General features: G+C 51.5%; 50 protein-coding genes and 1 other RNA gene (1 of these 51 running past the window's edge). 4 read left to right on the top strand and 47 right to left on the bottom strand.

Features of this window, described 5'->3' with window-relative positions:
- The 28 genes from sigE to AC3ZPD_RS13480 form a co-directional block, all read right to left on the bottom strand.
- A protein-coding gene (gene sigE, locus AC3ZPD_RS13615; protein ID WP_490984831.1) for an RNA polymerase sporulation sigma factor SigE crosses the window boundary here: on the bottom strand, nucleotides 1-362 show its 5' portion. It extends 361 nt beyond the left edge of the window; the window shows 362 of its 723 coding nt (coding positions 1-362); it begins with the start codon at nucleotides 360-362; the stop codon falls past the left edge of the window.
- A 32-nt stretch (nucleotides 363-394) separates the two neighbouring features.
- Nucleotides 395-1,399 carry a sigma-E processing peptidase SpoIIGA gene (gene spoIIGA / locus AC3ZPD_RS13610; protein ID WP_490984889.1) on the bottom strand — a complete coding sequence of 335 codons (1,005 nt, stop codon included), beginning with the start codon at nucleotides 1,397-1,399 and terminating at the stop codon, nucleotides 395-397.
- A 240-nt stretch (nucleotides 1,400-1,639) separates the two neighbouring features.
- Nucleotides 1,640-2,749, bottom strand: a complete 1,110-nt coding sequence (gene ftsZ / locus AC3ZPD_RS13605; protein WP_490984830.1) for a cell division protein FtsZ — start codon at nucleotides 2,747-2,749, stop codon at nucleotides 1,640-1,642.
- A 59-nt stretch (nucleotides 2,750-2,808) separates the two neighbouring features.
- On the bottom strand, nucleotides 2,809-4,074 hold the full coding sequence (gene ftsA, locus AC3ZPD_RS13600) for a cell division protein FtsA (protein ID WP_490984829.1): 1,266 nt from the start codon (nucleotides 4,072-4,074) through the stop codon (nucleotides 2,809-2,811).
- 224 nt (nucleotides 4,075-4,298) lie between these two features.
- Complete coding sequence (locus AC3ZPD_RS13595) at nucleotides 4,299-5,063, bottom strand: cell division protein FtsQ/DivIB (RefSeq protein ID WP_490984828.1); 765 nt, start codon at nucleotides 5,061-5,063, stop codon at nucleotides 4,299-4,301.
- Nucleotides 5,064-5,124: 61 nt separating this feature from the next.
- On the bottom strand, nucleotides 5,125-6,405 hold the full coding sequence (gene murA / locus AC3ZPD_RS13590) for a UDP-N-acetylglucosamine 1-carboxyvinyltransferase (protein ID WP_490984827.1): 1,281 nt from the start codon (nucleotides 6,403-6,405) through the stop codon (nucleotides 5,125-5,127).
- A 16-nt stretch (nucleotides 6,406-6,421) separates the two neighbouring features.
- On the bottom strand, nucleotides 6,422-7,327 hold the full coding sequence (murB, locus tag AC3ZPD_RS13585; protein WP_490984826.1) for a UDP-N-acetylmuramate dehydrogenase: 906 nt from the start codon (nucleotides 7,325-7,327) through the stop codon (nucleotides 6,422-6,424).
- 186 nt (nucleotides 7,328-7,513) lie between these two features.
- Nucleotides 7,514-8,626 (bottom strand): undecaprenyldiphospho-muramoylpentapeptide beta-N-acetylglucosaminyltransferase, encoded by a 1,113-nt coding sequence (murG, locus tag AC3ZPD_RS13580; RefSeq protein ID WP_490984825.1) that lies wholly within the window; start codon nucleotides 8,624-8,626, stop codon nucleotides 7,514-7,516.
- A 4-nt stretch (nucleotides 8,627-8,630) separates the two neighbouring features.
- On the bottom strand, nucleotides 8,631-9,728 hold the full coding sequence (gene spoVE / locus AC3ZPD_RS13575) for a stage V sporulation protein E (protein WP_490984824.1): 1,098 nt from the start codon (nucleotides 9,726-9,728) through the stop codon (nucleotides 8,631-8,633).
- A gap of 53 nt (nucleotides 9,729-9,781) precedes the next feature.
- Nucleotides 9,782-11,206, bottom strand: a complete 1,425-nt coding sequence (murD, locus tag AC3ZPD_RS13570; protein WP_490984823.1) for a UDP-N-acetylmuramoyl-L-alanine--D-glutamate ligase — start codon at nucleotides 11,204-11,206, stop codon at nucleotides 9,782-9,784.
- A gap of 3 nt (nucleotides 11,207-11,209) precedes the next feature.
- Entirely contained in the window at nucleotides 11,210-12,178 is a 969-nt protein-coding gene (gene mraY / locus AC3ZPD_RS13565) for a phospho-N-acetylmuramoyl-pentapeptide-transferase (RefSeq protein ID WP_490984822.1), read from the bottom strand.
- A 16-nt stretch (nucleotides 12,179-12,194) separates the two neighbouring features.
- Nucleotides 12,195-13,613: a UDP-N-acetylmuramoyl-tripeptide--D-alanyl-D-alanine ligase gene (locus AC3ZPD_RS13560; protein WP_490984888.1), complete on the bottom strand. Its 1,419-nt coding sequence runs from the start codon at nucleotides 13,611-13,613 to the stop codon at nucleotides 12,195-12,197.
- The gene (locus tag AC3ZPD_RS13555) at nucleotides 13,613-15,103 is read right to left on the bottom strand and encodes a UDP-N-acetylmuramoyl-L-alanyl-D-glutamate--2,6-diaminopimelate ligase (RefSeq protein ID WP_490984821.1); all 1,491 of its coding nucleotides are present in this window, start codon (nucleotides 15,101-15,103) and stop codon (nucleotides 13,613-13,615) included. The genes AC3ZPD_RS13560 and AC3ZPD_RS13555 overlap by 1 nt, the downstream gene beginning before the upstream one ends.
- Before the next feature lie 42 nt (nucleotides 15,104-15,145).
- The gene (locus AC3ZPD_RS13550) at nucleotides 15,146-17,134 is read right to left on the bottom strand and encodes a stage V sporulation protein D (RefSeq protein WP_490984887.1); all 1,989 of its coding nucleotides are present in this window, start codon (nucleotides 17,132-17,134) and stop codon (nucleotides 15,146-15,148) included.
- Nucleotides 17,135-17,262: 128 nt separating this feature from the next.
- Nucleotides 17,263-19,524, bottom strand: a complete 2,262-nt coding sequence (locus AC3ZPD_RS13545) for a penicillin-binding transpeptidase domain-containing protein (protein WP_490984820.1) — start codon at nucleotides 19,522-19,524, stop codon at nucleotides 17,263-17,265.
- Between the two features lie 21 nt (nucleotides 19,525-19,545).
- Nucleotides 19,546-19,971, bottom strand: coding sequence for a hypothetical protein (locus AC3ZPD_RS13540; RefSeq protein ID WP_490984819.1), 426 nt, complete (start codon nucleotides 19,969-19,971; stop codon nucleotides 19,546-19,548).
- Between the two features lie 58 nt (nucleotides 19,972-20,029).
- The gene (gene rsmH, locus AC3ZPD_RS13535; RefSeq protein WP_490984818.1) at nucleotides 20,030-20,989 is read right to left on the bottom strand and encodes a 16S rRNA (cytosine(1402)-N(4))-methyltransferase RsmH; all 960 of its coding nucleotides are present in this window, start codon (nucleotides 20,987-20,989) and stop codon (nucleotides 20,030-20,032) included.
- 58 nt (nucleotides 20,990-21,047) lie between these two features.
- Complete coding sequence (gene mraZ, locus AC3ZPD_RS13530) at nucleotides 21,048-21,485, bottom strand: division/cell wall cluster transcriptional repressor MraZ (RefSeq protein ID WP_490984886.1); 438 nt, start codon at nucleotides 21,483-21,485, stop codon at nucleotides 21,048-21,050.
- Nucleotides 21,486-21,724: 239 nt separating this feature from the next.
- Complete coding sequence (locus AC3ZPD_RS13525; protein WP_490984817.1) at nucleotides 21,725-22,990, bottom strand: adenosylhomocysteinase; 1,266 nt, start codon at nucleotides 22,988-22,990, stop codon at nucleotides 21,725-21,727.
- 21 nt (nucleotides 22,991-23,011) lie between these two features.
- Nucleotides 23,012-24,637 carry a bacillithiol biosynthesis cysteine-adding enzyme BshC gene (bshC, locus tag AC3ZPD_RS13520; protein ID WP_490984816.1) on the bottom strand — a complete coding sequence of 542 codons (1,626 nt, stop codon included), beginning with the start codon at nucleotides 24,635-24,637 and terminating at the stop codon, nucleotides 23,012-23,014.
- Between the two features lie 209 nt (nucleotides 24,638-24,846).
- Nucleotides 24,847-25,782 (bottom strand): ABC transporter ATP-binding protein, encoded by a 936-nt coding sequence (locus AC3ZPD_RS13515; protein ID WP_490984815.1) that lies wholly within the window; start codon nucleotides 25,780-25,782, stop codon nucleotides 24,847-24,849.
- Nucleotides 25,779-26,774, bottom strand: coding sequence for an ABC transporter ATP-binding protein (locus AC3ZPD_RS13510; RefSeq protein WP_490984814.1), 996 nt, complete (start codon nucleotides 26,772-26,774; stop codon nucleotides 25,779-25,781). Before AC3ZPD_RS13510 ends, AC3ZPD_RS13515 begins: the two co-directional genes overlap by 4 nt.
- Nucleotides 26,775-26,785: 11 nt before the next feature.
- A complete protein-coding gene (locus tag AC3ZPD_RS13505; RefSeq protein ID WP_490984813.1) occupies nucleotides 26,786-27,733 on the bottom strand; it encodes an ABC transporter permease in 948 nt (315 codons plus the stop codon).
- A 3-nt stretch (nucleotides 27,734-27,736) separates the two neighbouring features.
- Entirely contained in the window at nucleotides 27,737-28,669 is a 933-nt protein-coding gene (locus tag AC3ZPD_RS13500) for an ABC transporter permease (protein WP_490984812.1), read from the bottom strand.
- Nucleotides 28,670-28,840: 171 nt separating this feature from the next.
- Nucleotides 28,841-30,556 carry a peptide ABC transporter substrate-binding protein gene (locus AC3ZPD_RS13495; RefSeq protein ID WP_490984811.1) on the bottom strand — a complete coding sequence of 572 codons (1,716 nt, stop codon included), beginning with the start codon at nucleotides 30,554-30,556 and terminating at the stop codon, nucleotides 28,841-28,843.
- 241 nt (nucleotides 30,557-30,797) lie between these two features.
- Nucleotides 30,798-31,178 carry a DUF3397 domain-containing protein gene (locus tag AC3ZPD_RS13490; RefSeq protein ID WP_490984810.1) on the bottom strand — a complete coding sequence of 127 codons (381 nt, stop codon included), beginning with the start codon at nucleotides 31,176-31,178 and terminating at the stop codon, nucleotides 30,798-30,800.
- 16 nt (nucleotides 31,179-31,194) lie between these two features.
- On the bottom strand, nucleotides 31,195-32,133 hold the full coding sequence (locus AC3ZPD_RS13485; protein ID WP_490984809.1) for a ketopantoate reductase family protein: 939 nt from the start codon (nucleotides 32,131-32,133) through the stop codon (nucleotides 31,195-31,197).
- 137 nt (nucleotides 32,134-32,270) lie between these two features.
- Nucleotides 32,271-32,921: an RsfA family transcriptional regulator gene (locus AC3ZPD_RS13480; protein ID WP_490984808.1), complete on the bottom strand. Its 651-nt coding sequence runs from the start codon at nucleotides 32,919-32,921 to the stop codon at nucleotides 32,271-32,273.
- A gap of 310 nt (nucleotides 32,922-33,231) precedes the next feature.
- On the opposite strand from AC3ZPD_RS13480, the gene AC3ZPD_RS13475 reads away from it, so the two are divergent.
- Nucleotides 33,232-34,314: a coiled-coil domain-containing protein gene (locus AC3ZPD_RS13475; RefSeq protein WP_490984807.1), complete on the top strand. Its 1,083-nt coding sequence runs from the start codon at nucleotides 33,232-33,234 to the stop codon at nucleotides 34,312-34,314.
- A 43-nt stretch (nucleotides 34,315-34,357) separates the two neighbouring features.
- Here the strand turns inward: AC3ZPD_RS13475 and AC3ZPD_RS13470 are convergent, their stop codons facing one another.
- A complete protein-coding gene (locus AC3ZPD_RS13470) occupies nucleotides 34,358-35,626 on the bottom strand; it encodes an ABC transporter substrate-binding protein (RefSeq protein ID WP_490984806.1) in 1,269 nt (422 codons plus the stop codon).
- A gap of 148 nt (nucleotides 35,627-35,774) precedes the next feature.
- On the bottom strand, nucleotides 35,775-37,112 hold the full coding sequence (locus AC3ZPD_RS13465; protein ID WP_490984805.1) for a PhoH family protein: 1,338 nt from the start codon (nucleotides 37,110-37,112) through the stop codon (nucleotides 35,775-35,777).
- A gap of 128 nt (nucleotides 37,113-37,240) precedes the next feature.
- Between AC3ZPD_RS13465 and AC3ZPD_RS13460 the strand changes: the two genes are divergently transcribed.
- Complete coding sequence (locus AC3ZPD_RS13460; RefSeq protein ID WP_490984804.1) at nucleotides 37,241-37,888, top strand: YhcN/YlaJ family sporulation lipoprotein; 648 nt, start codon at nucleotides 37,241-37,243, stop codon at nucleotides 37,886-37,888.
- Between the two features lie 101 nt (nucleotides 37,889-37,989).
- Here AC3ZPD_RS13460 and AC3ZPD_RS13455 read toward each other — a convergent pair whose 3' ends face one another.
- From AC3ZPD_RS13455 to AC3ZPD_RS13440, 4 genes are all read right to left on the bottom strand, one after another.
- Nucleotides 37,990-39,099 (bottom strand): LCP family protein, encoded by a 1,110-nt coding sequence (locus tag AC3ZPD_RS13455; protein ID WP_490984803.1) that lies wholly within the window; start codon nucleotides 39,097-39,099, stop codon nucleotides 37,990-37,992.
- Between the two features lie 177 nt (nucleotides 39,100-39,276).
- Nucleotides 39,277-41,118 (bottom strand): translational GTPase TypA, encoded by a 1,842-nt coding sequence (typA, locus tag AC3ZPD_RS13450; RefSeq protein ID WP_490984802.1) that lies wholly within the window; start codon nucleotides 41,116-41,118, stop codon nucleotides 39,277-39,279.
- Nucleotides 41,119-41,247: 129 nt separating this feature from the next.
- Nucleotides 41,248-41,742 (bottom strand): hypothetical protein, encoded by a 495-nt coding sequence (locus AC3ZPD_RS13445; protein WP_490984801.1) that lies wholly within the window; start codon nucleotides 41,740-41,742, stop codon nucleotides 41,248-41,250.
- 282 nt (nucleotides 41,743-42,024) lie between these two features.
- Entirely contained in the window at nucleotides 42,025-42,684 is a 660-nt protein-coding gene (locus AC3ZPD_RS13440; protein WP_490984800.1) for a TerC family protein, read from the bottom strand.
- Between the two features lie 149 nt (nucleotides 42,685-42,833).
- On the opposite strand from AC3ZPD_RS13440, the gene AC3ZPD_RS13435 reads away from it, so the two are divergent.
- Entirely contained in the window at nucleotides 42,834-43,541 is a 708-nt protein-coding gene (locus tag AC3ZPD_RS13435; protein WP_490984799.1) for a TerC family protein, read from the top strand.
- Nucleotides 43,542-43,670: 129 nt separating this feature from the next.
- Here the strand turns inward: AC3ZPD_RS13435 and thiI are convergent, their stop codons facing one another.
- The 6 genes from thiI to AC3ZPD_RS13405 form a co-directional block, all read right to left on the bottom strand.
- Nucleotides 43,671-44,954, bottom strand: a complete 1,284-nt coding sequence (thiI, locus tag AC3ZPD_RS13430) for a tRNA uracil 4-sulfurtransferase ThiI (protein ID WP_490984798.1) — start codon at nucleotides 44,952-44,954, stop codon at nucleotides 43,671-43,673.
- 5 nt (nucleotides 44,955-44,959) lie between these two features.
- A complete protein-coding gene (locus tag AC3ZPD_RS13425) occupies nucleotides 44,960-46,111 on the bottom strand; it encodes a cysteine desulfurase family protein (RefSeq protein ID WP_490984797.1) in 1,152 nt (383 codons plus the stop codon).
- Nucleotides 46,112-46,246: 135 nt separating this feature from the next.
- Complete coding sequence (locus AC3ZPD_RS13420) at nucleotides 46,247-47,047, bottom strand: lytic transglycosylase domain-containing protein (protein ID WP_490984796.1); 801 nt, start codon at nucleotides 47,045-47,047, stop codon at nucleotides 46,247-46,249.
- 152 nt (nucleotides 47,048-47,199) lie between these two features.
- On the bottom strand, nucleotides 47,200-47,628 hold the full coding sequence (locus AC3ZPD_RS13415; protein ID WP_490984795.1) for a hypothetical protein: 429 nt from the start codon (nucleotides 47,626-47,628) through the stop codon (nucleotides 47,200-47,202).
- Nucleotides 47,629-47,656: 28 nt separating this feature from the next.
- Nucleotides 47,657-47,884 (bottom strand): DUF1540 domain-containing protein, encoded by a 228-nt coding sequence (locus AC3ZPD_RS13410; protein ID WP_490984794.1) that lies wholly within the window; start codon nucleotides 47,882-47,884, stop codon nucleotides 47,657-47,659.
- 176 nt (nucleotides 47,885-48,060) lie between these two features.
- On the bottom strand, nucleotides 48,061-48,561 hold the full coding sequence (locus AC3ZPD_RS13405) for a YpuI family protein (protein ID WP_490984793.1): 501 nt from the start codon (nucleotides 48,559-48,561) through the stop codon (nucleotides 48,061-48,063).
- Nucleotides 48,562-48,816: 255 nt separating this feature from the next.
- Between AC3ZPD_RS13405 and AC3ZPD_RS13400 the strand changes: the two genes are divergently transcribed.
- Nucleotides 48,817-50,706: a S8 family peptidase gene (locus tag AC3ZPD_RS13400; RefSeq protein ID WP_490984792.1), complete on the top strand. Its 1,890-nt coding sequence runs from the start codon at nucleotides 48,817-48,819 to the stop codon at nucleotides 50,704-50,706.
- Between the two features lie 165 nt (nucleotides 50,707-50,871).
- On the opposite strand, the gene rnpB is transcribed toward AC3ZPD_RS13400, so the two are convergent.
- The 7 genes from rnpB to AC3ZPD_RS13365 form a co-directional block, all read right to left on the bottom strand.
- Nucleotides 50,872-51,282, bottom strand: an RNA gene (gene rnpB, locus AC3ZPD_RS13395) — RNase P RNA component class A.
- Nucleotides 51,283-51,355: 73 nt separating this feature from the next.
- Nucleotides 51,356-52,471 carry a Nif3-like dinuclear metal center hexameric protein gene (locus tag AC3ZPD_RS13390; protein ID WP_490984791.1) on the bottom strand — a complete coding sequence of 372 codons (1,116 nt, stop codon included), beginning with the start codon at nucleotides 52,469-52,471 and terminating at the stop codon, nucleotides 51,356-51,358.
- Nucleotides 52,447-53,205, bottom strand: a complete 759-nt coding sequence (locus tag AC3ZPD_RS13385; protein ID WP_490984790.1) for a tRNA (adenine(22)-N(1))-methyltransferase — start codon at nucleotides 53,203-53,205, stop codon at nucleotides 52,447-52,449. Before AC3ZPD_RS13385 ends, AC3ZPD_RS13390 begins: the two co-directional genes overlap by 25 nt.
- A complete protein-coding gene (locus tag AC3ZPD_RS13380; protein WP_490984789.1) occupies nucleotides 53,202-54,026 on the bottom strand; it encodes a hypothetical protein in 825 nt (274 codons plus the stop codon). The genes AC3ZPD_RS13385 and AC3ZPD_RS13380 overlap by 4 nt, the downstream gene beginning before the upstream one ends.
- 115 nt (nucleotides 54,027-54,141) lie before the next feature.
- Nucleotides 54,142-55,272: an RNA polymerase sigma factor RpoD gene (gene rpoD / locus AC3ZPD_RS13375; protein ID WP_490984788.1), complete on the bottom strand. Its 1,131-nt coding sequence runs from the start codon at nucleotides 55,270-55,272 to the stop codon at nucleotides 54,142-54,144.
- Nucleotides 55,273-55,317: 45 nt separating this feature from the next.
- On the bottom strand, nucleotides 55,318-57,135 hold the full coding sequence (dnaG, locus tag AC3ZPD_RS13370; RefSeq protein WP_490984787.1) for a DNA primase: 1,818 nt from the start codon (nucleotides 57,133-57,135) through the stop codon (nucleotides 55,318-55,320).
- A 40-nt stretch (nucleotides 57,136-57,175) separates the two neighbouring features.
- Nucleotides 57,176-57,631, bottom strand: a complete 456-nt coding sequence (locus AC3ZPD_RS13365; protein ID WP_490984786.1) for a YaiI/YqxD family protein — start codon at nucleotides 57,629-57,631, stop codon at nucleotides 57,176-57,178.
- Between the last annotated feature and the right edge of the window lie 40 nt (nucleotides 57,632-57,671).

Genomic DNA, 57,671 nt, shown 5'->3' with positions numbered 1-57,671 from the left:
TTCTCAATACAACGCGATGCGTATGTAGCGAGTTTAATCTTTTTCTCCGGATCAAACGTATTGACCGCCTTGATCAGGCCGATCGCTCCGATGGAAACGAGATCCTCGATATTAATGCCCGTATTTTCGAATTTTCTGGCAATATAAACGACAAGCCGCAAATTCCGTTCGATCAGCATCGCGCGGATGGCGGTGTCGCCGGAAGAAAGCCTCTGCAGCAAATATTCTTCCTCTTCTCGGGTTAAAGGCGGCGGGAGCGCTTCGCTGCCCCCGATATAATAAATCTCCTCGCTTTTGAGCCCGAACATAAACAAAAAACGGTAGTACTGCAGCTGCAGCCTTAGCTTTAATTTTACACCCATGTCTGTTTCCTCCCCATGTTTGCATCCTGTGGTCAACTGCTTTTCCGTTCTGCTTCCAAACCTGCGGCCGCGGGCCTGTGTTCTGCCTGAGCCGGCCGTCCGGCCTCCTGCTCCGTTCCCTGCTCGACCAAAGAAGGGTGGATAATCGCCCGGTAAACCCCTTCGGCGGACAGCTTTCCTCCGTCCAGACCGATCAGGACTTTGCGGGTTATATAAGACTTGCCTCCGGCTGTAATGCGGACCTCATCCGGTTTCAGGGCCAGCATAAATTGGGAGCCTTTATTGATTCCGCGGTAAGGCACAAGCCGGAGCCGGTCCCTCCAGGGAAATACCTCCATCTCCCCCAGCTCGAGCAGAAGGTTGTCCGCCTGGCCATGGGCCAGCTTTTCCTTCCAACCGGCCGGAAGCACGTCCTCCCACAAAGCGGCTTCCATAACCATTACCGGCAGTCGCGTCAGCGGGTCGGTCAGCTGGTTGCCGGTATCGATCAACCCTTGGCAGCTTATCGTAACCCCCTCGATCCGGACATCAACTTCTCCGATATAGGAGGCCAGTCTTTCCTGTCTCTGACGGCTGTTCTGAACCGTTTTGAACCACAATAAAACCACACCGAATACGGCCAGCGAAAAAAAGGAACCGACCTTCAGCCTGAAGCTCAAGCCGCCGGATTGGGTAAACAGGATTCCGTTCCACAGCTCGCTGGAGCTCATCAGCAGATAATGAATGCCGAGGATCCCTCCGGCAGCCACAAAATTGACCACATAAAAAGCTCCCAAATTTCGCATATAATTTTGCAGACTTCCAAATCCGAAAGCGATCCACAGCATAACTACAGAGAATAGAAATTTAGTAAGAAACGTATACATAAATGACAGCTGAGGCAAAAACATCATCAGACAATAAAGCGCGCCTACGACGGCTGAAAGGCAGATACGCCAATATTTCGGCTTTTGCTTGCGCATCCAGGCCGTCGTTAAAAGCAGCGCACCATCGATAAACAGATTGGTCAGGAATATCAAGTCGATATAGACTACCAGCTCTTTCACCTGCCTGTTCTTCCCCGCATCAGATGCGTTTGGCTTCAAACTAGAATCTGAATAGCAGGGCTGTGTATAAGTATAAAGAGGTTCAGACAGGAAGTCTGTCAAACATTGAAGGGGGACGCCGGACTATTTTTGTCGGACGGTTTGGAATTGTGGAAGGGCGGGGAACAAACGCAAACAAAAAGCCGAACCTCGTATAAACAAGGTTCGGCTTAGTGCTCTCTTAATTGAATCCTATTCGTTATTATTGCGGCGGTTGCGAAGGAAAGTAGGAATATCCAGCTGATCCGGCGTGGTCTGATTGCCGAAAGGTCTCAGCGAGGAATTGCGGTTCTCGACCTGTTCACCGGCAGCGGCTGCAGGCTTGCGGGACGGAATCGCCGCGCTAGACTTATTCTCAAAGCCTGTTGCAATAACCGTAACCTTGATTTCTTCTTTCAAACCTTCATCAATGATAGCACCAAAGATCATATTGACTTCCGGATCAGAGGCCGAGATTACAATTTCCGCTGCTTCATTGACTTCATAAAGCGACAGATTGGAGCCGCCTGTAATGTTCATGATTACGCCGCGGGCGCCTTCGATGGACGTTTCAAGCAGCGGGCTCATGATCGCTTTGCGCGCAGCCTCGGCCGCGCGGTTCTCGCCGGTGGCCAGACCGATGCCCATCAGGGCGGAACCCCGTTCCGTCATAATCGTTTTTACGTCCGCAAAGTCTAAGTTGATCAAACCAGGTACGGCAATCAAATCGGAAATGCCTTGAACCGCTTGACGAAGCACGTTGTCCGCTTCGCGGAACGCTTCCAGCATCGGCGTCTTTTTGTCTACAATTTCAAGCAGGCGGTCGTTTGGAATCACGATCAGGGTGTCAACCTTCTCTTTCAAACCTTCAATGCCCAGTTCCGCTTGCGAAGAACGTTTGCGTCCTTCAAAAGTAAATGGACGTGTTACTACTCCAACCGTAAGCGCGCCGCATTCCTTTGCGATTTCTGCGATAACAGGAGCCGCGCCGGTTCCGGTTCCGCCGCCCATGCCCGCGGTAACAAAAACCATGTCCGCGCCTTTTAATGTGTTAGCAATCATTTCGCGGGATTCTTCCGCCGCTTTCTTGCCGACCTCAGGATTGGCACCGGCACCAAGACCGCGTGTCAGCTTGTCGCCGATTTGCAGCTTATGTTCGGATTTAGCCAGATGCAGGGCTTGGGCATCCGTATTCACCGTAATGAACTCAACGCCTTGAACGCCGTTTTCAATCATCCGGTTGACCGCATTACTGCCTCCGCCGCCCACACCGATCACTTTAATCTTTGCCAAACTTTCCATTTCAAAATCAAATTCCAACATACTCTTCCAATCCCCCTCGTGTGTGCCTGGACGGCCCGTCCATCGTTAAGACGCTATCGTTATATGAATTCGCTGAAAATATTCTTGATTCTTTCCATAAAACCTTGCTTGTTGCGCAGATTCTCCGGGGCAGGGGCAGGTTTGCTCCGGTTCGCCGGTTTCTTCGGACTGCCGCCTCCAGTATTGGTGCTCCGGACTCTAAGGCCGCGGATTACATTATGCAGAATGCCTACGCCGCTTGTGAAGCCCGGATCTCTGACCCCGATGTAATCAGGCACCGCGATGCGTACCGACGCGGCCAGCTCTTGCTGGGCTACCTGAAGAAGCCCCGGCATGGAAACCGTTCCTCCAGTTAGTATATAACCTCCGGGAAGTTCCGTGTAACCCAGCCGTTTCACTTCCTGGCGGATCAACTGGAAAATCTCCTGCACGCGAGGTTCAGCTATGGCAGCCAGATCCTCCTGCGTGAATTCCTTATCGACGTTGCTGCCGATCCGGGTAACCTTGAAGGTGATGTCCGAAGCGGCTGCTTCGATCAGCGCGCAGCCATATTTCAGCTTGACCTTCTCCGCTTGATCCGTCAATGTTCTCAGCCCGTAGGCGATATCGTTGGTGATAAACTCGCCGCCGATCGGCAGCGTGGATGTTGCGGCAATTGTGCCGTTTTCAAAAACGGCAATGGTGGTAGAGCCTGCACCGATATCTACCAGAACCGACCCCATTGTTTTCTCGTCTTTGGAAAGAGCCAATTGACCAGCCCCCAAGGAGAGAAGAACCAGATCTTTAATTTTGAGTCCCGCTTTCTCTACACAACGCAAGAGGTTATGTATCGCTGTCTTCGATCCGGTTATGATCGTGGCTTCCACTTCCAAGCGTACCCCGATCATTCCTCTCGGGTCCTGAATCCCTTCCAGGCCATCCACTACATACTGCTTGGCCACCACATCGATAATTTCGCGCTCAGGCGGAACGGCAATCACCTCGGACGCTTTCAAGACACGTTCGATATCTTCTTCGCCGATTTCGCGATCCTCGTTCGAAACCGCCACAACCCCGTGGCTCGTTTGAAGTCCAATGTGATTCCCGGATATGCCTACATAAACTTCGGATATTTGAATACCCACCATACGTTCTGCATGATCTATTGCATTTTTGATAGACTGCACTGTTTGGTCAATATCGACAATCGCGCCCTTGCGAATGCCTTCCGAGTCGGCAGATCCAACTCCAATAATATTAAAGGTTCCGTTGCTTACTTCCCCAATAATAGCCCGAACTTTGGATGTACCGATGTCCAAACTAACAATGATGTCATTGTTGCTCAAGTCCTTGGCACCTCCTGTAATCAGTTATAATAAAAAGTTCATTTGAACACATACTAAACTATAGTATTCAACGCGTTTGATCTGTTCCCTCTTTTTTCTACATTTTTTTTAGCGCAAAAAGCATGCCAATTTTAACCAACCCGAACCGGTTGAACGCTTGGCAGGCAAGAAAAAGAGGAGAAAGACTGGCAGACAGTCCATAAAATGTATTCTACCATTGATTTCTATTTGTGAGTAGTGCCATTTTCCCCTTCTTCCTCCTGGGAAGAAGAGACAAACGGAACATAAGTATCCGCCTCTAGCATCGTGATCAACCCGGGCTGCTGAGTTTCCGTAATATCATTTAAATATTCGGCTTTCTCAGGCAAAAGGGCGATCGTGGTCAGCACCTCAAAGCCGGAACGCGTATACAGCCTGATCCGGTCTTGAAACGATAGGGTCGGCGACGGCAAAATCTCTGAAAAGTCCGAAGTCAAATCTTCCGGCATTTTAGCCAGAGTGCTGCATAACTTCAGCAGGTTCACCTGGTCCTTGTCCCATCCGGACAGCATCGGCTTCTCCAAAGAAGTCCCCTGCTTGACCAGCACTTTGCTGCCGTTGGCCAGATAGGCCATCAGCTTGCCGTCATTGGAAAGCTCGTAAGCGACGGAAGGATGCTCGTGCACCGACACCTCAACGACGCCGGGGAACCGCTTGTCCACGGTTACGTTTTCGATCGAAGGGATCTTCAACAGCCTTTTGCTGATCGTAGCCGAGCTTGTCCCAAAAAAGCTTTCGCCGACCTTCAGCCCGCTTTGTTTAAGCAGTTCCTCATTGGTCGAATAGATGCTTCCCTGAAATTGAATGTCCGTGATTTTGCTCAGGGAAGAACGAAAAAATAAAATGCCGAGCAGAACGATGAATAAAACGATTAGCAGCAGCACTACTTTCCTGCTTGTTTTCATCTTCGGTTTAGGTTCTTTTAAAACGGGAATATTGGATTTAGGCATAGTCATCTCCGAAAAAGCCTTTGATCCCCTCCGGACGGAGGGGATGGCAAGAGGCGTATAATCAAGCCGGGTCCAGCTGCTTCAGCAGAGGCGTCTCCCGGTAAACGACAGCGCCCAGCAGGCTGAACATCTCTTCGATCCGGTCATATCCCCGGTCGATATGATGAACCTGCTCCACCGTTGTTTTACCCTGAGCCGCGAGACCGGCGATCACAAGCGCAGCACCGGCCCGAAGGTCCGTTGCTTCGACAGTGGCACCATATAAACGGGGAACGCCGCGGATAATCGCCGAGTGCAGATCTACGGTAATGTCGGCTCCCATGCGGACCAGTTCATCCACATGCTTAAACCGTCCTTCAAACACCGTTTCTTTGATAATGCTGGTTCCGTCAGCCAAAGAAAGCAGAACCATGATTTGGGACTGCAGATCGGTAGGAAAAGCCGGATACGGCGAAGTGACGATCCGGTCTACCGCTTTGGGGCGCGTCAAACCGTTAACGTTAATTATATCATCGTAAGCCCGGGTTTGGATACCGGCGCGGCGCAGCACATGCATCAGCGACACCAGATGGGACGGATTGCAGCCTCTGAGCGTAACGCTGCCGCGGGTCGCCGCCGCGGCGATCAGCGCGGTCCCGGCTACAATCCGGTCCGGAATAATTTCATATTCGCAAGGCGAAAGCTTTTTGACACCCTGGATCGTAATCGTATCCGTGCCTGCGCCGATGATCGAAGCGCCCATTGTGTTCAGAAAATTTTGCAGATCCTGAATTTCCGGTTCGCGGGCCGCATTGGTCAAAACGGTTGTGCCTTCTGCAAGCACCGCGGCCATCATAATGTTTTCGGTTGCCCCGACGCTCGGGAAATCCAGATGGATATCCGTACCCGTCAGTTTGTTGGCCGTGCAGCGGATTTGGCCTCCGGATTCCTCAATGACGGCTCCCAAAGCTTCCAGACCGCTGAGATGCATGTCGATTTTTCTTTCCCCGATCGCACATCCTCCAGGCTGATAAATAAACACTTCCCCGAATCGGGCAAGCAGCGGTCCCATCAGAAAGATGGAAGACCTCATCAGCTTCATCAAATCCTCAGGCACGTGAGAGGAATCCGCTTTGGAGGAATCAATCGTTACTTCATCACCGTTAGTTGTTACCCCACAGCCCAGACGGGTCAATATGCCTAACATGACCTCAATATCCAGCAGGCGCGGAACATTGCGAAGACGTACGCATCCATCGGCCAGTAAACTGGCCGCCATAATCGGCAGAGCCGCATTCTTCGCTCCATGGATTTTAATGGTTCCTGATAGGGGTTTCCCGCCTTCAATCACCAATTTGTCCAATGTATCACCTCCGAGTTTACCGCTCACCCACGAAAAACACCTCAGGCACGAGTTCTACTCCTTCTCGCTCCGCAATAACCTTCCTGATGTGATTCATAAGGGTGAGAACGTCCTCCGCTGTCGCTTGCCCGGTGTTGACGATGAAATTGGCATGGACTTCCGAAACCTCGGCGCCGCCCACTCTCATGCCCTTTAATCCGGCCGATTCAATGAACCTTGCGGCATAATCACCCGGAGGATTTCTGAATACACTTCCGGCACAGGGCATTTGAAGCGGCTGCGTCGTTCTTCGACGCTCCTTGAAGGCCCCCATCGAGGCTTTAATGGCTTCCGGTTCGCCCTCCTCAAGTCCGAATACAGCCGAGGCAACAACCCCTTTTGTGCCGTGTAGGAAGGATTGCCGGTACCCGAAGCCCATCCCGGCAGGCCCGCAGGTCACCATTTCACCGTTCTCCAGTACAATTTCAGCAGACTTGAATACTCGTGACACCTCAGACCCGTGAGCTCCGGCGTTCATATAAACGGCTCCGCCGACCGTTCCCGGAATGCCCGAAGCGAATTCCAGCCCCGTAAGCCCGAGTTTTGCAGCCATCATGCTGAGGCTGACAAACGAAGTCCCCCCGCCGGCCTCCACCTCGGTTCCCCGAAATTCAGCGGAGCCGAAAAACTTCCCGAGCTGGATCACTGCCCCGCGGATCCCTTTGTCCGCAACCAGCAGGTTGGAACCCCTGCCTAGCAGCATCCAGGAGACCCGCTGCTCATGCAGAAAACGAATCAGCGACCGAAGCTGCTCCTTATTTTCGGGGATAATGAAAGCGTCCGCCGGTCCGCCGATTTTCCACGTCGTGTGTCTGGACATCGGTTCATCCGGCAGGACGGCGCCGATCTCAAGTTCGGAAAGCTGCGATAGCCATGGCTGCAATGTAAATCCCCTCCTGTGAGCTTCGGTCCATACAACTTGGCATCAGGCAATTCCGGCCTCTGCCGCTTCAGATTTCATAAGCTAGATCCGGCCTCCACGGGTGATAGTCACGATTATAGGGTATCTTATGAAAGGCCCCAGCCGAGTGTGACAAATGCCCGTATGAAGCGGGATCGCGGTTATGCGTTACTTATTCTCCGCAGCCAAGCGCTGCAGGAGCTCCACGATGACATGGGCGGAATCGGGCTTGCCCAGCTGCCTGGCCGATTCGGCCATCGACAGTCTTAACGGTTCGTCCTTCATCAGCCGTTGAATTTCCTGAAACAAGGAGGCTCCGGAGAGGTCGCTCTCCACAATAACTGCGGCCGCTCCCGCGGCTTCCAGATTCCGCGCGTTTTTCTCCTGGTGGTTATTGGTTACGTTCGGCGAAGGAATCAGGATCGAAGGGATGCCCAGCGAAGTGACCTCTGCCAGGAACGAAGCGCCCGAACGGCCGGCAATCACTTTCGTTGCCGCCAGCACCTCCGGCATATTGTGTATGTAAGGCAGCACATGGAGCCGTGAAGGCATCCTGCCCGCTTTTTTACGAATTTCCTGTACGGTTGTCTCGTAATAGCTTTCTCCCGTTACATAAACGAAATGAACATTCGAAAGTTTCTCCGTAAGCGGGGCCATCTCGACCATGGCGTCATTGATCGCCTTCGCTCCGCGGCTCCCTCCGGCTACCAGAACTATGTCGCTGCCTGACGGAAGGCCAAGCGAAGCGTATCCCCGCTCCTTGTCGGCTTTAAACACCGTTGTGGCACGCGGGTTGCCGGTATATTCGACTCTTTTGGCACCCGGGAAAGTAGGCTCCGTTCCCTCAAAGCTTACCGCCACGGTGCTTACATATTTGCTTAAAAACTTGTTGGTCAGTCCCGGAACCGCGTTCTGCTCGTGGATGACCGTCGGAATGCCCAGCTTGGCCGCCGCGTAAACGACCGGACCGCACACATAACCGCCGGTTCCGATGACCGCGTCGGGCTTAAACTCCCGGAGGAGCTGCTTGGAACGGCCAACCCCTTTCAAAAACCGCATAACCGTTTTTACGTTATCGATGGAAAGCTTGCGGCGGAAACCCGTTATCTCAATGGCTTCGAACCTGATATTTTCTTTCGGAACAAGTTTGCTCTCCAAACCTCTTGTCCCGCCGATATACAAAAATTCCGTCCCCGGAAATTCTTCGCTGAATTGCTTCGCTACGGCCAGCGCCGGATAAATATGTCCGCCTGTACCGCCTCCGCTGAGCACAATTCGCATAGGATCACCTCGCGTGGCGGGATAGATTCAGCAGGATGCCCAGCGCCGTCAGCATCAGCGTAAGCGAAGAACCGCCATAGCTGATGAGCGGGAGCGTTATGCCCGTCACCGGCATCAACCCGATTACTACCCCTATATTAATAATAACTTGAATCGCTACCATCCCGACGATGCCGACGGCCAGGAAACTCCCGAATTTGTCGTCCAGCGTCATCGCGACCCGCATCCCTCTCCAAACGAGAATAAGGAACAGGAGAAGCACGATGGTGCCGCCGATAAACCCGAGTTCCTCCGACAAAATCGAAAAAATAAAGTCCGTTTGCGGCTCCGGGACATAGCTGTATTTCTGCCGGCTCATGCCGAGCCCCAATCCGGCCAACCCGCCGGGACCGATCGCGTAAAGCGATTGGATGATCTGGTAGCCTGCGCCAAGCGGGTCCGACCAAGGATCCAGAAAGGCCGTTATCCGCTTTAGACGGTATGGAGCAGCCAGGACGAGGCCGACGAACCCGCCGACACCCACCATGGCAAGACCGGTCAAATGCTTGAAGCGGGCCCCTGCGGTAAAAATGGTCAGCATGGCCGCCCCCATCATAACCGTGCCTGTGCCCAAATCCGGCTGAAGCATAATCAGCCCGAAGGCGAGCCCGCTGATTCCGAGCGGGGGCAGCAATCCTTTTACAAACCGGGTGATGTCGTAAGTCTCTTTACTTAGCATGTAGGACAGGAACAAGATCATGCCGAGCTTCATAAACTCTGAGGGCTGGATCCCGAACGAGCTAATGCCAAGCCAACTGCGGGCCCCGCCCCGGACCGCGCCGATCCCGGGAATCAGCACGATGACCAGCAAACCGAAGCAGACCAGCAGACCCAGCTTGGCATATTTCCGCAGCCGCCGATAGTCGAAATTCATCATAAAAAACATGGCTATCAAACCTAAAATAGCAAACAGAAGCTGTCTTTTCACGAAATAAAAAGAATCCCCGTGGTCGTGGAAGCCCAGCACGGAACCAGCGCTGTAGACCATTACCATCCCTATCGCCAGCAGGCTCAATATGCTGATCAGGAGCCAAATGTCCGGCGCTCGGCGCAACTTGCTCATAAGCGGAAGCCACCTCATATGCAGAAGTAGGGGCTTGTCTGATACCCCCCTACTTAAAGGTTATGCACCGCCTCTTTAAAAATGCGTCCACGCTCTTCGTAGGAAGCAAACATGTCCCAGCTTGCGCAGGCGGGAGACAGCAGCACGGCATCTCCCTTGCCCGCCAGGCTTTCGGCTTCGCGGATCGCGCGGCGCAGCGTTTCGGCGGCGTCTTCCTCATTATCGACTACGATCACGGAGGATATCCCCGCCTGCTTCGCTACCTGCGCGATTTTCTCTTTCGTTTGTCCCAAGGTCACGACAGCTTTGACCTTATCCTGCAGACACGGAAGCAGATCCATATAATCGGATCCGCGGTCCAGGCCGCCGGCAATCAGCACAATCGGGGCGTTCAGCGCTCCGATGGCCATCGCCGTCGCTTTGGAGTTGGTTGCTTTGGAGTTGTTGTAATAAACAACTCCTTTCTTTTCCGCAACGAATTCAAGGCGATGCTCCACGCCTCGGAAGCTGCGAAGCGGTTCGGCAAGCTTCTCCGGATCCGCTCCTGCAGCAATCGCGCAAGCGGCGGCGGCGAGCGCATTTTCCACGTTAAATCGTCCCGGCAGACCGATTTCCGAAGTATAAACCAGCGTGACGGCTCCACCGTCCGCCTTCCGGTAAACCACCTGGCGATCCAAGGTATCCTCCTCTTTATCGGCATAAGGAGGTTCGACGTAAATACCGCCTTGAGGAAGCCGTTCCGTCATGGAAAAAGGCAGCAGCCGCGCCTTCATGTAAGGAACAAGCCCCCGGCAGACCGGGTCGTCCCAATTGAGGACGGCTGTATCGGTTTCCTGCTGATTGGCGAACAGTTTGGCTTTGGAGGCGATATAGTCTTCCATCGTTTTATGATAATCCAGATGGGTTTCCACCACGTTCAGGAGGCAGGCCACCCTCGGACGGAAGGCTTGGGTCCCTTTTAACTGGAAGCTGCTGAGCTCCACCACCATCCAGTCGTCTTCCGCCGCCTGAAGGGAAGCTTCGGTGAGCGGAATGCCGATGTTGCCGGCTACAATCGGGGAAAGCCCCGCGGCCTCCAGCATTTTTCCTGTCCAGGTCGTTGTGGTGGTTTTGCCGTTGGAACCGGTAATGCCGATCATCGGCGCCTTGCAAAGCCAGTAGGCGACCTCGACTTCGGTGACCACCTCGATGCCCAGGTCCAGGGCGGTTTGGACCGGAGGCGCCATATAAGGGATGCCCGGGTTTTTTATAACCAAAGAAGTGCCCTCGTGAATCAGGCCCTCCGGATGCCCTCCGCATACAACAGAAATTCCCAAAGCCTCCAGTTCGGATGCTTCGGGACATTCGGCCCTGTCCTTTTTATCGTTAACGATCACGTGCGCTCCCAGTTTGAACATGACTTTGGCCACTTCAACCCCGCTTCTCGCCAGGCCGAGCACAACGACATCTTGTCCGCGGTATTGTTCAGGATGTTTCATAACCTACAACCCCTTATTGAGATAAAGTCCGATGCCTGCAAGCACAAGTCCAACCACCCAGAAGGTAATGACAACCCGCCATTCCGACCAGCCGGACAGCTCGAAATGATGATGAATCGGACTCATTTTAAAGATCCGTTTGCCGCGCAGCTTGAAGGAGCCGACCTGAAGCACGACGGACAGCATTTCGATGACAAAAATCCCGCCGATCACCAGGAACAGCAGCTCGCTTTTCGTTACGATCGCAATCGCCGCAATCGCCCCGCCGATGCCGAGCGAGCCGGTATCCCCCATAAACACCTTAGCTGGATGAGCGTTAAATACGAGAAAGCCCAGTACGGCACCGATCATGGCCGCAGCGCAGACCGCCGCAGGAAGTGAAGTCGCCTGCATGGCTACTACCGCAAAAGCGCCGAAAGCAATGGCGCTCACGCCGGACAGCAGGCCGTCAAGCCCGTCCGTGAAGTTAACCGCGTTGCTGACAGCCAGCATCATGACGACGATAAACGGATAATAAAACCATCCGGTCCAGTCGAACGAATAATCCGTTCCGGGAATGCCTATAGCGGTACTGTGGCCGTTCCGGATCAAAAGAATACATACGATAACGGCGAACAGGAGCTGACCGAACAGTTTTTGTTTGGCCGTCAGCCCAAGCGAACGTTTAAACACGATTTTAATATAGTCGTCAAGGAATCCGACCAGCCCGAAGCCAAGCGAAGCAATCAGCAGCACGTAAAAGTCGGTATCCATTTTGCTCGTGAATTTAAGAAATGCGATGGTAAAAGCAACCATAATGATAATGCCACCCATCGTTGGCGTCCCGGCTTTCTTCAAATGGCTTTGCGGCCCTTCTCCCCGGATCTGCTGGCCGAATTTCATGCGGCGCAGCAAAGGAATAAAGAGCGGCGAGGCAATCACGGCGAGAATAAAGGATACGCCGATAGTTAAAAGTATAAGTTGAAAGTCCATGATGGCTCCCCTTTCGCTATGATTGGTTTAATGAAAATTGCTCAATGGCCTGGGCGACTTCCTCCAGCCGGTTGCCGCGCGAGGCTTTGACAAGCACAACATCGTCCGGCTTCAGCGTTCGCTCCAGCACCTCGATGAGCTTAGACTTGTCTGTAAACGACTGTACAGCTTCGGCAGGCAGCCGTTCGGCTCCTTCGGCGATATAAGCGCCAAGGGTTCCGTAAGCAAACAGCAGATCCGCTTTTTCCTCCGTCAGGAACCCTCCGACCTCGCGGTGCATTTGCTCCGCATCGTTACCCAGCTCCAGCATATCGCCGAGTACGGCTATTTTTCTGCCGAACCCGCTCATGGAAGCCAGCACTTCCAGCGCCGCCTTCATGGAGGTAGGACTGGCGTTATAAGCATCATTCAGAATCGTAATTCCGCTCGTCCCTTTCAGCAGCTCGATCCGCATGCCGGTCAGCTTGGTTTGTTCAAGCCCCTTGCGGATGTTTTCTTCGCTTACCCCGTATCGGGCAGCAACCGCCATCGCGGCCAGAGCGTTGGAGACATTGTGTTTGCCCAGCAGCGGAAGCGCAAAAGCGGTATCCGCCTCAAACCCGCTGGCGGTAAAGGTCGTCCCGGCTTCCAGAAACATCATGCCGGTCGGGTAATAGTCGTTGTCCGAGCCCAATCCGAAGGTTACCGTTTGGAGCCCCTCCGGCTTAACGGTTTCCGGCTCGCCTAAAACCTGCGGAATGAGCGGTTCGTCGCCGTTATACACAAACAAACCTTTCGGTTTCATTCCGGCCAGAATTTCCAGTTTGGCCCTGGCGATTTCCTCCCGGGAACCGAGGTGCTCCAGATGGGATTCGCCGATGTTGGTGACGATCGCCGTCTCCGGTTCCGCAATCGAGGATAAGAGCTCGATTTCACGGCGGGCGCTCATCCCCATCTCCAGCACGGCAAACTCGGCGTCCTCCGGCATAGCGAGGATGGTCAGCGGCAGGCCGATATGGTTGTTGTAGTTCCCCTGCGTTTTATGCACCTTGTATGTCGTGGACAGTAGGGAGGTCACGATGTCTTTTGTGGTCGTTTTCCCGTTGCTGCCCGTAATTCCGATAACATGGGCTCCGCTCTCTGCCAGATAAGCCTTGGACAGGCGCTGAAGCGCGGCAAGCGTATCTTCTACCAGAATAACCGGCCCTTCGGACGGATAATCCTTCTGGCTGCGGGACCAAAGAGCGGCACCGGCTCCGCGCTTGAGACAATCGGCGGCAAAATCATGGCCGTCAAAGGTTTCCCCTGTCAATGGCACGAACAGGCAGCCTTCCGTCAATTTGCGAGAATCGGTCGTTACGCCCTCTAAAAAGGCACCCGTTTCCTTTTCCCGGCCGACGGGCATTTTGAGTTGTCCGCCGCACATGGCGGCTATAGCTTCTAAAGTTCTTTTTATCACTTTGTCAAACCCCTTATAGCTTCTTTGGCGACCTTGCGATCATCGAAATCATGAACCTGGCCGCCGATCAATTGGTAGGTTTCATGGCCTTTTCCCGCAATCAATACTACATCTCCGGGGCTTGCCATTTCAATAGCTTTATGAATTGCGGTCCGCCGGTCCTCGACCAGCTCGTAAACCGATTCCGGCACCCGCCGTTCCCTGAGGCCTTTCTCGATGTCCAGCAAAATCTGCCGCGGATCTTCCGTTCTCGGGTTATCCGAGGTTACCACCACATAATCGCTATATTGCGCGGCGATCCCGCCCATAAGCGGACGTTTGGTTTTATCCCGGTCGCCTCCGCAGCCGAAGACGGTGATGATTTTCCCTTCCGCAAACTCCTTAACCGTCTTTAACACGTTCTCCAGGCCGTCCGGCGTATGGGCGTAATCCACGATTACCGCAAAAGGTTGTCCTTCCTGAACGGCCTCTACCCGACCGTCCACCCCTTTGACCGCTTCCAGGCTTTCCTTGATCAGCTCAAGCGAAACCCCTTCAAGCAGGGCGGCTGTAATCGCGGCCAAAGCATTGTATACGTTAAATTTCCCTACCATTTGCAAAGTGATCTGGGTTTCGCCGGCAAAAGTCCGGACATGAAACTCCGTGCCCCGTGCCGTCACTTTGATTTGAGACGCCTGCACATCCGCCTTGTGGTCTACTCCGTATGTAAGCACTTCTGCCGCCGTCTGTTTGGCAAAAAATGCCGACGCATGATCATCAGCATTCAGCACGGCATATTTCCGTTCCTCTTCCTGCTGCGCATAGCCGTTGCCCAATCGGGAGAAAAACAAGCCTTTCGCCGCACGATAGTCTTCCATCGTTTTATGATAATCCAAATGATCCTGCGTCAGGTTCGTAAAAATCGCCGTTCTGAACTCGGTGCCCTTCACGCGGCCCTGCTCCAGCGCATGGGAGGAGACCTCCATCACGCAATAATCGGTTTTGCATTCTACCATTTCATGCAAATATTTTTGCAGATCGAGCGCCTCGGGCGTCGTTCCGGACATCGGGTAAGCCGTGCCGTTCACTTTGCGCTGAATCGTGCCAATCAGTCCGGTTTTGTTCCCTGCATGCTCAAAAATGCTTTCGATCAAATATGAGGTTGTCGTTTTGCCGTTGGTGCCCGTAATGCCGATCACCTTCATCTTCCGGCTCGGAAAATGATAATAGACATTAGCCAAAACTGCCATCGCCAGGCGGGCGTCTTTTACCAGCAGCTGCGGCAGCCGGCTGCCCGGCAAATGGCGTTCAACTACAAGGGCGGCGGCCCCTTTCGCTTCGGCCTGGGCGGCAAAATCATGCCCGTCAACCGTATGACCGGGCAAACAAATGAACAGATCCCCGGAAACGACTTTCCGGGAATCAATTTGAATATTTTGGCAGGAGGAGCTCCCGTCACCGATAATTACCGAACCGGCCAGACAGGCCGCCAGATCTTTTAGCTGCATTAAAAACCCCTCCATCTTTCATTATCTCTGTTAATAGTATGATCATCCTGGCGGCTTTTCATTGCCGCCTTTTTCCTTCTTCTCCTGTTCTTCTACCGCAGACTCCGCTTCCTTTTCGCTTCCCATATAAATCCGGATCGTAGAGCCCTTCTGTACCCGGGACCCGGCTTTCGGCGCCTGGCTGATCACATAATTCCCTGCGCCCGATCTGGCAAGCATAAAGTTGGAGTTCATATCCTCGTAAATATCCTCTACCGATTGTCCAACCAAATCCGGCACCGTTACGGTCGGTGTTTCCCCGTATTTATATTTCTTGTTAAGTTGGTCGGCTCTAGGTTTGACGCCCATATATTCCAGCGAGCTTTTTAAAATGTTTTTGACGATCGGTGCCGCGACGACGCCGCCGAACTGAATGCCTTGCGGGTTATCCACGGCCGTATACACGATAATTTGCGGATCATCCGCCGGCGCGAAACCGATAAACGAAACGATATGCTCGTTTGCCGAATACCGTCCGTTAACGACTTTCTGCGCAGTTCCCGTTTTGCCGCCGACCCGGTAGCCGTCAATAAAGGCATTGCCCCCGGTCCCATTCGCCACCACGCTTTCGAGCGCGGATCGAATCTGGGCGGAAGTCCCCTCGGAAATCACCTTGCGCACCAGCTCGGGCTGGACGTTTTGGACGGTTACCCCGGTATCCGGGTTAATCCAGGCTTTAGCCACATGCGGTTTAAACAGGTTGCCGCCGTTGATAGCCGCCGAAACCGCAGCTACCTGCTGGATCGGCGTCACCGAGACGCCCTGCCCAAAAGCGGTTGTAGCCAGCTCGACCGGCCCGACTTGCGAGGGTTTGAACAAAATCCCGTTTTCCTCGCCGCCAAGATCAATACCGGTTTTGCTGCCGAATCCGAAGTTTTTAATATACTTGAAAAGTGTGTCTTTGCCAAGCTTTTGCCCCAGAGCAACAAATCCAGGGTTGCAGGAATTTTCCACGACCTGGAGGAAAGTCTGGCTGCCATGGCCGCCTTTTTTCCAGCAGCGGAGCGTGGCTCCTCCCACCTTGACGTATCCCGGATCAAAAAAGCGGTCGTTAAGCAGGTCGACCTTTTTCTCTTCCAGCGCCGCGGCGAGCGTAATGATTTTAAACGTCGAACCCGGCTCGTAAGTCATCCATATCGGGAGATTCCGGTTGTACACCTCGGAAGAATAATCCTGATACGAACCCGGTTCATATCCCGGGCGCGAAGCCATTCCCAATATTTCGCCGTTTTTGGGATTCATCGCAATGGACCAGGCCCCGTCGGCCTTCAAATCCGTCATCGCTTTGTCCAGCTCGCGCTCCATGATGCTTTGAATCGATTTGTCGATCGTCAGCTCCAGCGTTAACCCGTCTTTCGGTTCGGTATATTTTTCGTCCGAGCCCGGCATGAGCCGTCCCGCCGCATCCGACAGGAAGGAAATGCTGCCGGGAATGCCGCTGAGCTGCGAGTCATATTTCTTTTCGACCCCGGTAAGGCCCTGGTTGTCGATCCCGGTAAACCCGAGAATATGCGCCGCAAGTCCGCCATAAGGATAATATCTTTTGTTGTCTTCGGCAACAACAATGCCCGGCAGCGCCAAATCACGAATTTGCTGCGCCTTCTCCATCGTAATTTTGCGCCCGCCGGGCTTGAGGTACACGGAAGATTCCTTTTTGGAAATCAGCTTGAGCACCTGATCTTCCGTCATATCCAAAAGAGGGGCCAGCTTGCGGGCAGTACCCGGCTTGTCTTTAATCTGGACCGGAATGGCCATAATCGTCGGCGTCGTAACATTATACGCCAGGGCTGTTCCGTTACGGTCCGTTATTTCGCCGCGTTTAGGCGCGAAAGCGATGTTTCTGCGCCAGTTGTCTTCGGCTTTGGCCGAAAGCTCTTCGCCTTTGACGAGCTGGACATAAGCCAGCCTGACGATCAGCGCCGCAAACATCACGCATAAGATCAGCAACAGCCACAACAACCGTTTGCGGATGGTTAGTCCGGAAATCTTCATCATCGCGTTTCCCCTTTCTTCCCTGAACACCTGATGCTAGACAGCTTTGGGGAACATGCCGAAGACATCGGCTTGTCAGCTGTCATATAGTACCATTCTTATTCAGGGAAAAGAGGGGTTAGAACAAGCTATCCTGGCGGCTCGTTTTCATTCGGCGCAGAGGCGTCCGTCGTGTTCGTCGAACCAGCCGAATCTTCAGTATCCGATTCTCCGCCGTCCGAATCTTCGCCCGACCCGGCTTGGCCTTTTGTTGCCGGAGGCTGCAGCTTCAGATGCACGCTTCTGGACCCGTCTTTATTTTGGGTAACCGATTGGCTCGCTACGTAACCTTCACCTTCGGCCGTAACCGAAACGCCCATCAGCGACAGCACTTCGACCGCATCTCTCAGCGATTTTCCGGCAAGATTCGGCACGGTCATCGTTTTGCTTTCCTCTGTCAGGAGATAGATGATTTGTCCGGCTTCCATGGCCGTTCCTTCTTTCGGGAACTGGGAGATCACTTTGCTGCCTTTGCCCAGCGTTTCGTAAGCAATTCCGTCCTGGATCAGCTGGCCGGTGGCTTCTTTCAGCGTTTCACCGGTCAGAGAAGGAGCTTTGGCGGCGGCGTCCGTATTGTTCTTCGCCGTTTCCTTCGTGACATTTGTTTTAGGTACACCCATATAAGGCAGCGCCTTGCTGACGATTTCCTTGAAGACCGGAGCGGCGGCCGTACTTCCGCCCAGCTCCGAATTCTGCGGCTGGTCGATGACGACCAACATGACAATTTTCGGATCGTTGACCGGCGCATAACCGATGAAGGACACCACCGATTTGGAATAATCGTATTCGCCGTTTACGACCTTCACTGCCGTACCCGTTTTACCGGCTACCCGGTAACCGTCGATATAGGCATGGCGGCCGGTCCCGATTTTTTGGTCCGCTACCACCTGCTCCAGATAGCTGCCTACCTCTTTGGCTTTGTCCGGGTCAATGACCTGCCGGACAACTTTCGTTTTGGTATCCACCGTTTTGCCGGTGTTTGGATCCGTTATGGATTTAATGATATGCGGCTCAAGCAGCTTTCCGCCATTGGCCACCGCGGATACGGCAGCCACCTGCTGGATCGGCGTTACGAGAAGCTGGCCGTGCCCATAGGAAGCGGCTGCATAGTCCGCCGGGTACTTCATGTTTACGAGACCGCTAAGCTCACCAGGGAGCTCTATTCCCGTCTTTTGGCCGAAGCCGAACTTTTCGATATAATCCTTCAATCTTTCGGGCCCAAGTTTCTCGTACCCGAGCTTAACGAAAGCAACGTTACTTGAACGTTTGACCCCTTCCAAGAAGGAGATATTGCCCCAGCCCGCGCGGTTGATATCGTGGATGGTCTGGCCCGGTACCCGGATGCTGCCGGACTGGTATTTTTCATTCGGATTAAACAAACCTTCCTGCACAGCTCCGGCAAGCGTAACGATCTTGAAGGTGGAACCGGGCTCATACACCGAAGTCAAGGCATGGTTCGTAAAATTCTCCGGATTGTAATCCTCCCAGTAGGTGTTCGGATTAAAGGTCGGCATATTGGCCATGCCCAAAATGTCCATCGTATTCGGGTCGGCCGCAATGACCGTCATGCTGATCGGTTTCAGATCGTCATAGGCTTTTTTCATGGCGGATTCGATATAATATTGAATAGTGCTGTCTATCGTTAACTTGATGTTTTCTCCGTTTTTTACCGGCGTATACATCTTGTCAGCTTTCGGAACCTCGATGCCTTTCGGGTCGGCTTCGTATTGCAGCTCTCCGTCCTGGCCTTCAAGCTCTTTATTGTAATAAGCCTCCAGGCCGGTCACCGCCTGGCCCTCACGGTTCATATAACCGAGAATATGGGAGGCTAAGGTCTGGTTCGGATAATACCGTTTGGTTTCATTAACAAAACTGATGCCCGAGTCGTCGATATGATGCTCTTCTTTGATTTTTTTCTGCAGGGTTTCGACTTTGTCTTTGACCTCAAGGTCTACCTTCCATCCCTCCAGGCGTACTTCACGCTGAGCGTACAGCTTGCCCTGCGAATCTTTTGCATTCACGAGCGCAAGCAGTTCATCCTCCGGTTTCCCCAAAATCGAATGCAGGCCTTCTACGACGTCGGCCTGGATTTTATACTCATCGATAACTCGGGGATTTACGGCAATGGTATAAGCGGGGATATCCATGGCCAGCGTTGCGCCGTTCCGGTCGGTGATCGTTCCCCGGGTCGCTTTAATGACTTCTTTCTTGGACCACTGCTTCTCCGCATAATCCTGCCAAAAGCCGGCGTTAACCACCTGAATCCAGAATACCCGCGTCATTAAGACAATAAAAAAGAGGGTGGTTAGTCCCCCTATGAGCAGTGTCCGCATTTTTATTCTTCTGGTCATACGCTCAACCTTCTTTGCTACTTATTTCTTCGCCGTTGCAGGCAGATCTTCCGACTTGTCGTCCGTAACTGTTCCGTCACTCTCATTGATTCTAATGCCGTCTGTTTCCGGAGCTACGAACCCCAGCTCTTGCGCTTTATCCGGAATCAAGTCCAGCAGCTTTTGCTTCTTCACCTCGGATTCGGTAATTTCCGTCGTGTAGGTCTTGATTTTATTTTCCGAGGTATGCACCTGCATTTTCAGTTCGTAAATATAAGCATTTCTCCAGATCAGAACACCTGCAATTCCCACTACACAAGCAATGGTAATTAAATAAAGCAGCTTTTCACGCATCGGGAGATGCGATTTGCGGGTCACAACCTTTGTAGTTTCCCTGTATTTGGGCGCTCCGTGTACTCTTTCGGGTGACTTTTCTTGAACTGCAAGGTTGCCCCGCGTATAAGCCATATGTTTTAAACCTCCACAACTTGTTGTTTTAATTCTTTAGTTAGTTCTTTTAAGCTTTCTACAATTTCTCCGCTACACGCAGCTTGGCTGAACGTGCCCGCGGGTTTTGCTCCAGTTCACTTTCGGAAGGCACGATCGGTTTACGGTTAATCAATTTCAGCGTCCCGCTTTCGCTTGCTCCGCAAGCGCACATTGGCAGATCGGGCGGGCAAATGCATTTGCTGACATATCCCGTAAAAATCTGCTTGCACAAACGGTCTTCCAAAGAGTGGAACGTGATTACCGACACTCTTCCTGCGGGTGCCAGGCAGCGTACCGCCTGATGCAGGCTGTCCTCGAAAGCGCCCAGCTCATCATTGACGGCAATGCGGAGAGCCTGAAAACTCCGTTTGGCAGGATGCCCTCCCGTACGTCTTGCCGCGGCAGGAATCCCTGCCTTGATGAGTTCTACCAGCTGCCCGGTGGTTTCGACCGGCGTTTCCTGCCGGGATTCGACAATCACCTTGGCAATCCGTCTGGAAAACTTCTCTTCTCCATATTGAAACAATACCCTCGCGATTTCCTTTTCAGGCCATTCGTTGACAATATCCCGGGCCGTCAGGTCCGTTGAACGGTCCATCCGCATGTCCAGCGGGGCATCCGAGTTGTAGCTAAAGCCCCTTTCTCCTTCATCAAATTGGGGTGAAGAAACGCCGAGATCATACAAGATGCCATCTACCTGCGGAACACCGTCCACTTGCGGAACCTCCGGGATCGTTCTGAGCTGCTCTTCCAGGTGCCGAAAGTTGCTTTTGACGAGAATAAGTCTGTCCGCAAACTCCTTCAGCCTTTCTTTCGCATTGTCATGCGCCCAATCATCCTGGTCAAAAGCAATCAGTTTCCCTTTAGGACCCAGCTTGGACAATATCACCGAGCTGTGGCCGCCGCCTCCCAGCGTGCAGTCCACGTAAATGCCGTCCGGCTTAATATGCAGCCCTTCTGTTGCTTCTTCTTTAAGCACTGTGATGTGATGGAACAAAGCTGCAAACCTCCAAATTCAATCCGATTCGACTTTGCTATAAAAGTTTTATCGGTATTTACAAATCAAAATTAAAATCCACCAGCTTTTCGGCAATTTCGTTAAACGTATCCTCCGACTGATCGAAATACTGCTGCCAGGTTTCCCTATTCCAGATCTCCACCCGGTTGGATACGCCCAGTACCACGCATTCTTTGTCCAGCTTGGCATATTCTCGTAAATTGGCGGGTAAATTTACCCTTCCCTGTTTATCCCATTCGCATTCCGTTGCCCCGGAGAAAAAGAAACGCGTAAACGCGCGGGCGTCGGATTTCATCAGAGGAAGAGCTTTCAGCTTGTTCTCAAGCACTTCCCATTCCGACTGCGGATAAACAAAAAGACAGTGGTCCAAACCCCGGGTTACAACAAAAGTGGTCCCTAAAGAGTCGCGGAATTTAGCCGGGATCGTAATCCGGCCTTTGTCATCAATGCTATGCTGGAACTCCCCCATAAACATCGGACTACCCACTCCTTAACCTCTTTCCCCCACTTTAACCCACTTTCCACCACTCATGAGATATAACTATTCTTCGTTCCTTTTGTTTTTCCTGCTAAATCGCCAAAAAAATTTTATGGTAATTTCATACAATCCGCAAAAAGAAAAATCCCCTCCCGCTTAAGCAGGGAGAGGATTTCGTTTTTACATCGTCCTATTTCACCAAAAAATAAAACAGGTTTAAACCCGCCGGCCGGTTCTTAAGCCTGCCAGCTTTGCAAATAAGCCTTTTGCTCGTCGCTTAACGTGTCGATGGCGATGTTGAGGCTTTCCAGCTTGTATCTCGCTACCTGCTCATCAATTTCATAAGGGACGTTAACGACCGTTTTGCCGATCTCCTGATAATGCTCGTTTACGTATCTCAAACCAAGCGCCTGAAGCGCAAAGGTTGTATCCATAATTTCTGCGGGATGCCCGTCCGCTGCCGCGAGATTCACCAGCCGGCCTTCGCCGAGACTGTAAATTTTGCGGCCGTCTTTCAGACGGTATTCCTCGATATTTTTCCGAACGGTTCGAATAGAGACACTTCTAGCTTCCAGATCCGGCTTGCTGAACTCGACATCGAAGTGGCCGGCGTTGGACAAAATTGCCCCATCCTTCATGACATCGTAATGCTCGCCGTTAATAACATATTTGTTGCCGGTAACCGTAATGAAAAAGTCGCCCAGCTTTGCCGCTTCCAGCATCGGCATGACGCGGAACCCGTCCATATGCGCCTCAACTGCTTTGATCGCATCCACTTCCGTAACGATGACGTTTGCTCCTAAACCTTTGGCACGCATAGCTACACCTTTGCCGCACCAGCCGTAACCGACAACCACTACGGTTTTGCCGGACACCACCAGGTTGGTTGTGCGGATAATGCCGTCCCAGGCCGACTGGCCCGTGCCGTACCGGTTATCGAACAAATATTTGCAATAAGCATCATTGACCGCTACCATCGGGAATTTAAGCAGGTTCTGCTTGTCCAAAGCCTTAAGACGGATAATGCCTGTCGTTGTTTCTTCAGCTCCGCCGCGGATGTTTTCCCCGAGCTCCGGACATTCGGACTGCAGCAGCGTCACCAGGTCGCCCCCGTCATCAATAATCAAATCGGGTTTGGACTCCAGCGATTTACGGATCAGCTGTTTGTATTCGGCAGGCTCCGGATTGTATTTGGCAAACACGGTAATTCCGTCCTCTACGAGGGCCGCACAGACATCATCCTGGGTAGACAAGGGATTGCTGCCCGTAATCGTAACATCGGCTCCTCCCGCCTGCACCACTTTGGCCAAATAGGCCGTTTTGGCTTCAAGATGAAGGCAGATGGTAACTTTAAGCCCCTTAAACGGCAATTCTTCCTCAAACTGTTTGCGGATCCGGTTCAGCACCGGCATATGGGCTTCCACCCAATCGATTTTGAGATGGCCTTGCGGAGCCAAGCCAAGATCAGCAACGATGCTGTTCTCTTTTGCGTTTGCTGCCATACCTGCGTCCTCCTACCCTGCTCAAAGTAAAATCAGCTTGTGACAGCTGTTCGTTTCATAAGGAATCTCCATTAAATGGTCCATAAACTCCATGCCGTAACGGTTCAAATAATAATAGATATTATAGACACGTTCCTGCAGCTTATCCTGCGGCATTAACGACAAATGAATGCGGTCCCAGTGCCGGAGCGTTGCTTCATTAGCCGTGGCCAGCGCATCTTTGGCTTTGCCTTGGAGAAAATCCATTTGCGCGAGGATGCGTTCTTTATTGGTGTCTCCGAGCCTCAACAGCCCCGTTTCGATGGTGCCCAGCTGTTCAATAAGCGGTTCATATAAACGGGTAAAAGCTTCTTTCACTTCTGCAAACCGCTCATCTACGTGAACGTGATCCTGCTCGGCGAGCCATGCGGCCTTTTTCTCGTGGAAACGGTCCCGAACCTCTTCATAACTCAGTTCATATTTGTCCATATACTTCTGCAAAGTGCCCTCTACAACGGTAAAAGACAGCCGCGGCAGTAAAATCGGCATTTGCAGTCCAAGTTCGCCGAAGGCTTTTTTGAGCAGCGCCCAATAAGCAATTTCTCCGTCTCCAAGCACGAAAGCAAGGACAGGCAGCAAAGCATCCTGCATCAATGGCCGCGTTAAAACGTTGTTGCTGAAACGTTCCGGATGTCCCTTAATTTCTTCGATCAATTCTTCCTTAGTGAAAGAAACCTGACCCTTCCGATCCATAAACCGCTCTCCGCTGCGGAAGAGCAGCAGTCTTTTTCCTTCATGGACATAAAAAAGGTTAGCTCCGTCTTCGGCTACTTCCGCCTGCTCTTCAAGACCCATCTCGCGAATTTGACGGGCGGCTTCAATATAAGAGGCCGTAAGGCCATCTCCGTGACGAACGATTTGTTCGAACATGCCTTTTTCAAGCTTCCTCAGCTCAGGATCTGCAGAATCCAGCAGCACAAGGCCGTATTTGCCGAACAGCTTGCCCAGCAGCTTGGCAAAACTCAGCGTCAACGTTTCCGAAACCGACCCACGCAGATCAGCCAACAGCTGCGGTTTAAATTCCGTATCCGGAAGCAGCTCGGTTAACTCCTTAAGCACTCGGTCCCACTCCTCGGAATGAACGGAAGTATAGCTGACCGGCGTGCGCAGGTCGTCATTCCGGTGCATCCGGATTCGCGTGACTTTTAAATCTTTTGACAGGATATATGTATGGTTCGCTTCATCCCAGTCATGATCTTCTCCGGCAATCCAAAATACCGGCACTACCGACCGCCCTAACTCAGCTTCTGCTTTCTTGGCCGCTTGAATAACGGTTGCCGCTTTATAGATGACAAATAGCGGTCCCGTAAACAGGCCGGACTGCTGACCGCCCACAATAACTGCAGTACCCTTTTGTTCCAGCCGGTCAAGCGAAGCCTTCACCTGCGGCGCCGGATTATGCAGATTATTATATGTGCGGAGAACACCTGTAACCTTTTGACGGTCAATCCGGTTGTCCTCATTATGATCAAGCCATTCCAATCTTGCCTGCCAGCTGGCCGGCTCCGCCGCATCGCTTTGATACAGATGAGCGACGCTCGGATAATCCGCGATAAGCGCGGCTGCCAGAGGCTGCCTCACAGATAACGGTTTGTCAACAATCTTCATCTTAAGTCAGTCCTCCTGTTACCTCATGCATGAAAACCCTTCTTGATTGTACCGGAGCGGCCCGATTCCGTCAAAGCTATTTAAAATTTATCATAAGCAAACCTATCAGGCGGAACCTAACTCCGAAGCTGATTCAAGCCGTTTGCGGATCCTTAGAAATTATTAATTAAATAAATAAACCCGCAGGTTTTCCTGCGGGTTTATTGCGGTTATTTGCGAGGCATGGATACCCAATGGCCTTTAGTTACTTCAACCAGCTCGGAGTTATCCAGATCGAAAGCGCCGCCGGAGCCGGAATCGTTTTTACCGGAGATTGGCCCGGAAGCATCATCCTGCAGCAAAATCCGCTTTTTGTTCGCTTCCACTTCCGGATCCGGAACCGGGATGGCGGACAAAAGTGTTTTCGTGTAAGGATGCTGCGGGTTGGCGTAAAGCTCTTCACTTGGAGCAAGCTCTACGACTTTACCCAGATACATAACGGCTACACGGTCGCTGATATGCTTCACCATGGACAAGTCATGGGCAACAAACAAATAAGTAAGTCCCAGCTTGTTCTGCAGTTCAGTCAGCAGGTTTACAACCTGAGCCTGAATGGAAACATCAAGCGCGGAAATCGGTTCGTCGCAAATGATGAACTTTGGATTTACCGCAAGGGCGCGGGCAATCCCGATCCGCTGACGCTGACCGCCGGAAAATTCGTGCGGGTAACGAGAAGCGTGATCGGATTTGAGGCCTACCATGTCCAGCAGCTCTTCCACCCGTTTTTTTCGCTCCTGGCGGCTTCCGGCCAAACCGTGAATATCCAGCGCTTCGCCGATAATATCCATGACCGTAAAACGAGGGTTCAAGGAAGCGTAAGGATCCTGGAAAATCATCTGCATATCCCGGCGCATCGCTTTCATTTTACGGGGAGGAAGCTTATAAATATCCGTCCCTTCAAAGCGAACGCTGCCAGCCGTAGGCTCATACAGACGGAGAATCGTACGACCAGCGGTCGATTTACCGCAGCCGGATTCCCCTACCAGGCCGAGCGTTTCCCCTTTTTGAATCGAAAAGCTGATATCGTTAACGGCCTTCAGGGTTTTGCCTTGGCCAACGTTAAAAAACTTTTTCAAACCGTCTACTTCAATTAATGGTTGACTCAAGACGGATTCACCTCCTGTGCCATTGGATGATGCAGCCAGCAGCGAGCCATATGCGTTTCGCTGAATTCGGTCGGATCCGGATCAATCTGTTCGCAAACCTTCATGGCGTGCGGGCAGCGAGCCGCAAACGGACAACCTACAGGCGGTTTGATCAAATCCGGCGGCGTGCCCGGAATCGGGATCAGCGGCTCGTCTTTGCTCTGGTCAACCCGCGGCAGGGAACGAAGCAAACCTTGCGTATAAGGATGGCTTGGGTTTTTGAAAATCTCCCATTTCGTCCCCGTTTCCACTACTTCACCCGCATACATAACGATAACGCGGTCGCACATGCCGGCTACTACGCCGAGGTCGTGCGTAATCAAGATGATTGACGTACCCAATTTTTCCTGCATGTCTCTCATGACATCCAGAATTTGAGCTTGTATCGTAACGTCGAGCGCGGTCGTTGGTTCGTCGGCGATAAGCAGCGCAGGCCGGCAGGCCAGTGCAATCGCGATCATAACCCGTTGACGCATGCCGCCGGAGAATTCGTGCGGATACTGGCTATAACGTGCTTCAGCGTTTTTGATGCCAACCATTTTCAGCATTTCGATGGCTCTCTTTTTCGCCTCTTGTCCGGACAGGTTTTGGTGTTTAATCAAACCCTCGGTAATTTGGCGTCCTACTTTAATTGTAGGGTTAAGCGAGGTCATTGGATCCTGGAAAATCATGCCGATGTCTTTCCCACGGATGCCTTCCATTTGCTTGTTCGTTTTTTTCAGCAGGTTTTGGCCTTGGAAAATAATTTCGCCCTTTTTGACAAAAGACGGCGGTGAAGGAATAAGACGCATAATCGATTGCGCGGTTACACTTTTACCACTACCGGATTCACCTACAATGGCAATGGTTTCCCCTTTGCCAAGTTCAAAATCAACACCGCGGACAGCCTGAACTTCTCCGCCTCTTACTTTGAAGGAAACATGCAAATCTTTAACCTGCAAAATCGGTTCCATAGTTTCACCCCCTATTTTTTCAATTTAGGATCAAGCGCGTCACGAAGACCGTCGCCGAAGATGTTAAAAGCCAGCATCGTTACACTGATCAGGATAGCCGGGAACAACATCCGCCAAGGGTAATACATCCAGCCCGTCAAGGCGTCATTGACCATCGAACCGAGGGAAGCGACAGGTGCTTGTACACCGAGACCCAAGAAGCTGAGGAAAGCTTCAGAGAAAATTGCATTCGGCACGGACAAAGTCAAGGTTACGATAATTGGACCTACCGCATTCGGAAGCAGGTGGCGGAACAGCAAACGACCGGAGCCGGCACCCATCGAGCGGGAAGCAAGCACGAACTCGCGGTTTTTGAGCTGCATAATTTCACCGCGGACAATCCAGGACATATTAATCCAGCCCGTAATCGTCAAGGCTAAAATGATCGTTCCTAAACTTGGCTCAAACACGACCAGCAAAAGGATCGTTACCAGCAGGTACGGAATAGCGTAAATGATTTCGGAAAACTTGTTCATGATTTCATCCACACGTCCGCCGAAATAACCCATGATACCGCCGTAGATAACACCGATAAGCAAGTCAATCAAAGCGGCTACAAGACCTACAATGAGGGAAATGCGCGCGCCCATCCAGGTACGGACAAACATGTCGCGGCCCAGATCATCGGTTCCGAACCAGTGATCAGCCGAAGGCTTCTGGTTAGTAGCAAGCAAATCATTTGTGTAATAGTTATATTTCGAAATCAAAGGACCAAAGATGGCCATAAGCACAATTAGCGCAAGAAGAACCAATGCCCCCATGGCTACCTTGTTTTCGATAAGGCGGCGCCAGGCGTCTTTCCAGGCGGAAACACTTTCGCGCTGAATGATTTCTGCATTTTTCTCGGATGTGTCGAGTTTACGGAAATCATCGGGCGTCAATGCCACGGTTTGTTTAACTGTATTGGAATCTACAGACATCGGTTAGCCCTCCTTCCTTGAACTTAATTTCACGCGTGGATCGACCACGACATACAACAAATCCGAAACAAAACGAGCGAGCATCAGCAACACACCGTAGAAAATGGTAATCCCCATTATGAGCGTATAGTCCCGGTTGGTGATCGATTCGACAAATTGTTTACCAATCCCGCCGATACCAAAGACCTGCTCGATAACTACAGAACCCGTAACAACGTTGGCTGCCATAGGTCCCAAGTAAGTAATGACCGGCATGATGCCGTTCCGTACCACGTGTCTGAACATGATGGTAAACCAGTTCAAACCTTTGGCTTTTGCCGTCTTGATGTAATCCGCATGCAGAACCTCCAGCATGCTGGACCGCGTCAACCTGGCAATAAACGCAATCGGCTGGGCAGACAGCGCAGCTACAGGCAGCACATAATCGAGCGGCGTTTCAAAGCCCATCACTCGAAAGACATGCAGCTTAAACGCAAAGAAAAATTGCAGCAGAGCCGCCAAAACAAAACTCGGCACCGCAATCCCCAGAACGGCCAGAACCATCGCCACGTTGTCGATTAGCTTTCGATGGTAAAGCGCTGCTAGCATCCCCAGCAGGACGCCGACAATAATCGACACAATAATAGCGACAATCCCCAATTTAAGGGACGCTGAGAAGGTTTTCAAAATGAGATCGGACACTTCCTGGTTCACGTGTTTCATGGAAAGTCCCAGATCCCCATGAAGGATATTGCCTAGATATTTGCCGTACTGTACATACAGTGGTTTATCAAAACCATACTGTTCGAACAGCCGCGCTCGAATTTCGGGCGGAACCTTTTTCTCCGACTGAAACGGGTCACCCGGAATGGCTTTCATCAGAAAGAAAGTGGCCGACACCAGAATGAACAGTGAGACCAACATGTAGAACAATTTACTTAGTACATAGCGAAACATGCCCGATTTTGCACCTCCTTGTCGAATAAAACAGCATAAAAAAATTTTACCTAAATACGCCAGTTTTGTCCATTGGCAATACATAAAAAAACGGGATATATGTGGATATCCACACATATATCCCATTGAATTATAAAGTTAAAGCAAGTTCTTCAAATCATATTGAAGTTCTTAGTGTTCAAGCAGGTAAGCTCTGGAGTAGTCAACGGAACCGCTGTAATCCAAAGTTGCACCTTTCAGGTAAGGTTTAACCAAAGAAAGGTTCGTGTAATAGTAAACCGGCATGATTCCCATTTGGTCGCCGATCAGGATTTGTTCGGCTTTGCGGAAATCTTCCATACGAGCTTTGTTGTCCGAATTTTTGTAAGCATCAGCAACAAGGGAATCGTAAGTAGGATCGTTCAATTTAATATCATTGTTACCGCTTTGTGTGGTCCACATGTCGATAAATGTCATAGGGTCGTTATAGTCAGGAACCCAGCCGGCACGAGCGACTTGGAAATCGCCGTTTTGACGGTTTTTGAGGAATACGCCCCATTCTTGGTTTTCGATTTGAACGTCTACACCCAGATTTTTCTTCCACATATCAGTTACGGCCAAAGCGATTTTCTTGTGGTTGTCATCTGTGTTGTAAGTCAAAGTGATTGGAGGCAGGGAAGTAATTCCTTCTTCAGCCATACCTTCTTGAAGTAATTTCTTAGCTTCAGTTACGTCTTCTTTAAAGTAATCTTCCGGATACTCTTCGCGGAACGATTTGTCAGCACCGTTGATGCCCGGAGGAACCAAACCAAATGCAGGAACTTGACCGCCTTTAGTTACATTGTCAACGATCGACTGGCGATCAATGGCCATCGCGAATGCTTTACGGATTTTTGCGTTGTCAAAAGGTTTAGCTTTTGTATTGAACTCGTAGTAGTAAAGGCTCGCAATCGGGTCAATGTGGAACTCGTCTTTAAATTGGTCTTTCAAAATTGGAATTTGGTCGGCAGGAATGTTGCCGTTTGGCTGACCTGCGCGATCAAGCTCGCCGTTTTGGTAAGACAATACTTCTGTTGCTGCACTGTTTACGATAGTTGCTTTGATCGTATTCAACTTAATGTCCTTGTTATCCCAGTAGTTAGGGTTTTTATCAAATTCCATGGATTGACCAGTTACCAGGCTCTTCAATGTGAATGGGCCGTTAGTAATCATGGTGCTAGGATCCGTAGCCCATTTGTCGTTGTTTGCAACAGACTTATGAACCGGGAAATAAGTGTAGAAAGAAGTCAAGTTAATGAAATAAGGAGTTGTGTTCTCCAAAGTAACCTGAAGTGTGTAATCGTCTACGGCTTTAACGCCAACTTGGGAGAAATCAGTGACTTTTCCTTCGTTGAAAGCTTGGGCGTTCTTCAGGTAGTACAATTGGTAAGCGTAAGCTGGAGCCGGTTGAGTCTTAGGATCAAGCACGCGCTGCCAAGCAAATACGAAATCTCCAGCAGTTACAGGATCCCCGTTGCTCCATTTAGCGTCTTTACGAAGATGGAAAGTGTAAACTTTGCCAGTGGAATCTGTTTCCCAGCTTTCAGCAACACCAGGAACTTCTTTGGAGTTCTCATCGACACGTACCAAACCTTCATACATTAGGTTCAGTGCAGTATGCGCTTGGTTATCTTGCGCTTGTGCCGGGTCAAACGTCGGCACGTCAGCCGAGAAGTTAATGCGGAGCGTTTGGTCTGCTGCCAATTTTTCTTCACCGCCAGCATTGCTGCCGCCAGTGTTGGTGCTGCTGTTTGTGCTTCCGTTGCCGCTGTTTGCTGCCGAGTTGTTATTGCCAGATCCGCATGCGGATAATACAACGCCTACAGCAAGAACAAGCGTCAGAAGGACTAGCCATCTTTGCTTCTTCATGTAACTTCTTCCCCCTACAAAATTTATTTTGGTTTATTTTTCAGATTATACAACCGTCGGTTAAAAAAATCTATCATTAATTTTGAGAAAAAACTCATTTTTCTTAGTTTTTCTCACATGAAAGTGCTTTATTTCCCATTTTTTTATACATACCTGACATCTTATGTTATATAAATTCCATTTAATTCCTGTTGTCCACGCTAGTTCGACGAAAACCTCCTCCGTATTTGAACTGTAATGGTTATACTGCCCATATGTAAGGAAAAAATCCAATGATAAAGAAAATCAGATAAGCCACGCTTGTTAACAGAAAAGAGAGCCTCCAGACGGCCCTTACAAGCCTTTTGGGATCGACTTTCCCCTTAAGCCGGCTCTGAGCGCTGCCGATCAGTCCGCCGCATACCAGCATAAACAGCAGGATGAGGTAAAAACCGAATCCGGTTTCGAAAATCTGGTTGAACAAAGCGGAAACGGACAAAATCAAAAATAAGGTCGTGATGTCCATAGCCAGCAGCAGCGACTTTCTCTTGTCACGTTTCCATACATAGCAAATAACGTACGCAAGAAGAAAAGGTATAATCGGGAGAACGCTCAAAGCGATAAAAGGCTCAAGAATGGCCATATCTCCACCTCCCACTCTATTTTCCGGATGTTTGCATTCCTTTGACCAGCCGCCAGACCATTTCATGCGCCGGAGCCGCGATGCCCGCTTCGCCGGCTAAACTTACAAGAAAACCATTAATATAATCGACTTCGGTCTCTTCTCCCCGCAGCACGTCAGCCAGCATGGACGAAATATTTCCCGAGGTTGCTCGGCATACCGCCCTGATTTTGTCCGCGATGTCAGGCTCATAGGGGATGCCCGTTTTCTCAAAAATAGCGACGCCTTCTTCAATCAGCCGGTTCAGCATTTCTACTCTTCCTTCGGAAGCCAAAAGTTGTCCGTTCGGAATACGCCAAATAGCGGTCAAAGGATTAATGGCCGCGTTAATCAGAAGCTTTCTATACATTTCTCTCTCGATATCTTTCGACACCAGCCCGGTAAATCCTGCCTCCCGCATCACAAAGGCTAAACTTTCCAAGCAAGATAAATCAGCCTCAAAAGGAGAGCCTAGCCGTGTTTCTCCGGGTAAAGAGCGAACCACCCGGTTTGCTCCTTGTTTCTTTGCCCCTTCTGTCGTTACGGCCGCATAAATTTGCCGCCGATCCAAACGTTCAGTAAGCCGATCTATGTGCCCCATCCCATTTTGAAGACAAAGGACCGGGATATGGGATTTTTTAAGCCCGGCAAGCGAATCTATCCATTCTGCCGTAAAGTGGCGTTGTTTGACCGCCAAAATAACCCAATCCGCTTCGGGTTTAACGTTTGACCAATCTCCGTTCATTACGGAAGCCTGGACTCCTCCTTTTGCCTGAATCCAGGTTCCATCAGCAGATCCCAGCTCCACGCCGTACAGATTGACCAGTTCCGCCTGTTCGGCTGTCCTCGTCCAGAGACGCACCTGGTGGTCTGCCGCTGCAAAGCCGCCTGCAAACAGCAATCCGATGGCGCCTGCTCCAATAATATCTATGTGCATGCCGGACCTCTCCTTTGTTTATGATTCCTTATCTTTATACCAGAGTTTGGCCAAAATCAAAAGGACCGCCATATTGGCGGTCCTTGGCGGTCCTTTGAAATGCAAATAATTAGTTGTAAGCGAAAAATCTGATCCGGTTACTCAATCCGCTCAAGATTGCCGTTGGCGTCCATCTTGAATTTGGATTTTTCCTCCTCTTCCTCACTCAGAAAAGCAAGCCTCCGCGCACGGTCCATAATTTGGATCAAAGCTTTATAGTCGTCGTTGACGACCCTGTAATCCGTCTGGACTTCGCTTACCTGGTGCGAAAGTCGTTCATTTTCTTCCCTTAGCAGCGAAAGCTCCTGCTCTTTTTCTTGAAGCTGTTTCTCCAGATTGCGCACCTGACGGCCATTATCCTGAAGGGAGGCTTTCCAGCTCTTCAAAAAACGGATAACGGCATCGATGGAAATGCTTTCTTCGGAAATGCTTTCACTCTGAGACAAACTTTCCTCTACCTCGGGCGCCGCCAGACCTGCAATAGCAACATTTCCCGGGGAATGGGGCTGCTTTTTCAAATAATTGCGTTTTTGGCGCTGCGCTTTGGCCACCTGGATGGCCGATTCGTATCTTTTGCGGACACAGCTGTTCCATCTAAACCCGCATGCTGCGGCTGTTCTTCCGATTCGTTCCCCTACTTCCTCAAACGCGGTTAATTGGGTGCTGCCCTCCCGGATATGCCGAAGCGTCACCTCTGCTAAAATCAAGTCATCTTCGGCACTCCATGCGTCTTGTCTCACTGCTGTCATGCGATATAAACCCTCCTAACGACATCCTGAATGATCTTCTATAACAACCGGCTTCCCCGGCTGTTCAATAATGAAAAAACTGCTTAATACATCTCTATGCCTCTCTTAAAGTTCATAGAATCTATTTGCTACTTGTATTTCCAAAATTTCGCCTTTGCATACCTGCAGCCGTTTGGATGAAAAAGCCGAATCGCGCAAGGATATCCCTGCCTCAAATCCACCTGGACAAAATGGAAGGTTTGGTCTTATTTTCAAACAAGCTCTCATATAGTTATATGTATCTTTCACTTTACATCGAGGAGGGGTGCGTTTGCTTCGTCGGGCGCTTATACTCATGGTCTCTGCAGCTTTGCTTGCCGCCTCCGTTTGTGCACCTGCCTTATCGTCAGCCGACCCGGTAAGCGAGGATGAAACACAGAAGATTCTGGAAAAAAGTCTTTCCGTCGTGGAGATCGACCGTGAAATCGCCAAAATCGAGCAGCAGCAGCAAAAGCTGGAGCAATCCATCGTGGAGAATCAATCCCGGCTTCAGAGTAAAGAAAAAGACATGGCCTTCGCTAAAGAAAAGGCCGATGACCGCATAAGGGCCTTTTATATGGGCGAACGCGAGGATTTGCTCGGTTCCTTGCTTTCCGTCAGCAATTTTCGCGATTTTTTGACGGTTTTGGACTACATCGGCCTTATTTTTGAACGGGATCAGGAAATCATCGGAAAATATCAGCAGGCCTACGCCGGCCTGAAGCAGGATCAGCAGCAGCTGGACCGGCAATCCGCCGAACTGGCTCAGACCAAATCAAATCTGCTGGCAGAGCGGAATCGTGTCGTTGCCTTGCAGGAGGAGGTGGATCGTTCCGTGGCGAACAGCAGCGATCCGGAAAAGCTGAAACAAATGATCGAGCAGCTCGGCACTTATTGGAGTGATGTGGGACTGGTTGAAGTCCGTAAATACTTTAAGGCGCTGGATACGGCCATGAAGGATTTCCCCGATTTTTTTAAGCAATACGACGGGAGCCTGGCCACCAACGGCCTAAATTATACCTTGACGATCAAAGAAGAGGATTTAAACGCGTTTCTAAGGTCCAAAAACGCCTTGTTCAACAATTTCTCCTTCCATTTTCAGCAAAACCAGGTGATCGCCGAGGGGCAGGAAGGTGATTTGAAACTGCGGCTTGAAGGGCACTATACGGTCAGCGACCAACCTAAAAACGCTATTCTGTTTCATGTCGATAAGCTGATTTTCAACGGACTTACCCTTCCGGATACGACGGCCAGTGAACTGGAGCAGGATTTTGACCTCGGGTTTTACCCGCAGCAGATGATGCCTTTTATTAAAGCTACGTCAGTCGAACTGAAGCCGCAAACGATGATCGTAAAATTAAAGCTCGCCCTGTAGGGCGAGCTTTTGTTATGGAAGGTTATGTGAAAACAGAAGACCGTCACGGACTCAAATCGTCTTTCAGCTGTTCAATAAAGGCAGCTGCAGAAGTTTCCCCCCGCAGGAAGGCTGCGGCCTGTCCGGAAGCTTTATTCAGCAGCTCCTCCGAATTGTCGCTCGGGGAAAGCGCCCAAACCGTGTTTTTTCCGCCGTCCGGCAGCCAAGCCGCGATCGTATTATCTACGGAAGCGTCATACAACGATTTTAAAGCGGGAAGCACTCCGGCCTGCTTAAACCATGCTTTTTGTTCGGCCGCTTCCGTCATGGCGGTGATCCAGCGTCCGGCCGCTTCCGTATCGGCCGTATCCGCGGATACGGCGAAACTACGCCCAAATAAAGACAGTCTCCCGGCCGTACCCGGACTTTCCGGCGTTTCGGCATGCAAATCGGCGCCTGAATATCGGGTGAATATCGAATAAGGCACCAGAGCGAGCACGGATCGGCCTTGAGCTACCTCGTTCAAAGCTTCTTCAGCCCCTCCCTGTCCCGGATCCGCCAGACCTGCACGGATTACCTCGAGAGAATGGATAGCGCCTTGATCCCCATCCGAAAGCACGGCGGATTGCCCTGCGTTCTTTAGCGTTAATGTCCCGCCAAACCGGTGCAGCAGGGTCAGAAAGGCGTAAGGATCTTCGAAATCCGTCTCCAGCAGATGAAGCTGCGTTTTTGAGGCTTGTTCCTTAGAAGCCTTGTTAAGCTTGTCCCACGCCTCAATGGACTGCGGCAGCGTTTCAAACCCCAGACCGTTCAGCGTCTCCGGCTTGTACACAAAAACATAAGGATCCATATCTTTGGGAACCGCCCAAATATAACCGTTCCACTCGCTGGGAGCCTGAAGCAGGCTCAAGGAATTACCGGCCGCAGCCCCCGTAAAATAGCTGTCCACTGGCAGCAGGTAGCCTTTAACCGCAAATTCCTGAATCCAGGCATTGTCGAGCAGCATAACATCGGGAGACTCATGAAGTGCGAGCTGCTGCTTAAATATTTCATAAGCGTTTTTCCCGTATTCGTTGACCAATTCTACGTTGACCTGCTGACTCTCCATAAAAATCCGGTTCCGCTCCTCCAGAAACTTAAAAGCTTCCGGATCCATTTGAACCGCTACCTGAATAGGCCCCGGATCGACCTCCACTTCCCGGTTGGGCAGCGGAGGACTCTCCAGAAAACCCGAATCGTCATTTTGGACCACACTCCGGTCTTCCCCCGGAGATAAACTGATCAAGGCAAGCAATAAAATGGCAAAAAGCACCCAGTGGTTTTTCCGCTTCACAGCCTGTTCTTCCTCTCGTGACCTGCCGCTTTCGGCGAATGCCGGGCCGGCGTTTATTTGTATTGTAACAAATTAGACGCCGACTTGTCCCGGTAACCGCCACTCACATGAGAACAAACTGCTTCTGGGCTGTCGTCCGAAGCTTCCGCTACAGCAAATCCGCGGCCAGCTGGGCCAGCTTGGAGCGTTCTCCTTTTTCCAAAGTGATATGACCGCTGATCCCCTGTTGCTTGAACCGGTCCACCACATAGGACAAACCGTTGCTTGTCGCATCCAGGTAAGGATGATCGATCTGCCCCGGATCTCCCATCAGAATAATTTTGCTGCCTTCGCCTACACGGGACACGATGGTTTTAACCTCATGCCGCGAAAGGTTTTGCGCTTCATCGACGATAATGTACTGGGACGGAATGGAGCGGCCCCGGATATAAGTCAAGGCTTCCACCTGAATACTGCCCAGCCCCATCAGGATTTTATCGATGTCCCCAGCTTTTTTCGTATCAAACAAATACTCCAGATTGTCGTAAATCGGCTGCATCCAGGGACGCAGCTTCTCCTCTTTTTCCCCCGGCAGGTACCCTATATCTTTGCCCATCGGTACAACGGGCCGGGCGATCAGCAATTTTTTGAAGCGATGTTCATCTTCCACCTTCAGGAGTCCGGCCGCCAGCGCCAGCAGGGTTTTACCGGTTCCGGCTTTCCCCGTTATGGTCACAAGCGGAATCTCGTCATTCAGCAGAAGTTCAAGAGCCATTCTCTGCTGCGCGTTGCGGGCCCCGATGCCCCAAACCGGATCATTGCTTAAAAATAACGGCTCCAGGCGTGTTCCTTCGCCGTTCACTTTGAGAAGCGCAGATTTTCCGGTCCCCATTTCGTCCTTCAGAATCACAAACTCATGCGGGTAAAGGGGGTAGGACAAATTAAGCGGCTTAACGGCCAGATAGCGGTACGTGTAAAACTGGTCGATCACGGACGGATGCACCAGCAGTGTCGAGTAACCGGAGTACAGTTCATCCGGATCCGCCGTCCGGTCAGATAAGTAGTCCTGGGCAGGAATACCGAGTACGTCGGCTTTGATCCGGACCAGCACATCTTTGCTAACCAGCACGACCAGACGTTTCTCCGGTTCGGGAATCTCATTTTGCTCAATCAAATAATTTAACGCTACGGCTAAAATACGATTGTCGTTGGTGACCTCTCCAAACATTTCCTGTACCTTAACAAAACTCCGGTGGTTCAGCTCCACTCGCAGCTGGCCTCCGCTGCGCAGGTTAACGCCGTCATGCAGCTGCCCATGCTCCCTCAATCCATCCAGCAGCCTGGATACGCCGCGGGCATTGCGGCCGATCTCATCGGCGTTTCGTTTTTTCGAATCGATCTCTTCGAGGACGATGGCCGGGATCACCACTTCGTTTTCTTCAAAAGCAAAAATCGCATTGGGATCATGCAGCAGTACATTCGTGTCCAGTACAAATATTTTTTTCATACGCATCCCCTCCGGTTTTTGCATCTCCCACATAGATATACATATTTGGTTTGGGGCCCGGGCAGAATAAGAGCAGCAAATTCGATGAAAAAAACGCCAATTTCATGTTAAAGAAAGGAAAGATGAATATGCGCAGCTGGTTATGTATGCTGGCAGCGGCCGTTGCCTTAACGGCCCTGGCCGGATGTGGACCTAGAAACGGGGCGAACAATGCGGAAAACGCGCGCTCCCAGACTCAAAAAATCGAAAGCACGGCGCAGCGGACCGGCCAGCAGGTTAACAGGGGGTTAACGGCAAATAACACTGCCGATAATAACCGGATATCTGCCGATGTCCATTTGGAGCAGCTCGCCTCCCGGGTACCGGGCGTTAAAAGCGCCCATATAGTCATGATGGGCAAAACCGCCATTATTGGAATCGATGTCGACGGCAAACTCGACCGTTCCCGCGTGGGCACAATCAAATATTCGGTGGCTGAAGCCGTCCACAAGGACCCTCGCGGCGCAAATGCCATCGTTACGGCCGACGCTGATTTGAGCCACCGGCTGGCGGAAATGGGCACAAGCATCCGGGAAGGCCGGCCTATTGAAGGAATGGCTAATGAACTCGCCGATCTGGTCGGACGGATCGTGCCGCAAATGCCTTCCGACGTCAAAAAGAGCGAGGACAACCAGCAAATTTCGCCTACGAACCGTCCGGTAGAGAAGAAAAATGCTCCAGGCGGTCAGCGCATCGACACCCCGGCGAATCATCCCCGCCAACAAATGATCCGGTAAGTTTCGTACCGGTAACTGGTAAAGTCATAGAAAAAAGACGCCGTTCCAAAAGGAATGGCGTCTTTTTTAATGTGTTGATTCCAGACTGCAGCCTGAATTTATTAGTTATTGGCATTGGTGTCTGCCGAGGAGCTTTCTTCCGGCGATTGAACCGTCTTGCCGGCCAGTTCGTCCTTCAGCGCCTGTTTGGCCGCTTCCAGCTCGTCATCATGCAAATAAACATAAGGGGACTTCCAGTCGCCCGTAATCGGCATAAAATGGACATTTTCTTTGGAAATGTTCCAGTAGGAAGCGATGATATTTTTAATCTGGCCTTGCTCGAGGTCCGTCGTCATATTATCGCCTACCGATTCAATGGCTTTTCCGGCACCTAAAACGCCGTTCAGCGATTTAGCCTGATCGATCAGCGCATGCAGCACATCGTTCTGGCGGCGGTTCCGGTCAAAATCGTCGGAAGCGTCCGTTCTCGGCGAGCAGTTCGATTTCCGGTAACGTACAAAATCAAGCGCCGATTTGCCGTCCAAATGCTGCTCTCCCTTTTTCAGGTCAATGTCCGTACCGTCCGCCGTATCCTTGTAGCACATATCCTTGTCCACATTGACGTCAACGCCGTGCAGCGCATCCACGATATCCCGGAAGCCTTGGAAATTCATCACCGTCACGTAATCGATATCCAGGTCAAAAAACTTGCTCATCATCGTTTTCATTTCCTCTTCGGCCGAGTTGCCCGTTTTCTTCTCCGCAGCCAGGAAATTCGGATAAAAAGCGTTGATTTTGTTCGTTTTATAACCATCCATCGAGAAACGAGTATCGCGCGGAAGCGATACGACCGTCGCCGATTTGGTTTTCGGATTCATGGCGATGACCATGATAACGTCACTCAGATGGGTTCCGGTTTCAGGCCGGTAATCCGTCCCGAGCAGCAGCATCGAAAGAGGTTTCACCGTAGCTTCCTGACCGGCCGCTACCGGTTTGTCCGAACCGGTTTGATTGATCGTTTCATTGACGTTATAAGCCAGGTAGGCCGCATAAGCGCCGGCGCCCACAACCAGGATAATCACAAGAATCAGCAAAAATCTAAAAAAACGTTTAACAGGGCCGGCCTTCTTCCGGTTCTTGCCTTGCTTTGCCGGCGCCCCTTTGGAGCTGCCTGCGCTTTTACGCTGGCCCTGCTGTCTGGGAGGAAGACTTCCATGATCAGATGAGTTCATTATTAAACACCTTTTTCATTCATAATATATAAAAATCACCAAAGGAGCCGCCTTTTGAAACCTAAGAGCTCCTCAGAAAAAAATCGGACACCTTAAGCGTCCGACTTCTTTCCTGACGGATAACCGCCGGCTTTTTATATAACGTTCCGATACGTCATAAAGTTACAAAAGAGCGTCTTATTGGTTAGCGTTTGCCATTTTACGATGTTTCTCGGCACGTTCGCGTTCGCTCTTGTTCAGGATCTTTTTGCGCAGGCGAACTGATTTTGGCGTAATTTCGCAATATTCGTCGTCGTTCAAATATTCCAGCGCCTGTTCCAGGGACAGCAGACGAGGGGTTTTCATTTTAACCGTATCGTCTTTTGTTGCGGAACGAACGTTAGTCAATTGTTTTTCTTTACAAATATTAACAACGATATCGTTATCGCGGGTATGCTCGCCTACGATCATGCCTTCATAAATCTCGGCGCCCGGTTCCAAGAATAGAATACCGCGGTCTTCGATCGACAGGATGCCATACAGCGTGGAAACTCCGTTTTCACTGGAAACCAGAACGCCTTCATGACGACCGCCAACCTGGCCGGTAACGAGCGGACCATAGCTGTCAAACGCATGGTTCATAACCCCGTAACCGCGGGTCAAAGTCAGGAAGTGTGTGCTGTATCCGATCAGACCCCGTGCAGGAATCAGGAATTCCAGACGGACCTGGCCGGTACCGTTGTTGATCATGTTCACCATTTCGGCTTTGCGGTAACCCAAACTTTCCATAACGGCGCCCATGTTTTCTTCGGGAACGTCGATCAGGAGACGTTCGATCGGCTCCATCTTTTTGCCGTCAATTTCTTTGATGATAACTTCAGGTTTGGATACCTGAACTTCGTAACCTTCGCGGCGCATATTTTCGATCAAAATCCCGAGGTGAAGTTCGCCGCGGCCAGATACGATAAAGGCGTCCGGGCTGTCCGTTTCGTCGACGCGAAGGCTGACGTCGGTTTCCAGCTCTTTGTACAGACGTTCGCGCAGCTTGCGGGAGGTAACCCACTTGCCTTCGCGGCCCGCAAAAGGACTGTTGTTCACAAGGAACGTCATCTGCAGCGTAGGCTCGTCAATTTTCAGAACGGGCAACGCTTCAGGGTTAGCCGGATCGGCAATCGTCTCACCGATGTTGATGTCTTTAATACCGGCAATGGCGATGATGTCCCCGGCTCCCGCTTCTTCGATTTCTACACGGCGCAAGCCCTGGAAGCCAAACAACTTCTCGATCCGGGCGGATTTCTTGCTACCGTCACGCTGAATGACCGTCACCGCTTGTCCGGAGCGGATGATGCCGCGGTTTACCCGGCCGATGGCAATACGGCCCAAATATTCGTTATAGTCCATCAAAGTAACGAGGAATTGCAGCGGTTCTTCGACGTTCTCCGTAGGGGCTGGGATATTTTCAATGATGGTCTCGTACAGCGCCTGCATGTTGTCGTCTTGTTTCTCGGGATCAAGGCTGGACGTACCGTTAAGGGCGGAAGCATAAACAACAGGGAATTCCAGCTGTTCGTCCGAAGCTTCAAGTTCGATGAACAGATCAAGCACTTCGTCGATCACTTCGGCAGGACGGGCTGCCGGACGGTCGATTTTGTTCACAACCACGATTGGGGTAAGGTTGGATTCCAGCGCTTTGCGCAAGACAAACTTGGTTTGCGGCATGCAGCCTTCGTAGGCGTCAACAACAAGCAATACGCCGTCTACCATTTTCATGATCCGTTCCACTTCGCCGCCAAAGTCGGCGTGTCCCGGTGTATCTACGATGTTGATCAGGTTTTCTTTGTAATTGATAGCTGTATTTTTAGCCAGAATCGTGATCCCGCGTTCCCGTTCCAGGTCGTTGGAGTCCATGGCGCGTTCTTGAACGGCCTCGTTCTCCCGGAACGTGCCGGATTGCTGGAGCAGTTTGTCAACCAGAGTTGTTTTACCATGGTCAACGTGGGCAATAATCGCAATGTTGCGGATTTGATCTCTTGAATGCATGATTTATCTCCATTTCCTCTCTGTGTTCTCTATTCATCAAAATAAGCGTCGGATCACAAAAAGGGCCGACGCTACATATCCACTTTATTATACGCAAATTTCAGTAAATTTCAAGACATTTGCTTCATTTTACCATCTTGAACGGCCGCGTCCGCGAAAAGCGATCAGCCAAACGCCGCCCACAATCAGGATAAAAGCAAGCAGGTAAATGAACGAAAAAGTAAACAGCGTCAAGCCGAACAACAAAACAGAGACGGCTAAAAGGGCCAGCGCCAAAGGAAAAATGCCGAACGGGCGAGGCGTGCTGGCCGCATCGAAAAAGAACAGGCCAAGCGCTATCCCGAGAATGAATCCCGGCCATAAATAATGCAAGGTCCCATAGCCGAACAGCGTAGCAATCATAAAAATAATGCCGTAAACGATTAAGGCCCCTCCCGGTACAAGCGCCGCGGCCGGCAGTCGTCTGCCTGCATACAGCATGTGGAGCAGAATGCCCGAAGCCAGCAGGAGAAGCGGCCAGAATACCGTACCGATAAACGAAAAGACTCCCCATTTGCCGAGCAAAATGATAAGTCCTGCTGCCAGAATCAGTACTCCTGTCGTCAGTTTGTTATGATCGGACATTTGATGGCACACACCTTTCGCGATTGACATGAGGGGGACAAGTACCTACAATTTACGACAGTCCCTTTATTCTTATATTATATGAAATTGCTGCAAAAAACTACTCGGGCAAGCCAATTTCAGCCCGGAAAAGCCCTTTATCTGGAGGATAACCTTTTTTACGCAAAATATGACTGCCCCGCCAGTCCCCTCGGCCGCTTTTCGCCCGTTTTCGGGTGTACGGCAAAAAAGCCCTTCACAATAAGGAAGGGACTTCTGCCGTAAAAAGATTGAGGTAGCGCTTTAAGCACTGCGGAAATATTTTTGCTGCAGCAGGCCGATGATAACGATAGCCGTGCTGAGTGCAGCCGGCAGCCAGAAGCCGGCCGCGGGAACCAAGCTTTTCAGCAGACTGCCGAGCTTCTGGTCGTGCAGCAGCATTTTTCCGGCGGTATAAGCCAGGATACCCGCACCCGCATAAACCAGCACCGGGAAACGGTGAAGCAGGTCCGCGATCAGGTTGCTGCCCCAAACGACGATCGGAATGCCGATGGCAATGCCAATCACCAGAATGGCAACATCTCCTTGAGCGACGGCGGCTATGGCGAGCACATTATCGAGACTCATGATAAAATCGGCAAACAGGATCGTCTGAACCGATTTCCAAAGCGTTCCCGCGCTTTCGACGCGCGTCTCCTCCTCCTGCTGAGTCATCAGCTTATAGGCGATGTAGGCAAGCAGGAGGCCCCCTCCAGCCTGGATGAAAGGAATTTGGAGCAGCAGCAGGGCGACCCAGGTCAGCAGGCAGCGGAGGACGACCGCCCCAACCGCCCCCCACCAGACCGCTTTTTTTCGCTGCGAAAGAGGCAGGTTTTTGCTGGCCATGGCTATAACAACGGCGTTATCGCCGCTAAGCACCAGGTTAATCATTAAAATTTGCAGCAATAAAAGTATGGATTCCACAGACATTCCTCCCCTATCAGATGTATGATCAATAGGACAAAGGTATGCAGCCTGTTTGCGGAATCGGAAATCCGGGTAAAAAAGTTGAATCTTTTTGGTCTGCCCACACGTATACCCTTAAGTTGAATCTCAAATAGGAAGTGACATCCATGGATTGGTTGAGCGCCAGCTTTTACCTGACTCTTATCAACATTATTTTTATCGATTTAATCCTCGCCGGCGATAACGCAATCGTGGTCGGAATGGCAGCCAAAAGACTGCCGGGATCCATTCAGAAAAAAGCGATCTTTTACGGAACCGGCGGGGCCGTCGTGCTCCGCATCCTCGCCACGCTTGTAGTCGTCTGGCTCCTTAAGGTGCCTTGGCTGCTCGCAATCGGCGGTGTCCTGCTGATTTATATTGCTTATAAAGTGCTCGCGGACGACGATAAGGAAGAGCATGTCGAAGCCAAAGATTCCTTATGGGCCGCGGTAAGAACGATCATTATTGCCGACGCCGCCATGGGGCTGGATAACGTAATCGCCGTGGCCGGCGCCTCCAACCAGCATACGGTTCTCGTCATTATCGGTCTGATGATCAGCGTTCCGATTGTCGTCTGGGGAAGCACCGTCTTCATTAAACTGCTCACCTTGTTTCCGTGGATTGCCTACTTGGGAGCCGGCGTGCTCGCTTATACAGCGTCCCACATGATTACCGAAGAACCAAGACTGGCGCCTTTCCTTGAGGACAAGCCAGTGATCCGATACGCCTTTATCGTGGTGGTTGTGCTGGCCGTCCTCTATACGGGGTATATGACCAAACGGCGCAGCCGCGAACAGCAGAAGGAGAAACGGAAATCCCATCCGGCTACCCGATAAAGTTTTTTGATTGGGGATAACATTAAACCGTTTCAGGTTCGAAAAAAAGCAGACCGTCCTGCCGGACGGCCTGCTTTTTTGCTGCCCCTTTAGGGAGCCAGCAGACAAGGTTATTTTTGCAGCTGAATTCTAAAACCAGTCCTCGCGGATGGCCCGCTCCTGCACCGGTTTCTCGAGTTCATGCCGCGGAAGGTCGGCGGAGCCGGTAAGCTGGTCGTTTTCATAACGGATTTGGCTGTCCGGCGTAAGCGTGAGCGTAACCGTATTCCGCACCGCCTGATCCAGCATCTCCTCAAGCCGTTCCAGGTTATGCTCCACTTTCTCCACGACCCGCAGGTTCGGGTTGATAGCCGGTGATTTGGGAATAAACAGCGTACAGCAATCTTCATAAGGCAAAATAGACAAGTCATACGTGCCAATCTGCTGGGACAACGCAATAATGTCATCCTTATCCATCATGACAAGCGGCCGCAGAAGCGGAAGCTCCGTGGCGCGTCCGATGACGTTCATGCTGCCCAGCGTCTGGCTGGCTACCTGTCCCAGGCTTTCGCCCGTCACCAAAGCAAGCGCGCCGTTGGCTACGGCCAGTTTGCTGGTAATCCGGAGCATGGCCCGGCGCATGAAGGTAATCATCAGATTATCCTGGCCGATGCCGGCGAAAGAGGTCTGGATGTCCGTAAAAGGAACCAAGTGAAGCTTCACCTTCCCGCAGTATTGGGACAGCACTTTCGCCAGCTCAATCACCTTCTCTTCGGCCTTCCGGCTCGTGAAAGGATAGCTGTGAAAATGTACGCATTCGATTTCAAGCCCCCGGCGCATCGCCGACCAGCCGGCAACCGGGCTGTCGATCCCGCCCGAAAGCAGCAGCATCGCTTTGCCGTTTGTGCCAAGCGGGAAACCGCCGGCTCCCGGGATAACCCGGCAGTACAGCAGCGTCCGCTCCTCCCGCACTTCGACCCTCAGCTCAAGCTCGGGTTTGTTCACGTCAACCTTCAAGCCGGGGAATTCCTTGAGCAGAGGTCCGCTGACCACTTTATTGATTTCCTGAGACGAATAAGGGAACTCCTTCCACACCCGGCGGCCGCTCACTTTAAACGTGGTGCCATCGGTCATGGGCTGATTCGCCATAAAAACCCTCGCGGTCTCGTGAATCGATTCCAGCTCGGAAGCGGAGACCGCCACCGGGATGATCGCCGTAATGCCGAATACTTTGCTTAACGGCTCCAGCAGCGAATCCGCCGGTTCTCCGCCAAGATCAATATAAATCCGGCCGTAATCTTTCGTGATTTTAGCTTTTGGGAACCCGTTAAGCAAACTTTTCACATGGGCGAGCACTACTTTTTCAAACTTGGCCCGGTTCCGGCCCTTCAGCGTAATTTCGCCGAGCCTTAACATTAACAAATCGCAGTTCATGATTTTTATTTCAGTCCACCTTTCAATCCGCTAAGCCGCTGTACGGCGGCCTTTAATGCTTCGATCAGCAGGTCCGCATCTTCCGGCGTATGTTCGTCTCCCAGACTGATCCGAATCCCGCTTTGCGCCACTTCCATGGATTTCCCCATGGCCAGCAGCACCCGGCTTGGCTCGCTGGTTTTGGACGAGCAGGCCGATTTGGTCGAAACCTCCAGTCCGTCTTCCTCCAGGCAGTGCAGCAGCACCTCGGGTTTCATGCCGGGATAGGAAAAATGGATAATATGCGGCGCACCGTCCGCCGGCGAATTCAGTACAAGCTCAGGCATCGCCCTGATGCCTTCCACGAGACGCTGCCGGATCAGCCGCCACCGGCGGACTTGCTCCGCTTCATTTTCCTTGGCCAGCCTCAGCGCTTTGGCCATGCCCACTAGTGCAGGCACGTTCTCCGTCCCGGAACGAAGACCGCCCTCCTGCCCGCCGCCCGACAGCAGCGGCAGCAGCTTCACTCCGCTCCGTACGTATAAAAGCCCGGTCCCTTTTGGACCCCTGATTTTGTGCGCCGACAAGCTGTACAAATCAATACCGCTTTCTTTGAGCGGCAAAGGAATTTTTCCAAACCCCTGCACGCCGTCCACATGGAATAGAACTCGCGGATAACTTTCCTTCAGCCGGCGCCCGATTTCCGCCACAGGTTGTATGCTGCCGACTTCATTGTTCACATGCATGATCGAAACCAGAACCGTATCTTGGCGTACGGCCCGCAGGACTTCTTCTATATCCACGCTCCCGTCCGTTTGAACAGGAACAAAGGTAACTTCAAAACCAAACGCCTCCAGCTGTTTGAACGCTTCGTAAACGGATGGATGCTCCACCGCGGAGGTGATGAGATGTTTTCCACGATTTCTATACTGCACGGCAGCGCCTTTCACCGCCATGTTGTTGCTTTCGGTCGCCCCCGACGTAAACACGATTTCGGAAGGCTGCACGCCAAGCGCTGCCGCGCTGACCTCCCTTGCTTTCCGAAGCAGCTTGAATCCGGCCTCACCCGATGCGTGCAGGGAGGAAGGATTGCCGTAATGGGCCTGCATGACCTCGGATACCGTTCGTATTACCTCCGGGTGGGGCGGTGTGGATGCCGCATAATCAAAATATTTCATAAAAATGTTCGCCCCCAGTCCATGCTATAGCTTGTTCAGCAAGTTCTATCATACCTGAAACCGTTCTTAAAAAAAACAAAAAACGGAGCAGGCCGGCCTAAGCCGGCGGCTCCGTGATTCATTCGCGATCCATACTTAGGCGAATTTCGCCATCGCGCTTTCGATTTTGCCAATGTACTGCTGGGTTTCCGTCGGCAGCTGATGCAGTTTCTCCATCAATTGCGCGTCGCTGCTCACGCCAAGGCCGTTCACTTTACCCGGACCCGCATTATAAGCGGCCAGAGCCATTTTCATCTGTCCCCCGTAACGCTTCAATTGGTAGGACAGATAACGGACGCCGCCGTCGATGTTTTGCGCCGGATCAAACGGATTGCTGACGCCAAGTCCTCTTGCTGTCCCGTCCATCAGCTGCATAAGCCCTTTTGCTCCTGCGGAAGATTCAATATCGGGTCTGAAGGAAGATTCCGTATCGATCACGGCTTTGATCAGAGCTTCCGGAACTCCGTATTTGCGGCTGGCTTCCGCAATCAAACCGTCATAAGGCGTGGAAGCGGCAGAAGAAGCTCCGGTCTCCGTTCCTTGAGCATTCGCCAAAGCAGCTGCAACCGCTGCAGAAGCTTCATTATCCATCAAACCGGTGCTTAAACCGGATGGGTCAGGCCCTGAAGCCTGAGAAATCATATTGTACCAGAGCTGGCTGTTTCCCGAGTCGAGATTAAGCGCTCCGGCCGTAGATGACGTATTAAGGGATCCGTTCAGAATAGCATCGGACATATCGGCGCTGTCGCCGCCGGACATCAATTGTTGAAGCATTTCGCCGAAAAAGGAATCCGAATCCCCGGTTTGTGCTCCCTCAAGCGCGGTACCCGACAAATCTATGCTGTTCATCATTTGATATTCAATCAGCTGTTTAACTACCCGCGGATCGATTTGCATGGCTTTACCCCTTGTTCTTAGCAATTTATTCTAAATTTCGAGTTCTTACGTTTATTTTACACGCCGGGTTGTCCCAGCACCAGTATTTTTGTCGAAAATAGGAAAAAAGACCGGATCCAAAGGATCGGCCTTTTTCTTTCGAACCTACCGGGCTAACGCACAAACGGAATCAGCACAAAATAACTTATCGTCGCAATCAGCCCCAGGGCGAGGCCCCAAACGCCGACTGTACGCTTGTCCTGGCTATAGGCATAGTAACCAAGAATGGCTGCAATAGGTCCAAGCACAATAGTCCACATAAACAGCGCAAGCACGCCGAGAACAATCCCTGCAACACCGGCGATCTGTCCGGCGTCGGTACGGGCACCTTCCTTTTCGGCGGAATGTTCGCGAGAGCGGCGCTCGTTTCTGTCATAAGCGCTAGTTTGCAGCTTGCGCTCGCGTACGGCCGCAAATTCAGCCGCATATTCCTCTTTGTTCAGCGTCTTCCGGGGATAATCGATCCTTGTCCCCTGTTCGCCCGTATGATCGGGATTCACTTTGGGGCCAAGCCGATGATCGTCGTCTCTGCCATAATCCATAAGATTCACCTCCTGTTCGCTCAGCTGTTTAATGTTCTTTCGGTTTAAACGTGTGGCAGCAGGTTGAAGCGGAGCTTCGTGCATAGTCCTGGTGCTCCGTGTCAAAGGTTTCTCCGGCAAATTCTTCTTTTAAATGAGCCGAAGCGTGTTTATCGATATCAATCATAATAAGGTCGGCTTTGCAGACGTTTTCGGTTCCCCAATAAGTGCAGTTCGAAACGCTGCATTTAACGATTGGTTTTTCGCCATTCGGCATATTTGATCACCTCGGAATCATTATTGCCGAAACGCAAAGTCCGTATGCTTTTTAAAGATTGGATAAACAGTCAATTCGCCGCCGGTCGAACGAAGTCTGACGCATTTGGAAAAAAATAAAAAGGATGCCCCCGTTCAGGGCATCCTTGTCGTTGCAGAATATGGAAAAAAGCTCGCTTAGCAGCCGCTTTTCTGCATGCGCAGTTGCGTCAAATAGTCGCTTTCGTAATACGTCAAGTCGTCGCGCAGCTCCTCAAAATTCCGGGTGATGTCCAAAATCACCGCCCGCGCGGCGCTTGCCGGTTTCTTACGAAAACGAATCGCATCCTGGCCTGTATAAGCGTAACGGCCGTCCTCCGCGTAGCTTTCGCTTTTCGGATAAAAGAAAAGATTTACACAATCATGATAAACATGGTAAAGCGCCTTCTCTCCCGTTTCCTTATCGAAATTGGCACGGCGCAGGAGTACACCCAGCTTCTCGTAATTCGTCTCCGTAAATACAAGCAGATGTCGGAGATCACTCAAGAAACCTTTGTAGAAACGTACCGATTCCTCATCCTGCTCCTCCACCAACTGGGGCAGCGAATACTGGTTCAGAAAAGTTTCAATTCTTTCTGCGGCTGTCTTTAGTTTGTTTCTAGCGGATTCACATAGTTCTCGGGTATTCGCTTCATGCATAGTGTCAGTTCTCCTTCCATTCTGTCAAGGCAAGAGATCACAATTCAAAACTGAATCGATCTGCTGGCTATATTCTACCATAAATTGTTTGTCAAAGGTATCCCAACTTGTCCGGGCAAACGCCCTAAAATCCATTAATTCCTAGAGTGTTTTATACCCTTTTCCGGAATAAAAAAACCGCTCTCTCCCCACGATATCGGTAGGTATTAAAACAGCCCGATCAAAATCATTTTGGGAGAAGAAGGTGGCTTTATCGTGACGATCAAAAAATGGACAATGCTTGGCCTGTCGGCCGCTATGCTAACCGCTCTGGTTCTTCCGGGCTGCGGCTCCGGCCCTGCGCAAAATAATCAAAAGGTGCAAGAGCAGGCCAGTTCCGAAAGCGAACATCGCCTTAAACAAAACATGCTGAAACGCGACGTTGATGCAACCGACAAACTGACCCGCAGGAATGCAAACCAGCATATGCAGGAGCTGGCCGCCCGTTATGCTAAAAATCCAAAGGAAGCCAGCCGGTATGCGGCAAATCTACAAAAGACCCATGCCCACCTGCTTGCCGTGTTCCCTTACGGATTTAACGGCGTTTCGGACGTAAAAAGGGAAAGCTTTAAGCCTTCAACCAGTGAAAATAAAGAGTTGGCCGCTTATCTTCGTTTTGCCAAAACTGCTCTTCAGAAGGGTAAAAGTTATGCTTCGCCGGCTTTCCCGCAGGGAAAGCCGAAATATTTTATCGCCGCCGCTCCAAGCTCCGATCAGGGAGGCAAGCACCGCGGTTTGATCGGCGTTTTTAGCACCGGCATTCTGCAAAGCGTCGAAAACCATCAGCGGAAAAACCTGCGATTGATCCCTTATCCGAAGGAAGGCAAATACAACGTGGAGTCCGTTCATCCCGATACGCTCCGGGACATTACCGTTAAAACGGGAAGCGACAACGAAAACGCCAGCCATTTTTATGAAAACGAAGTAGTCGTTACTTTCAAGAAACAGCCTACTGCCGCGGATTTGCAGCGGATCGAACGGGAAATTGACGGCTGCAAGCCTTCGCAAATTTTAAGAAACACTTATATTTTTCATGCCGATGGAAAAAGCATGCAGGAGCTTGGCGTCTATTTCCGCAAAAACTGGGATCCGAAATATGTGGAGCCTCACTATTTATATATGACAAATGAAACGACATCTTTGGACGAAAGAACCGAAATCCCCAACGATGTTTTATTCTCCGAATATCAGTGGAACCTGCCGATCACGAGCACCAATCAGGGCTGGCAGCTGTCCAAAGGGAACAACGATGTGATCGTGGCGGTTGTAGATACCGGCGTCGATCTCGATCATCCGGACCTTCTGGGAAGAACGCTGCCCGGTTATAACGTGGTGAACCCGGATGAACGTCCTATGGACGATGTCGGGCACGGCACGCATGTCGCAGGAATTATAGCCGCCAACGTCAACAACAGGGAAGGCATCGCCGGCATGACTTGGAACACCAAAATCCTGCCGGTTAAAGCGCTCGACAGCAGCGGCTCCGGCACCACCTACTCCGTGGCGCAGGGCATTATCTGGGCGACCGATCACGGGGCTAAAGTAATCAATTTAAGCCTTGGCAACTATGCGGAGGCCCAATTCCTGCATGAGGCCATTCAATACGCCTTCAATCATGACGTGGTAGTTATCGCCGCTACGGGAAATGACAATACGGAACGTCCGGGATATCCGGCGGCTTATCCGGAAGTATTGTCGGTTTCGGCAACGGACTCGAATCAGAAGCGGGCTTCGTTTTCGAACTACGGGGATTACATCGACGTGATGGCGCCGGGTGAAAGCATCGCCAGCACCTATCCCGGCAACCAGTATGCCGCTTTGTCCGGCACCTCTATGGCCAGCCCTCATGTAGCCGCGCTTGCCGCCCTGATCCGTTCCGAGAACCCGCAGTTGAAGAACACCGAAGTCATGGACATCATCCGGAACAGCACCAAGGATTTGGGCACTCCTGGCCGGGATAAATATTACGGTTTCGGCCAAATCAACGTATTTTCAGCGCTGCAGGCTGCCGGCAATCCCCAGAACCAGGCGCCTGTCCAGCTTTGGCCGCAGTCGGTGCAGGAAAAGCTTATTAATCTGCTTAGACGGTTAAATTCCGGATCCTGAGCCCAAACCGAATCACGGACCAGAATCTCTTTAAACCTTAGGTAAAAGCAAACAAACCCCTGTTTGATTTCTCTCGGCCGAGCCGGGAGCATCAAACAGGGGTTTTTCAGGATTCGATTAAGTTCCTAAACAAGGGTTTCATTCGTAGGTTTGCAATGTTGCAGTGATGGAAGTTTTCCATAAGCCGGGTTCTGTACTCGTCGTGGTGATAACGGGAACTACCCTCCCACCATAAGTGACAATCATCTATCTAGGCCGTTTATTGCTAAACGGCTCCAGCGACCAACCCAGACGCGCCTCGGGCAAAGGCTGCTTCCCTTTCGGCAAGCTGCGTCCCATTAGGTCTTGCTCCAGATGGGGTTTACCAGGAACGAAGTCACCAACGCTCCTCGGGGTCTCTTACACCTCGGTTCCATCCTTGCCTGTGCCGCACACGCACGCGCGGCCATCGGCGGTCCATTTCTGTGGCACTATCCTTCGGCTCGCGCCGACTGGACGTTATCCAGCATCCTGCCCTGTGGAGCCCGGACTTTCCTCCCGCAGCGCATGGCTGCCGGCGATTGTCTGTCAAACTTCCAAACAACATCGTATAGTATACCGAAATTCGATATCCAGCACAAGCCTAAATCAGCGGAAACGCAGGAAATTTTTAGCGGAGCACAAAAACCTCGGTATTCACTTCGGACGCGGCCACCTTGGTTTCGCTGCGCTGCTCGGCCAGCTTGGCAGCCAGCCAGTCCGCTACTTTTCTTTTCATGATCTTTTCGGCGTTGTGCCCCGGATCAATAAAAGCTACTCCTGCCGCAAGCGCATCCTGGGCCGTGTGGTAATCCACGTCGCCGGTTACCAGCACGTCGGCGCCGCGAAACTGGGCGCTGCGCCAGTATTTGCCGCCGGAGCCGCCGATGACGGCTGCTTTGCGGAGCTTTTTCCCCAGATCGCCTACCACGCGGACAAAAGGAACGTCAAGCTCCCGCTTTACCAGCTCCGCAAACTCGCCAAGCGTAGTTGGCTCCTTCAATTTTCCGACCCGGCCGAGGCCAAAGGTACGTCCTTTCAGATCCATAGGATAAAGATCATAAGCGGCCTCCTCGTAAGGATGGTTTTTAAGCATCGCCTGGATCACTTTGCTGCGAAGACTGTTCGGCACAACTGTCTCAAGGCGAATCTCGTCCGCCCGCTCCAGCTTGCCCGGCTGACCGATGAAGGGTTCGCTGCCTTCGCCCGGCAGGAAGGTGCCATAACCTTCAATATTAAAGCTGCAGTGGCTGTAATTGCCGATATGTCCGGCCCCGGCGTTTAATACGGCGTCGAGCACTTTTTGATGATGATCCTTGGGCACAAAAACTACAAGCTTAAACAGCTTGTCCGTATGAACATCCTCCAGGGAATCCGTACTTTCAATCCCCAGCGCTTCAGCCATCCAGTCGTTCATGCCTCCCTCTGTGACGTCAAGGTTCGTATGGCTGATATAAACGGCAATATCATGTTTGATCAGCTTCTCATACACCCGGCCAGCGGGAGTATCCGTCTGAAGCTGGGCCAGCGGACGGAAAATAATCGCATGGTGTGCGATGATCAAATCCGCCCCGATCCGGATTGCTTCCTCCACGACCTCCAAATTCACGTCCAGCGCCACAAGCACCTGCTTGATCTCTTTCTGAAGCGTGCCCAGCTGGAGGCCGATTTTATCGCCTTCCATCGCTACGTGTTTGGGAGCCAGCTGTTCCATAAGCTGAATTACGTTCTGTCCTTTTGCAAACATGCCAATACCTCCTTCAACCGGTTCATCTGCTGGTCGAGCTCCGCTTCCTTCTTGCGGGCATTATCCTGATCGGATTTCCCCATCTGCTTCCGGATTTTGGACAATTTGTCCAGTTCGGAGGCCCATTTTTCAAAAAAAACGTTCGAAGGATTCCGGGTCAGCAGCGGTCCCATCAAAATCAAGCCCTCCCGCGTCAAGGTCAAGTCCACGGAAAGTTGTCTATCCCGGTAAAGCTCCTCATTTAAGGCAGCAGCCCCATCCCGCCGGTCCGCCACGATAATTTCATAAATTTTGCCGTCTTCCTCCAAAATCTCTTCCGCCGCCAGCACCCAGCCCCGTTCAAGCAGCCAGAGCCGCACCATATCTTCGCCTACATTAGGCTGAAGGATCAGACGCTGCACGCCTGTCAGCTTGTCCTGACCTTCGTTCAGTATAGTTACAATCAGAGCACCGCCCATGCCGGCAATCGTCACGACGTTAACTTCCCCCGCCTGAACCACGGCCAGGCCGTTGCCTTTGCGAACGGATATTTTGGCGCCAAGACCTGCCGAAGCCACCTGCCGCCCCGCCGCCTCAAACGGGCCATCATTCACTTCTCCCGCTACCGCTCCGGCGGCGCGGCCTGACAATACTGCCGAGACCGGCAGCAGCGCATGGTCGGAACCGATGTCGGCGAAAGTGCAGCCTTCCGGCAGGTAATCCGCTATTTTTTGCAATCTTGCTGATAGTTTCATGAAGCCACCCACGTTATCCATTTTTTTCGAAACACAAACAGTATTATAAAGGCCAGCGCCAATTTCGCCAAACAAAGCCATACAAAAAAGGAAGGAACCTCATGCCTGAGCCAATATGCATCCGCTTCCGGCATCAGCCAGACGGTCACGCCTGCCCCGAAATAAACGACGGAAACATCCTTCCGTCTAAAATGCACCAGCCAGCTGATCCATAACCAAACGACGGCCAAGGGCAGCCAAAGCACCTGCAGCATTTCCCACGACTCCCGAGGATGCCAATACCCGAACAAAAAAGCGTACAGCAGGATTCCGCAAGCGAGCCCGCAATAATGGACAAAAGGAAGCCGGAGAAAGAATCCCGCCGCGGCCCAGACGACCGCACAGCAGCCGATTAATGCCGCTTTGGAAAGCTCATCCTCCCAGCCCTGCAGCCGCAGCATCCATATCCCAAACGCCAGCAGCAGCAAACTGCCGGTCAATGCCGCCAAATATGCATTCCACTTGCTGCGGGATCTGGTAAGTGAAGCAGCGGTATAAAGCAAACAAGTCAGCAAAAGAGCCGAAGCCATTTGCAATGGCCAAGGAAAACGGCTAAAATAAAAACCTATAAAGAAAATGAATACAGAAATGCCAAATCCAAGCATCCAAACCCATAAATTCCCTTGCCGGATGGACGAAGCGGAAATCCAAGACCTGCGGGAGGTTTTGGGCTCATCCTTGTACAAATTTTCAAGAAAATCGCAGTATTGCTCCGGCAGAAGCCTGCCGTTTCTCCAATGGTCTATTTCGGTTAAAATGATTTCTTTTTTGTCGGCATTCACGATGTCCACCTCCCCCGCAGTGGGCAAAATTTATACTTTGAACTCATACTGATCAGATCTTGCCAAGAAAAAGGACCTTGCTGCATTTGCAGAAGGTCCATGTACAATGTACGGCCTATTCGAGAAAATCCTTTAACCGTTTGCTGCGGCTTGGATGGCGAAGCTTCCGCAAAGCTTTCGCTTCGATCTGACGGATACGTTCCCGGGTAACTCCGAACACTTTACCCACCTCTTCGAGAGTTCGCGTACGTCCGTCATCAAGACCGAAACGCAGCCGGAGCACGTTCTCTTCGCGCTCTGTGAGCGTATCGAGCACATCTTCGAGCTGCTCTTTCAAAAGTTCGTAGGCCGCTGCATCCGCAGGTGCAAGCGCCTCCTGATCCTCGATAAAATCTCCCAGATGCGAATCGTCTTCTTCCCCGATCGGGGTTTCAAGAGACACGGGCTCTTGGGCGATTTTCATAATTTCGCGCACTTTCTCCACGCTGAGTTCCATTTCAGCCGCAATCTCTTCCGGCGCCGGTTCACGGCCCAGCTCCTGAAGAAGCTGTCTGGATACCCGAATCAATTTGTTGATCGTTTCAACCATATGAACCGGAATACGGATCGTTCTAGCCTGGTCCGCAATCGCCCGGGTAATAGCCTGTCTGATCCACCAGGTCGCGTAAGTACTGAATTTGAACCCTTTGGAATAGTCAAATTTCTCAACCGCTTTGATAAGCCCCATATTGCCTTCTTGAATCAGGTCCAGGAACAGCATGCCGCGTCCTACATAACGTTTTGCGATGCTGACCACCAGCCTCAGGTTCGCTTCCGCCAAGCGGCGTTTCGCTTCCTCATCCCCGTTTTCAATCCGCTGGGCCAGTTCGATTTCCTCATTGGCGGACAAGAGAGGAACCCGTCCAATTTCCTTCAGGTACATCCGTACGGGATCATTGATTTTGATGCCCGGAGGCAAACTCAGGTCATCGTCAAAATTGAAATCGTCCTGATCCCCGTTCTCCTCATCGTCGCCTTGCCGTCTTGCCAGTTCCTCGTCGCTCACGTTGGTGACGTCGATGCCGTTGTCGCTCAGCTGTTCAAAAAACTCATCCATTTGTTCCGGATCCTGCTCAAAGGGAGAAAGCTTCTCCATGATTTCTTTGTATGTCAGAGATGACCGTTTTTTGCCCAGTTCCATGAGCTGGTCTTTCACCTGCTCAAGCGTTAATTCCGTTTCTAGTTCAGTATGCTGTTCGTTCGTCATATGGGGCTCCCTCCTCCCTAGAAACCTTCGCATCATCATCTGTGTCTACTGTCTTTCTAGGGCTATAATCTCACTTGCAATTTGTGCTGCGGTTAGAAAGTCACCCGCTTTCTCCGCCGCAATCATTTCTTCTCTCTTGCGATCAATATTGCTTTTTACGGGAACTTTCCGGATTTCCTTAATACAGTCGTCCAGTTCCTGGGTGGTCCATTCCCCCGGCGTGTCCATCATCGCGATGGAGCTTACCGTTTTCTCCAGCTTTTCGTCCTGTAGAGAAGACATAAAGCGGCTGGCGTCAGGGGTTTTTCCTTGGGCGTAATAAGCATATAGATAAGCGGCGATAGCCGCATGTTCCTTAATGTTAAATTGATCTCCAAGACGGTCGTTTACGTAGCTGGCAACCTCTTCGTCCTGCAGCATAAACGATAACAGACGCCGTTCCGCCACATGATAGGCCGGCAGCAGCACCGGAGCTTCGGGCTGCCGATTTTTATGCCTACCATTATTCCACCAATTGGCGTTATTATCCCCATCATTTTGGTTTTTTTGAAGTTCCTGCCGATACTGGTTGCATTCCTGCTTCAGGCTTTCAAAAGACACCTGGAGATCCGCGGATACCTCTTTCAGGTAAATTTCACGTTCCGTAGGTGAAGGCAGCGGTGCAATCACTTCCATCGCCTCTTTGATATAAGCCACTTTTCCAGCTTCTTCTAGCAGTATATGATTTTTCTTTAAATATATAAGCTTAAATTTAACCGCTGTAACCGCACCCTCAAGGACCTGATGCTGAAAACGTTCCCCTCCGTATTTCCGGATAAATTCATCCGGGTCCAGCCCTTCGCCAATCATGGCGATCCGGACCTTGAAGCCGGCCCCCTCCAGAATCGGGATGCTCTTCATGGCGGCCGCTTGCCCGGCTTTGTCGCCGTCATAACAAACAACGGCTTCATCGGCCAGCGATTTCAAAATGGCGGCATGGCTTTCCGTCAAGGCCGTTCCCATGGTCGCTACCGAGTGGTGAACACCGGCGTCCCAAGCACTGATCACGTCGCCAAAGCCTTCAAAAATGACGACCTGGCGTTTTTTCCGGATTTCGTTTTTGGACTGGTGCAGATTGTACAGCGTACGGCTTTTGCTGAACAGCTTGCTTTCCGGCGAGTTTAAATATTTCGGCTGCCCTTCGCCCATAATCCTTCCGGCGAAAGCAATTACCTTGCCGCTGCGGTTATGAATCGGAAATATGACCCTATCCCTGAAGCGGTCGACAAAACCGGACCCGTCGTTCTTCGCCGACAGCAATCCGCCTTTCTCCATGGCTGCAAGGTCAAAGGATCTCTTCTCCAGAAACTGGAGCAGAGTATCCCAGCGGGCAGGCGCATAGCCGATTTCAAACTGGTCGATCAGCCGTTCATGGATCCCGCGCTGCTTCAAATACTCCATTGCGTTCTGGCCGTATTCCGTATTCTTAAGCAGAAAATGATAAAATTTGCCTGACCATTCGTTAGCCTGAAGCAGCGCTTCAAGCTCCGGATTTTGCGGAGCAGCTGCGGGGGCTCCCGCATCCTGGAAAGGAATATGCGCTTCCTCCGCCATCGTCTTCACCGCTTCCGGGAAAGTCAGGCCTTCAATTTCCATTCTGAATTTTATGGCGTTTCCGCCTGCCCCACAACCGTAGCAGTGGAAAATCTGACGGTCCGGCGTTACGGTGAAGGACGGGGTTTTCTCGGAGTGAAACGGACAAAGCCCCTTCATGTACTTCCCTTGTTTCGTGAGATGAACATGCTTGCTAACGGTATCGACAATATCATGGTGTCGCAGTACAGCTTCAATGACTTCTTCCGGGATGTTTCTTCCGGTAACCATCTATACCACCTTCATCTCTTGTGCACAGTATAGTAATTCGCTAAGAACATCCGATCTCCTGCCGATCCTCTAAAAGTTTTGTCAACTTTTGCTGAAAATGCGCCCGGTCTTCCGCGGTAAACGGCCGCGGACCTTTAGAGTGGCGCCCGGCTCTGCGCGCCTTCGCCTGGGCATGGCGCCGTTCCAGCAGGTAATCGATATTTCCGGCATCCAGGGAATCCCCCCTTGGAGACAGAACATCGCAGCACTTGGCGATAGCCAGTGCTGCGAGTCCGTAGTCCTGCGTTATGACAATATCGCCCGAAGCGATATGATTGGCGATGAACAGATCGGCGCTCTGCGAGCTCCGGTCCACCCTGGCCACCTTTACGCCTTCACTCTCCTGAAGAAGATGGTCGAAGGAGGCCACCATTAGCACAGAGACCGAAAAAGCTTTGGCGGTCTGCGCAATTTCCTGTTTCACCGGACAAGAATCACCGTCAACCACAATCTGCATCTTTCGGTCCCTCCCGCTTGATCAAATCTTCCGTGTTCCC

The sequence above is a fragment of the Paenibacillus mobilis genome (genome assembly GCF_058267595.1).
The sequence above is the reverse complement of the archived record's forward strand: the minus strand, read 5'-3'. Positions and strand labels throughout refer to the sequence as shown.

Bases quoted from the DNA above. Each gene is read 5' to 3' on its own strand.
- AC3ZPD_RS13480 (WP_490984808.1), bottom strand. From the start codon at position 32,921: ATGACAGCAGTGAGACAAGACGCATGGAGTGCCGAAGATGACTTGATT.
- AC3ZPD_RS13420 (WP_490984796.1), bottom strand. From the start codon at position 47,047: ATGCAAATCGATCCGCGGGTAGTTAAACAGCTGATTGAATATCAAATG.
- AC3ZPD_RS13465 (WP_490984805.1), bottom strand. From the start codon at position 37,112: ATGAAAAAAATATTTGTACTGGACACGAATGTACTGCTGCATGATCCC.
- AC3ZPD_RS13540 (WP_490984819.1), bottom strand. From the start codon at position 19,971: ATGGCTTATACGCGGGGCAACCTTGCAGTTCAAGAAAAGTCACCCGAA.
- AC3ZPD_RS13595 (WP_490984828.1), bottom strand. From the start codon at position 5,063: ATGCCTAAATCCAATATTCCCGTTTTAAAAGAACCTAAACCGAAGATG.
- AC3ZPD_RS13495 (WP_490984811.1), bottom strand. From the start codon at position 30,556: ATGAAGAAGCAAAGATGGCTAGTCCTTCTGACGCTTGTTCTTGCTGTA.
- AC3ZPD_RS13445 (WP_490984801.1), bottom strand. From the start codon at position 41,742: ATGTCCGATCATAACAAACTGACGACAGGAGTACTGATTCTGGCAGCA.
- AC3ZPD_RS13485 (WP_490984809.1), bottom strand. From the start codon at position 32,133: ATGCACATAGATATTATTGGAGCAGGCGCCATCGGATTGCTGTTTGCA.
- AC3ZPD_RS13390 (WP_490984791.1), bottom strand. From the start codon at position 52,471: ATGTTTGCAAAAGGACAGAACGTAATTCAGCTTATGGAACAGCTGGCT.
- AC3ZPD_RS13525 (WP_490984817.1), bottom strand. From the start codon at position 22,990: ATGGCAGCAAACGCAAAAGAGAACAGCATCGTTGCTGATCTTGGCTTG.
- mraY (WP_490984822.1), bottom strand. From the start codon at position 12,178: ATGGACTTTCAACTTATACTTTTAACTATCGGCGTATCCTTTATTCTC.
- spoVE (WP_490984824.1), bottom strand. From the start codon at position 9,728: ATGAGCAAGTTGCGCCGAGCGCCGGACATTTGGCTCCTGATCAGCATA.
- AC3ZPD_RS13415 (WP_490984795.1), bottom strand. From the start codon at position 47,628: ATGGATTATGGCAGAGACGACGATCATCGGCTTGGCCCCAAAGTGAAT.
- AC3ZPD_RS13425 (WP_490984797.1), bottom strand. From the start codon at position 46,111: ATGAAATATTTTGATTATGCGGCATCCACACCGCCCCACCCGGAGGTA.
- AC3ZPD_RS13455 (WP_490984803.1), bottom strand. From the start codon at position 39,099: ATGAACTCATCTGATCATGGAAGTCTTCCTCCCAGACAGCAGGGCCAG.
- AC3ZPD_RS13385 (WP_490984790.1), bottom strand. From the start codon at position 53,205: ATGAAACTATCAGCAAGATTGCAAAAAATAGCGGATTACCTGCCGGAA.
- AC3ZPD_RS13490 (WP_490984810.1), bottom strand. From the start codon at position 31,178: ATGGCCATTCTTGAGCCTTTTATCGCTTTGAGCGTTCTCCCGATTATA.
- murG (WP_490984825.1), bottom strand. From the start codon at position 8,626: ATGCGAATTGTGCTCAGCGGAGGCGGTACAGGCGGACATATTTATCCG.
- AC3ZPD_RS13460 (WP_490984804.1), top strand. From the start codon at position 37,241: ATGCGCAGCTGGTTATGTATGCTGGCAGCGGCCGTTGCCTTAACGGCC.
- thiI (WP_490984798.1), bottom strand. From the start codon at position 44,954: ATGAACTGCGATTTGTTAATGTTAAGGCTCGGCGAAATTACGCTGAAG.
- typA (WP_490984802.1), bottom strand. From the start codon at position 41,118: ATGCATTCAAGAGATCAAATCCGCAACATTGCGATTATTGCCCACGTT.
- AC3ZPD_RS13435 (WP_490984799.1), top strand. From the start codon at position 42,834: ATGGATTGGTTGAGCGCCAGCTTTTACCTGACTCTTATCAACATTATT.
- AC3ZPD_RS13505 (WP_490984813.1), bottom strand. From the start codon at position 27,733: ATGTCTGTAGATTCCAATACAGTTAAACAAACCGTGGCATTGACGCCC.
- AC3ZPD_RS13405 (WP_490984793.1), bottom strand. From the start codon at position 48,561: ATGCATGAAGCGAATACCCGAGAACTATGTGAATCCGCTAGAAACAAA.
- dnaG (WP_490984787.1), bottom strand. From the start codon at position 57,135: ATGGTTACCGGAAGAAACATCCCGGAAGAAGTCATTGAAGCTGTACTG.
- AC3ZPD_RS13555 (WP_490984821.1), bottom strand. From the start codon at position 15,103: ATGCAGCTAAAAGATCTGGCGGCCTGTCTGGCCGGTTCGGTAATTATC.
- rpoD (WP_490984788.1), bottom strand. From the start codon at position 55,272: ATGACGAACGAACAGCATACTGAACTAGAAACGGAATTAACGCTTGAG.
- AC3ZPD_RS13500 (WP_490984812.1), bottom strand. From the start codon at position 28,669: ATGTTTCGCTATGTACTAAGTAAATTGTTCTACATGTTGGTCTCACTG.
- AC3ZPD_RS13365 (WP_490984786.1), bottom strand. From the start codon at position 57,631: ATGCAGATTGTGGTTGACGGTGATTCTTGTCCGGTGAAACAGGAAATT.
- AC3ZPD_RS13550 (WP_490984887.1), bottom strand. From the start codon at position 17,134: ATGAAGATTTCCGGACTAACCATCCGCAAACGGTTGTTGTGGCTGTTG.
- AC3ZPD_RS13545 (WP_490984820.1), bottom strand. From the start codon at position 19,524: ATGACCAGAAGAATAAAAATGCGGACACTGCTCATAGGGGGACTAACC.
- murD (WP_490984823.1), bottom strand. From the start codon at position 11,206: ATGAAACATCCTGAACAATACCGCGGACAAGATGTCGTTGTGCTCGGC.
- AC3ZPD_RS13410 (WP_490984794.1), bottom strand. From the start codon at position 47,884: ATGCCGAATGGCGAAAAACCAATCGTTAAATGCAGCGTTTCGAACTGC.
- bshC (WP_490984816.1), bottom strand. From the start codon at position 24,637: ATGAAGATTGTTGACAAACCGTTATCTGTGAGGCAGCCTCTGGCAGCC.
- ftsZ (WP_490984830.1), bottom strand. From the start codon at position 2,749: ATGTTGGAATTTGATTTTGAAATGGAAAGTTTGGCAAAGATTAAAGTG.
- mraZ (WP_490984886.1), bottom strand. From the start codon at position 21,485: ATGTTTATGGGGGAGTTCCAGCATAGCATTGATGACAAAGGCCGGATT.
- AC3ZPD_RS13510 (WP_490984814.1), bottom strand. From the start codon at position 26,774: ATGGAACCGATTTTGCAGGTTAAAGATTTGCATGTTTCCTTCAAAGTA.